Origin of the sequence: Marinobacter vinifirmus (genome assembly GCF_002258215.1) — a bacterium.
Lineage (GTDB): Bacteria > Pseudomonadota > Gammaproteobacteria > Pseudomonadales > Oleiphilaceae > Marinobacter > Marinobacter vinifirmus.
This window is the reverse complement of record NZ_NEFY01000003.1, coordinates 284948-342618: the sequence shown is the minus strand read 5'-3', so window position 1 is coordinate 342618 and position 57671 is coordinate 284948. Positions and strand designations below refer to the sequence as shown.

At 55.7% G+C, this 57671-nt stretch carries 53 protein-coding genes (2 of these 53 running past the window's edge); 20 read left to right on the top strand and 33 right to left on the bottom strand.

Translation table 11 applies throughout. The features are described 5' to 3' along the window. A protein-coding gene (locus B9Q17_RS06065; protein ID WP_094624518.1) for an SDR family NAD(P)-dependent oxidoreductase crosses the window boundary here: on the bottom strand, positions 1 to 525 show its 5' portion. Its footprint begins 270 nt before the window's first position; only the first 525 of its 795 coding nucleotides appear in the window; the start codon lies at positions 523 to 525; its stop codon lies off the left edge, out of view. Positions 526 to 665: 140 nt separating this feature from the next. Here B9Q17_RS06065 and B9Q17_RS06060 point away from each other — a divergent pair, with 140 nt between their 5' ends. Further along, positions 666 to 2258: a class I adenylate-forming enzyme family protein gene (locus B9Q17_RS06060; protein ID WP_094624517.1), complete on the top strand. Its 1593-nt coding sequence runs from the start codon at positions 666 to 668 to the stop codon at positions 2256 to 2258. Here the strand turns inward: B9Q17_RS06060 and B9Q17_RS06055 are convergent. Next, the gene (locus B9Q17_RS06055; RefSeq protein ID WP_094624516.1) at positions 2255 to 2995 is read right to left on the bottom strand and encodes an enoyl-CoA hydratase/isomerase family protein; all 741 of its coding nucleotides are present in this window, start codon (positions 2993 to 2995) and stop codon (positions 2255 to 2257) included. The genes B9Q17_RS06060 and B9Q17_RS06055 overlap by 4 nt on opposite strands. Before the next feature lie 167 nt (positions 2996 to 3162). Between B9Q17_RS06055 and dctP the strand changes: the two genes are divergently transcribed. The 3 genes from dctP to B9Q17_RS06040 all read left to right on the top strand — a co-directional run bounded on the left by dctP (position 3163) and on the right by B9Q17_RS06040 (position 6152). Then, a complete protein-coding gene (dctP, locus tag B9Q17_RS06050) occupies positions 3163 to 4209 on the top strand; it encodes a TRAP transporter substrate-binding protein DctP (protein ID WP_094624515.1) in 1047 nt (348 codons plus the stop codon). 81 nt (positions 4210 to 4290) lie between these two features. Beyond that, the gene (locus B9Q17_RS06045; RefSeq protein ID WP_094624514.1) at positions 4291 to 4842 is read left to right on the top strand and encodes a TRAP transporter small permease subunit; all 552 of its coding nucleotides are present in this window, start codon (positions 4291 to 4293) and stop codon (positions 4840 to 4842) included. Then, positions 4842 to 6152: a TRAP transporter large permease gene (locus B9Q17_RS06040; RefSeq protein WP_058342375.1), complete on the top strand. Its 1311-nt coding sequence runs from the start codon at positions 4842 to 4844 to the stop codon at positions 6150 to 6152. Before B9Q17_RS06045 ends, B9Q17_RS06040 begins: the two co-directional genes overlap by 1 nt. Positions 6153 to 6216: 64 nt before the next feature. Here the strand turns inward: B9Q17_RS06040 and B9Q17_RS06035 are convergent, their stop codons facing one another. From B9Q17_RS06035 to B9Q17_RS05945, 19 genes are all read right to left on the bottom strand, one after another. Next, a complete protein-coding gene (locus tag B9Q17_RS06035) occupies positions 6217 to 6567 on the bottom strand; it encodes a DUF6455 family protein (protein WP_154707614.1) in 351 nt (116 codons plus the stop codon). Between the two features lie 213 nt (positions 6568 to 6780). After that, positions 6781 to 7725 (bottom strand): ketopantoate reductase family protein, encoded by a 945-nt coding sequence (locus tag B9Q17_RS06030; protein ID WP_244177323.1) that lies wholly within the window; start codon positions 7723 to 7725, stop codon positions 6781 to 6783. Positions 7726 to 7764: 39 nt separating this feature from the next. Further along, on the bottom strand, positions 7765 to 9144 hold the full coding sequence (locus tag B9Q17_RS06025; RefSeq protein WP_094624511.1) for an amidase: 1380 nt from the start codon (positions 9142 to 9144) through the stop codon (positions 7765 to 7767). 5 nt (positions 9145 to 9149) lie between these two features. Beyond that, positions 9150 to 9836 (bottom strand): hypothetical protein, encoded by a 687-nt coding sequence (locus B9Q17_RS06020; protein ID WP_154707613.1) that lies wholly within the window; start codon positions 9834 to 9836, stop codon positions 9150 to 9152. Positions 9837 to 9873: 37 nt separating this feature from the next. Beyond that, complete coding sequence (locus B9Q17_RS06015) at positions 9874 to 10065, bottom strand: 4-oxalocrotonate tautomerase (RefSeq protein WP_094624509.1); 192 nt, start codon at positions 10063 to 10065, stop codon at positions 9874 to 9876. A 9-nt stretch (positions 10066 to 10074) separates the two neighbouring features. Next, positions 10075 to 10869 carry a 2-oxo-3-hexenedioate decarboxylase gene (gene dmpH / locus B9Q17_RS06010; protein WP_094624508.1) on the bottom strand — a complete coding sequence of 265 codons (795 nt, stop codon included), beginning with the start codon at positions 10867 to 10869 and terminating at the stop codon, positions 10075 to 10077. Next, positions 10866 to 11903 carry a 4-hydroxy-2-oxovalerate aldolase gene (gene dmpG, locus B9Q17_RS06005; protein WP_094624507.1) on the bottom strand — a complete coding sequence of 346 codons (1038 nt, stop codon included), beginning with the start codon at positions 11901 to 11903 and terminating at the stop codon, positions 10866 to 10868. The genes dmpH and dmpG overlap by 4 nt, the downstream gene beginning before the upstream one ends. Before the next feature lie 12 nt (positions 11904 to 11915). Next, positions 11916 to 12851: an acetaldehyde dehydrogenase (acetylating) gene (locus tag B9Q17_RS06000; RefSeq protein WP_094624506.1), complete on the bottom strand. Its 936-nt coding sequence runs from the start codon at positions 12849 to 12851 to the stop codon at positions 11916 to 11918. Positions 12852 to 12875: 24 nt separating this feature from the next. Then, positions 12876 to 13661: a 2-oxopent-4-enoate hydratase gene (gene dmpE, locus B9Q17_RS05995; protein WP_094624505.1), complete on the bottom strand. Its 786-nt coding sequence runs from the start codon at positions 13659 to 13661 to the stop codon at positions 12876 to 12878. Beyond that, positions 13661 to 14521, bottom strand: a complete 861-nt coding sequence (locus B9Q17_RS05990) for an alpha/beta fold hydrolase (protein ID WP_094624504.1) — start codon at positions 14519 to 14521, stop codon at positions 13661 to 13663. Before B9Q17_RS05990 ends, dmpE begins: the two co-directional genes overlap by 1 nt. A 7-nt stretch (positions 14522 to 14528) precedes the next feature. Beyond that, positions 14529 to 15986, bottom strand: a complete 1458-nt coding sequence (locus tag B9Q17_RS05985; RefSeq protein ID WP_036202313.1) for a 2-hydroxymuconic semialdehyde dehydrogenase — start codon at positions 15984 to 15986, stop codon at positions 14529 to 14531. A 46-nt stretch (positions 15987 to 16032) separates the two neighbouring features. Then, positions 16033 to 16956: a catechol 2,3-dioxygenase gene (locus tag B9Q17_RS05980; RefSeq protein WP_094624503.1), complete on the bottom strand. Its 924-nt coding sequence runs from the start codon at positions 16954 to 16956 to the stop codon at positions 16033 to 16035. A gap of 5 nt (positions 16957 to 16961) precedes the next feature. After that, positions 16962 to 17291 carry a 2Fe-2S iron-sulfur cluster binding domain-containing protein gene (locus B9Q17_RS05975; protein WP_094624502.1) on the bottom strand — a complete coding sequence of 110 codons (330 nt, stop codon included), beginning with the start codon at positions 17289 to 17291 and terminating at the stop codon, positions 16962 to 16964. Positions 17292 to 17303: 12 nt separating this feature from the next. After that, entirely contained in the window at positions 17304 to 18365 is a 1062-nt protein-coding gene (locus tag B9Q17_RS05970; protein ID WP_094624501.1) for an NADH:ubiquinone reductase (Na(+)-transporting) subunit F, read from the bottom strand. Positions 18366 to 18375: 10 nt separating this feature from the next. Next, positions 18376 to 18735, bottom strand: coding sequence for a phenol hydroxylase subunit P4 (locus B9Q17_RS05965; protein WP_036202300.1), 360 nt, complete (start codon positions 18733 to 18735; stop codon positions 18376 to 18378). Positions 18736 to 18807: 72 nt separating this feature from the next. Next, positions 18808 to 20343 carry an aromatic/alkene/methane monooxygenase hydroxylase/oxygenase subunit alpha gene (locus tag B9Q17_RS05960; protein ID WP_094624500.1) on the bottom strand — a complete coding sequence of 512 codons (1536 nt, stop codon included), beginning with the start codon at positions 20341 to 20343 and terminating at the stop codon, positions 18808 to 18810. 14 nt (positions 20344 to 20357) lie between these two features. Continuing rightward, on the bottom strand, positions 20358 to 20627 hold the full coding sequence (locus tag B9Q17_RS05955; protein WP_094624499.1) for an MmoB/DmpM family protein: 270 nt from the start codon (positions 20625 to 20627) through the stop codon (positions 20358 to 20360). Next, positions 20624 to 21625 carry an aromatic/alkene monooxygenase hydroxylase subunit beta gene (locus B9Q17_RS05950; RefSeq protein WP_036202281.1) on the bottom strand — a complete coding sequence of 334 codons (1002 nt, stop codon included), beginning with the start codon at positions 21623 to 21625 and terminating at the stop codon, positions 20624 to 20626. The genes B9Q17_RS05955 and B9Q17_RS05950 overlap by 4 nt, the downstream gene beginning before the upstream one ends. Before the next feature lie 55 nt (positions 21626 to 21680). Then, on the bottom strand, positions 21681 to 21941 hold the full coding sequence (locus B9Q17_RS05945) for a phenol hydroxylase subunit (protein WP_094624498.1): 261 nt from the start codon (positions 21939 to 21941) through the stop codon (positions 21681 to 21683). Between the two features lie 360 nt (positions 21942 to 22301). On the opposite strand from B9Q17_RS05945, the gene B9Q17_RS05940 reads away from it, so the two are divergent. From B9Q17_RS05940 to B9Q17_RS05915, 6 genes are all read left to right on the top strand, one after another. Then, complete coding sequence (locus tag B9Q17_RS05940; RefSeq protein WP_094624497.1) at positions 22302 to 24005, top strand: sigma-54-dependent Fis family transcriptional regulator; 1704 nt, start codon at positions 22302 to 22304, stop codon at positions 24003 to 24005. Positions 24006 to 24254: 249 nt separating this feature from the next. After that, positions 24255 to 25247 carry a WD40/YVTN/BNR-like repeat-containing protein gene (locus B9Q17_RS05935; protein WP_094624496.1) on the top strand — a complete coding sequence of 331 codons (993 nt, stop codon included), beginning with the start codon at positions 24255 to 24257 and terminating at the stop codon, positions 25245 to 25247. An 11-nt stretch (positions 25248 to 25258) separates the two neighbouring features. Further along, positions 25259 to 27724 (top strand): efflux RND transporter permease subunit, encoded by a 2466-nt coding sequence (locus tag B9Q17_RS05930; protein ID WP_094624495.1) that lies wholly within the window; start codon positions 25259 to 25261, stop codon positions 27722 to 27724. 42 nt (positions 27725 to 27766) lie between these two features. Then, positions 27767 to 29710 (top strand): DUF1302 family protein, encoded by a 1944-nt coding sequence (locus B9Q17_RS05925; RefSeq protein WP_094624494.1) that lies wholly within the window; start codon positions 27767 to 27769, stop codon positions 29708 to 29710. A gap of 18 nt (positions 29711 to 29728) precedes the next feature. Beyond that, a complete protein-coding gene (locus tag B9Q17_RS05920) occupies positions 29729 to 31060 on the top strand; it encodes a DUF1329 domain-containing protein (protein WP_094624493.1) in 1332 nt (443 codons plus the stop codon). Positions 31061 to 31188: 128 nt separating this feature from the next. Further along, on the top strand, positions 31189 to 31773 hold the full coding sequence (locus B9Q17_RS05915) for an antibiotic biosynthesis monooxygenase (protein WP_094624492.1): 585 nt from the start codon (positions 31189 to 31191) through the stop codon (positions 31771 to 31773). 41 nt (positions 31774 to 31814) lie between these two features. Here B9Q17_RS05915 and B9Q17_RS05910 read toward each other — a convergent pair whose 3' ends face one another. Then, positions 31815 to 33893, bottom strand: coding sequence for a tetratricopeptide repeat protein (locus B9Q17_RS05910; protein ID WP_167373011.1), 2079 nt, complete (start codon positions 33891 to 33893; stop codon positions 31815 to 31817). Positions 33894 to 34095: 202 nt separating this feature from the next. On the opposite strand from B9Q17_RS05910, the gene B9Q17_RS05905 reads away from it, so the two are divergent. After that, positions 34096 to 35055 carry an AraC family transcriptional regulator gene (locus B9Q17_RS05905; RefSeq protein WP_094624490.1) on the top strand — a complete coding sequence of 320 codons (960 nt, stop codon included), beginning with the start codon at positions 34096 to 34098 and terminating at the stop codon, positions 35053 to 35055. Between the two features lie 49 nt (positions 35056 to 35104). Here the strand turns inward: B9Q17_RS05905 and B9Q17_RS05900 are convergent, their stop codons facing one another. Continuing rightward, positions 35105 to 36103 carry a porin gene (locus tag B9Q17_RS05900; RefSeq protein WP_094624489.1) on the bottom strand — a complete coding sequence of 333 codons (999 nt, stop codon included), beginning with the start codon at positions 36101 to 36103 and terminating at the stop codon, positions 35105 to 35107. A 33-nt stretch (positions 36104 to 36136) separates the two neighbouring features. After that, complete coding sequence (locus B9Q17_RS05895; RefSeq protein ID WP_094624488.1) at positions 36137 to 37825, bottom strand: arylsulfatase; 1689 nt, start codon at positions 37823 to 37825, stop codon at positions 36137 to 36139. A 342-nt stretch (positions 37826 to 38167) separates the two neighbouring features. Between B9Q17_RS05895 and B9Q17_RS05890 the strand changes: the two genes are divergently transcribed. From B9Q17_RS05890 to B9Q17_RS05870, 5 genes are all read left to right on the top strand, one after another. Next, positions 38168 to 39118: an alpha/beta hydrolase gene (locus B9Q17_RS05890; protein WP_094624487.1), complete on the top strand. Its 951-nt coding sequence runs from the start codon at positions 38168 to 38170 to the stop codon at positions 39116 to 39118. Positions 39119 to 39207: 89 nt separating this feature from the next. Continuing rightward, positions 39208 to 40074, top strand: a complete 867-nt coding sequence (locus B9Q17_RS05885; protein ID WP_167373010.1) for a SphA family protein — start codon at positions 39208 to 39210, stop codon at positions 40072 to 40074. A 74-nt stretch (positions 40075 to 40148) separates the two neighbouring features. After that, on the top strand, positions 40149 to 41798 hold the full coding sequence (locus B9Q17_RS05880; RefSeq protein WP_094624485.1) for a flavin-containing monooxygenase: 1650 nt from the start codon (positions 40149 to 40151) through the stop codon (positions 41796 to 41798). Positions 41799 to 42049: 251 nt separating this feature from the next. Continuing rightward, entirely contained in the window at positions 42050 to 43765 is a 1716-nt protein-coding gene (locus tag B9Q17_RS05875) for a sigma-54-dependent Fis family transcriptional regulator (protein ID WP_094624484.1), read from the top strand. A 57-nt stretch (positions 43766 to 43822) separates the two neighbouring features. Beyond that, entirely contained in the window at positions 43823 to 44926 is a 1104-nt protein-coding gene (locus B9Q17_RS05870) for a PilT/PilU family type 4a pilus ATPase (RefSeq protein ID WP_094624483.1), read from the top strand. Positions 44927 to 45018: 92 nt separating this feature from the next. Here the strand turns inward: B9Q17_RS05870 and B9Q17_RS05865 are convergent, their stop codons facing one another. From B9Q17_RS05865 to B9Q17_RS05855, 3 genes are all read right to left on the bottom strand, one after another. Beyond that, positions 45019 to 45645, bottom strand: a complete 627-nt coding sequence (locus tag B9Q17_RS05865) for a peroxiredoxin (protein WP_022989580.1) — start codon at positions 45643 to 45645, stop codon at positions 45019 to 45021. A 138-nt stretch (positions 45646 to 45783) separates the two neighbouring features. Then, positions 45784 to 46386, bottom strand: coding sequence for a cytochrome b/b6 domain-containing protein (locus B9Q17_RS05860; protein ID WP_094624482.1), 603 nt, complete (start codon positions 46384 to 46386; stop codon positions 45784 to 45786). Next, the gene (locus B9Q17_RS05855; RefSeq protein WP_244177322.1) at positions 46383 to 47966 is read right to left on the bottom strand and encodes a tetrathionate reductase family octaheme c-type cytochrome; all 1584 of its coding nucleotides are present in this window, start codon (positions 47964 to 47966) and stop codon (positions 46383 to 46385) included. The genes B9Q17_RS05860 and B9Q17_RS05855 overlap by 4 nt, the downstream gene beginning before the upstream one ends. A gap of 216 nt (positions 47967 to 48182) precedes the next feature. On the opposite strand from B9Q17_RS05855, the gene B9Q17_RS05850 reads away from it, so the two are divergent. Beyond that, positions 48183 to 48647: a DsrE family protein gene (locus tag B9Q17_RS05850; RefSeq protein WP_094624481.1), complete on the top strand. Its 465-nt coding sequence runs from the start codon at positions 48183 to 48185 to the stop codon at positions 48645 to 48647. Between the two features lie 47 nt (positions 48648 to 48694). Here B9Q17_RS05850 and B9Q17_RS05845 read toward each other — a convergent pair whose 3' ends face one another. After that, positions 48695 to 49240: a rhodanese-like domain-containing protein gene (locus tag B9Q17_RS05845; RefSeq protein ID WP_094624480.1), complete on the bottom strand. Its 546-nt coding sequence runs from the start codon at positions 49238 to 49240 to the stop codon at positions 48695 to 48697. Between the two features lie 243 nt (positions 49241 to 49483). On the opposite strand from B9Q17_RS05845, the gene B9Q17_RS05840 reads away from it, so the two are divergent. Then, complete coding sequence (locus B9Q17_RS05840) at positions 49484 to 50533, top strand: cytochrome-c peroxidase (RefSeq protein ID WP_094624479.1); 1050 nt, start codon at positions 49484 to 49486, stop codon at positions 50531 to 50533. Between the two features lie 155 nt (positions 50534 to 50688). Next, positions 50689 to 51426: an oxygen-insensitive NADPH nitroreductase gene (gene nfsA, locus B9Q17_RS05835; protein ID WP_022989587.1), complete on the top strand. Its 738-nt coding sequence runs from the start codon at positions 50689 to 50691 to the stop codon at positions 51424 to 51426. An 8-nt stretch (positions 51427 to 51434) separates the two neighbouring features. Here nfsA and B9Q17_RS05830 read toward each other — a convergent pair whose 3' ends face one another. The 4 genes from B9Q17_RS05830 to B9Q17_RS05815 are packed head-to-tail and all read right to left on the bottom strand — an operon-like array spanning position 51435 to position 56120. Continuing rightward, the gene (locus tag B9Q17_RS05830) at positions 51435 to 52106 is read right to left on the bottom strand and encodes a LutC/YkgG family protein (protein WP_094624478.1); all 672 of its coding nucleotides are present in this window, start codon (positions 52104 to 52106) and stop codon (positions 51435 to 51437) included. Then, a complete protein-coding gene (locus B9Q17_RS05825; protein WP_094624477.1) occupies positions 52103 to 53548 on the bottom strand; it encodes a LutB/LldF family L-lactate oxidation iron-sulfur protein in 1446 nt (481 codons plus the stop codon). The genes B9Q17_RS05830 and B9Q17_RS05825 overlap by 4 nt, the downstream gene beginning before the upstream one ends. After that, positions 53545 to 54372: a (Fe-S)-binding protein gene (locus B9Q17_RS05820; RefSeq protein ID WP_094624476.1), complete on the bottom strand. Its 828-nt coding sequence runs from the start codon at positions 54370 to 54372 to the stop codon at positions 53545 to 53547. Before B9Q17_RS05820 ends, B9Q17_RS05825 begins: the two co-directional genes overlap by 4 nt. 56 nt (positions 54373 to 54428) lie before the next feature. Next, positions 54429 to 56120, bottom strand: coding sequence for an L-lactate permease (locus B9Q17_RS05815; protein ID WP_094624475.1), 1692 nt, complete (start codon positions 56118 to 56120; stop codon positions 54429 to 54431). A 216-nt stretch (positions 56121 to 56336) separates the two neighbouring features. Here B9Q17_RS05815 and B9Q17_RS05810 point away from each other — a divergent pair, with 216 nt between their 5' ends. Further along, on the top strand, positions 56337 to 57116 hold the full coding sequence (locus tag B9Q17_RS05810) for a GntR family transcriptional regulator (protein ID WP_094624474.1): 780 nt from the start codon (positions 56337 to 56339) through the stop codon (positions 57114 to 57116). A gap of 69 nt (positions 57117 to 57185) precedes the next feature. Here B9Q17_RS05810 and B9Q17_RS05805 read toward each other — a convergent pair whose 3' ends face one another. Next, a protein-coding gene (locus B9Q17_RS05805; protein ID WP_022989593.1) for a tripartite tricarboxylate transporter permease crosses the window boundary here: on the bottom strand, positions 57186 to 57671 show its end. It continues 1041 nt past the right edge of the window; only the last 486 of its 1527 coding nucleotides appear in the window; the start codon falls outside the window, past its right edge; it ends in the stop codon at positions 57186 to 57188.

The following is a 57671-nucleotide window of genomic DNA, read 5'->3' as shown; positions in this document are numbered from 1 at the left end:
GTCACAGGCTGCGGTCATGGTCAGGTTGATCACGCCGGCCTTTGATGCGCTGTAGGCATTGCCTCCAGCCCCCGAACGAATACCGGCAACAGATGCAGTATTGACAATGCTGCCCTTCTTGCGGGCCTGCATGTGAGGTGCAACGTGCTTTATCGTCAGCATGGTTCCCAGCAGGTTTACAGCGAGCACTTTCTCCCACTCGTCACGACTGTTCTCGGTGACCGGCGGATGGGCTCCGGAAATACTGGCGATACCGGCGATATTGCACAGCACATCAATCTGGCCAAAGGTCTTCATGGTTTCGGCTACCAGGGCAGTTACCGCAGCCTCATCAGCAACATCTGCCACCCGACGCAGCACAGATACACCATCAGCCATCTGATTCTCGGTTTCGAGCAAGCCGCCCTCGGCGACATCAACAAGCACAACGGATGCCCCTTCGCGACCCAGCCTGAGTGCGGTTGCCCGCCCGATACCACTTCCGGCCCCGGTGACGATTACCACTCGCTGATCAAATCGCCCCATGAAATTCTCCCCGCTAACATGATTTATTTTTGTGTGTTCTATTTTGCTTTCCAGATAATTTGTCACGCGCAACGGTTATGAGTCAATATAATTGGAAGTTAATTTCATCTAGCAAAACTACAACATCAAAGGATGACAAAATGAAAACGCGATTTGACGAAATGCCCGTATACGCTCCCACTGACTCCGGCGAAGCCATGGAGGCCATCGGTTTTCGTATTCAAGCCTTTGCCAGCGGACAAGGCGACAAGACCGCGATCATCGACGAAAAGGGAGCACTCAGCTGGGCCGGCCTGCTGCATGAGGTCAACCGCATTGCCAACAGGCTGCGACAGGCCGGCCTTAAAAAAGGCGACTGCGTTGCGGCCTTGTCGGAAAACAGCAGGGAAATGGTGGCCCTCTATCTGGGAACCCTGGTGGCGGGTGGCTGCATGGTGCCGCTTTCCGGTATGGCCAGCGGCGAATCCCTGGCTCTGATGATTCGTGACTGCGGCTCCAGGTTCCTGTTCGTTTCCCGTAAAAACCTCGATATCTGGGCCGAAGCCAGCCTCAGGGCCGGCCTGAATCACGATGAGGTGATCGGGCTGGACAACGATGCTGCCGGACAGCATTTAAAGGACTGGCTGGGCTCGATTCCCGCCGAGCCAGACCCGGCGCCGGTAACACTGAACGATCCGTTCAACATCATTTACAGTTCAGGCACGACCGGAACTCCCAAGGGCATACTCCACGACTACCGGTTCCGCCAGCGGCAAATGGTCAGGATGAGCCGGTTCGGGCTCAACGGTGAAGCCGTTAACCTTGTATCGACACCAATGTACTCCAACACCACCCTGGTATCGGTGCTACCGACCATTTTCTATGGCGGCACCCTCGTGCTGATGGCCAGGTTTGATGCCCGTCGCTTCCTTGAACTGGCAGAACAGCACAAAGTCACCCACGCCATGCTGGTGCCCGTGCAGTTTGAGCGCATATTGGCGGTTCCGGACTTCGACCAGTTTGACCTTTCAAGCTTCAAGCTCAAGCTCTGTACCAGTGCGCCGCTCCGGGCCCATGTGATCGCCGAAACCATGAAACGCTGGCCAGGCAATATCCGGGAGGTCTATGGCCTCACAGAAGGCGGCATTTCCACCAGCCTCGACTGCGCTGCCTATCCGGACAAATGGGATACCGTCGGACTGCCCACCGAAGGGGCTGAAGTAAGGGTGGTCAGCGAAGATGGCAAGGAGCTGCCTCAGGGTGAGATCGGCGAGATTGTCGGGCGCGCGATTTCCATGATGCGGGGTTACGTAAACCGCCCGGAGCAGACCAGGGAGATGCTGTGGCAAAGCCCCGATGGACTTGCCTTTTATCGCAGCGGCGATATGGGCCGCATTGACGAAGACGGCTTTGTTCATATTCTCGACCGCAGGAAAGACATGATTATTTCCGGCGGTTTCAACATCTACGCCGTAGACCTGGAAAAAGTCGTCCTCAGCCATCCTGCGGTATCCGATGCTGCGGTTATCGGCATACCCAGCAGCCAATGGGGCGAAACTCCCCTCGCTCTGGTGGTAAAGAAATCCGGATGCCAGGAAACAGAAGAGGAAATCCGGGACTGGGCCAACCAGCATCTGGGCAAGACCCAGCGCCTCAGTGCCGTAGAGTTCCGGCAGGAACTGCCTCGCTCTACCATTGGCAAGGTCTTGAAGCGGGAGCTAAGAACGCCTTACTGGGATAACAGCGCCGGTTAACGGCGCTGCATACGATTCAGGGCATCACGGCAGTCATCGGAACGCAAGCGCTCACTGAACACACCGCGCTCCCGGTCCAATGCCTGCTGCACCTGGTCGCGCCATGGCGCCTTCATTAAACGCTTGCTGGCCCGCAATGCGTCTCGGGGCTTTTCTCCCAGCCTGCCCGCCAGGGCCAGGGCCGAATCCACAGCCCGTCCATCATCTACCACCCGGCTTACCAGGCCACACTCACCGGCCTGGGTGCCATCCAGGGTTTCACCAAGCAACAGCAATTCAGCAGCCATCCGGGAGCCAAGGTGCAATGGCATGGTCACAGTTGAAGCAGCCTCCGGCACCAACCCCAAATCGACAAAGGCAGTTTTGAACCTGGCCGAGCGCCCCGCAAATACGCTGTCGCAATGGAGCAACATAGTGGTGCCAATACCAATCGCCAACCCTTCCACCGCCGCTATCACCGGAGTATCACACGCCATCAATTCTTCAATGAATGCAAGGCCGGCAGAGGGTTTCGGGTTTTCGTCCGTAGCCCGCGCCCGGAAATCATCAAGATCGTTGCCGGCGGTAAACACACCTTCAGCACCCGAGATGACGATGGCATGCACATGCTGGTCAGAACTTGCCTCCCGCACATAACCTGCCAGCTGCTCATACATGTTTCGGTTCAGGGCGTTCTTCTTATCCGGACGATCTATGACAAGATGGATCGTTTTTTCTTGGCTATATTTCTTGATCATGTACATCTCCTGGGTGTCGCCCTCCCCCTCTGAAACAGGAGAAAAACGTCCTATTGCAAATGGCAAATCTTGTGATAAAGTCGAACAACAAAAGTTCACGGTGCAGTCTTATATTCTGCACTGCGAAACACGAGCAATGCAACTATAACAAGTACTGGAGCAAACTTATGAGCTTCCTTGCCACATTCAGAAAAAACCTTACTACCTATGCATCCGCGTTAACACTGGGTGTATCTGCTGTTGTCGCCAGCGCACCTGTATACGCTGAAAAAACCTACACCTGGAAGGTTCAGTCCCACTGGCCAGGCTCCAGCAGCTCCTACCAGGACAGCCTTGGTCGACTGAAGGATGTGATCGAAGAACGCTCTGAAGGCCGGATCAAGCTCCAGCTGTTTGAAGCAGGCGCTATGTTCAAGGCCACAGAAACCTTCAATGCCGTGAGTCGTGGCATTCTGGAAATGGGTACGATTTCTCCCGGTTATGCCCAGGACAAGATGACCCTGGCCGGCATTGCTTCTGGCCTGCCCTTCGCATTCCGAAACGTTTGGGAAGCCGCGTACTTCCACCAGAACATGGGCTTCGAACAAATGCTGCGGGATGAAGCCGCCAAGTCTGGCGTTTACTGGGCAACCGACAAGGTTTACCCGACCGAAATGGTTACCAGCAAACCCATCAACAGCTGGGAGGACTTCACGGGGCTGAAAATCCGTTCCTCCGGTGCGCTTCAGAAGTTCCTGACCGAAGCCGGTGCTTCCGCTTCCTATATCCCGGGCAGTGAACTGTACACCGCACTGGATTCCGGCATTGTAGACGGCGCCCACTGGGGCGCTGCCCAGGGTGCTGCGAGCATGGGCCTGTACGATGTTGCCAAGTACCACGTTCAGCCTGCGCTGAACATTGCCGGCACTGATGTCATCATCGTCAGCCAGAAGGCCTTGGACAAACTTCCTGAAGACCTCCAACAGGTAGTGAAGCAGGCTCTGGATGAGCAATTCTGGATTCGTACCAACCAGTATCTGTACAAAGAGCGTATCGCCCTGGCCAAGGCCGTTGCTGATCAAGGTGTTGAAGTAAACGTGATGCCTGATGATGTTCAGCAGAAGCTTGCCCAGACCGCCCAGGGCATGTGGGATGAAGAAGCCAAGCGCAGCGATGAGGCCAAGAAGGCTCTGAGCCTGCTCAAGCAGTTCCTTGGCGAACTTGGCTACCTCTGATCTTAAACGCAACACCACAGGCCCCGATTAACCCCCGGGGCCTGTTTTCTCAGTTCACATCAAAGTCCCCCGGAGAGTGCCATGAGCGTAGTCAGCGCATTCATGAAAGGCGTCACCAGGCTCAACGAGTACGTTGGCCGATGTATAGCCCTGATCGTCTTTCCCATGTTTGTCTTTCTGATACTTGAAGTAGCTCTGCGCTATTTTTTCAATTCACCTTCGGTGTGGACAAATGAACTGACACAGCTGCTGTTCGGTGTATACGCAGTAATGTCTGGCGGATACATCATGGCCCACCGCGGGCACGTGAATGTCGATCTGCTGCACTCGACGCTTAAGCTGAGGGCCCAAGGCTTTGTCGACATTTTCACCTCTATTCTGTTTTTCATTTTCATGCTGGCGCTGGTCTGGTTCAGCTTTGACATGGCCTCTGAGTCGTTCGAAAGCCGGGAAACCTCCTTTTCTGCCTGGAACCCGCCTATCTGGCCAGCCAAGGGAGCCATCTTTGTTGCCTCTGTTTTGATGCTGCTGCAAGGCATTGTGAGGTTGCTGGAGGATATCGCCATCGCATTTAACCTGAGCTATTACGACCCCACCGAGCGGAAAAGCCATTCTGAAGAAGGAGAAGCATAATGAGCATTGAAGTCATGACGCTTCTTTTCTTTGGTTCGCTGCTGTTTTTCCTGTTACTTGGCCTGCCACTGGCATTCGTGCTGGGTGGTGTGTCTGTTGTTTTTCTTTATTTCACCTGGGGCTTTGACTCCTTCTACATGGTGGTTTCCCAGATCTGGGGCACCATGGAAAGCTTTACATTGGTGGCCATACCACTGTTTGTATTCATGGCAATGATACTTGAACGCACAGGTGTTGCGCGAGACTTGTACCGCATGATGTATCTCTGGTTCGGCGGCCTCCGGGGCGGCCTGGCCATCGGTACTCTGGGTATTTGTGCGGTATTTGCAGCCATGGTGGGCATCAGCGGTGCGGCAGTGGTCGCTATGGGTGCGATCGCACTCCCCTCCATGCTCTCCCGGGGTTACGACAAGCAGATGGCACTCGGGGTGATCAATACTGGTGGCGGCTGGGGTGTTCTGATTCCGCCAAGTATCCTGATGATTCTGTATGCCCTGATTACGGGTGTATCCGTAGGCAAGATGTTTGCTGCAGGTGTTATGCCCGGCATTATGCTGATGGTACTCACCACCCTCTATATTGTTGTCCGCTGCGCCCTGCAGCCAGACCTGGCACCAGCGCTTCCTAAAGAAGACCGGGCATCCTGGCCTGAAAAGTTCCGCGCCCTGCGCTCTGTTCTCCTGCCGATCAGCGTGGTGGGAATGGTACTGGGCTCCATCATGGGCGGGCTCACCACACCGACAGAAGCCGCAGCCATGGGTGTCCTCGGTGCGCTGATTTCAGCAGCGGTCTACGGCGAGTTCAAATGGTCAGTACTGAATGAAGCCGCGATCCGCACCCTCAAGCTGACTGGCTTGACCATGTGGATCCTGTTTTCGGCCCACGCATTCAGCTCTGCTTATCAAAGCATGGGAGCCCAGGCCCTGATTGAAAGCATTATGGCCATGATCCCGGGTGGAGCCTGGGGCACTATTATTGCCATGATGGTCATCATCTTCTTCCTGGGGATGGTTCTGGACCCTGTCGGCATTATGATGATCACTCTGCCGGTATTTATTCCGATTATCACGGCATTAGGGTTTGACCCAATCTGGTTCGGCATTCTGTTCGTGATCAATATGGAGATCGGTTACAAGACACCACCCTTCGGTTTCAACCTGTTCTATCTGAAAGGTGTAGTGCCTCCGTCGGTCACAATGAACGATATCTACAAGTCGATCATTCCGTTTGTACTGGTAGAAATCGTTGGGATCATCCTGATCATGATCTTCCCGGAGATCGCAACCTGGTTGCCGGAATTACTCTTCTGAGATAGCAAAAAGGCCTGAGGTTTCTCAGGCCTTTTTGTTGGTCACACAATTACCGGACTATGCTTTAAAGCCGTTCGAAGGTGTCTGCATTCGGACAAAGTTCCCGACACTGCTCAGCAGACTCCCCGCCACGCAGCGCCTGCCAGCAGCGGGCCGCTTCCGAGCAGGAACTACAACGTTTCTTCATAGCCGCCAGCTCTTTGGCTTCCAGGGTGCCCATCTGTTCTTCGGTAACGCCGAAACGTGCCTGCATCTGCGGCATCAGGGTCTTTTCAAAACGCACAAACGGTGCACCACGGGTTCTCAAAAGACGCTCGATTTCAGCGGCAACGGAGGAATCCAGGGCCGGATCCGCCTGCGCAACTATCTGCTCCAGCGCATCCGGGGCTTCCATCTGCAGGGACTTTACAGCCATCTGATACTGGCTGGCGATTAACCGGTCAGCAAGGCGACCGATCAAAGTAGACCTGGGTTGAGTTGAAACTTGAGCATTCATGTTCATGGGACTTCCCTCCTGATATTGATGACAGTAAACGCTGTTACCAGTGGGGAAATCTTGCTTCAGGTCAATGAATCCGGGCGGGTGTCCGGGAAATTGATTGGGTGTGCACTATATGCACCACCAGGACTAGTTCTGGTGTTTCAAAACTGCATTCACGGTGAAAGTGTAAGGTGCTTCCACGCCGAGTTTCTCACACCGCCGCAACACCGCCCCGGCAATGCTATCCAGCTCCAGCGGCCGGCCTTTCTCCTGATCCACCAGCATGGAGGTTTTGATGGCGTTAAAACTGCTGATCAGCTCAAACATTTCATCGAGATCCCGCTGCGTCAGGTTTACACCATCGGCTCTGGAGGCCTCTACAGTCTCAGCCATCATCCCGTAGACCATCTTGCCGAATTCGGGATGGTGGGTGAGGCTTCGGGTATCCAGAAGGGTGAGCGCAGACAACGGATTAACCCCGTTATTAATCACCAGCTTGCGCCAGAGTTCGTAGCGGATGTCTTCCGTCACGGTGGCCGGAATGCCCGCCTCGTTAAAGGCAACCTCCAGCTTCTTCAGCAAGGCCATCCGTGAGTCATCAGGCTGTTGCTGAGGCCAGGCCCCCACCACTATCTGGGCAACACCTTCGGCGAACACTTTGCCCGGCTCGGTAATATGGCCGCCAATACGCACCGCAAGGCCACCCAAGACACGGCCTTCTCCGACCACTTCTGAAATGAGGGGTTCGTTATCTACGCCGTTTTGAAGAGACAGTACCGGAACCGAACCAGCCCTCAGCCATTCAGAAAGCTCCGTCATCACTGTACTGGTGGCTGTCGATTTAAGGGCTATAACGATCAGGTCAAAATCATCCGCCTGATAGTCGCGAACAAGGTCTTGGTGGTGGCAAGCCGGGAGTGAATGGTGGAAAACCTGCCCTTCATAATCAACGGTCAGGCCGTTCGCTTGTAGGGCCGCGAGGTGATCTCCACGGGCAGTCAGTACAACCTGGTGGCCGGCTTCAGCCAACCTTGCGGCGTAATAGCCGCCGATGCCGCCGGCACCAAGCATCAAAACACTTAAAGCAGACAAGGCAACCTCGGTCTCTCAGAAAGTTCGTCGGGCTGTTGTTCAGGAACAAGAACCAAGTATATCAGGCCCGAAGCCCAGACAACGCTCAACGGACTGACCAATCAGCAGCAACCGTTCCTCTTGCCAGGGGCCCTTTAACAATTGCAAACCAACTGGCATCCCTGCGCTGTCTTTCCCTACCGGCAGAGTTAAACCACATAGTCCCAGATAGTTACCCATCGCCGTGTTACGTAAGGCCTGCATATTTGCAGCCGCATAGGCGCCCGGCTCATTAAGGCTATCTACGTCTGGCGGGGTCAGTGTAACGGTGGGCGTAAGCAGGGCATCGACACCCTCCAGTTCCATGGCGGCAATGCTGGAAAGACGCTTGATAAGCTCCAGCCTGTGGATATATTCCCAAGCCGGCAGCTCCTCTGCGGTGCGCAACCGTGCCACCACGTTCGGATCCAGGTCCGGAACAATGTCCGGCAATTCCTTCCGGATAAAGGCAGCCAATTCTGGGGCTGCCACGCCTCCCTTCAGGAACGCCTCAAAGATCTCGTCCAGGCCGGACAAGTCAAAACGCACCAGCCTCGCGCCTGCTTTTTCGAGCGATCTCAAAGCCCTTTCTACCGCTTCGGCAATGCCTGGGCTGCAATTCTCCCAAAAGAAACCGGAGGGTACACCGAAGGTAAGATCCGCCAGATCCGGAATCGCCGCCAACCGTTTGCCGTGCTTGCCAATAACCGGATCCAGCGCACTGAAGGCAAAGGCGAGATCGTCAACACGATGGGCCAGCAGTCCGGGCGTATCCAGAGTGCTCGAGAGGGGGACAATCTGCGAGGTCGGCCATCTACCGGCTGTCAGTTTCAGGCCGGCGACACCGGTCATCGCCGCCGGAACACGCACCGAACCGGCTGTATCCGTGCCGAGCGCTAACGCCGCGGTTCCATCAACAAGAGAAATCCCGGCACCGGAACTGGAGCCACCAGGAACCCGGTGAACGTGGGCATCCCGGGGATTTCTTGGTGTTCCCCAGTGGGGATTAGTGCCCAGCCCACCGAAGGCAAGCTCCACACAGTGGGTTTTACCTACCACTGGAGCCAACTGGGATTGCAGGGCCTGTATCACGGGCCCCGCTACCTGCCAGTGCTCCGGAAGAGGTTGGGCACAACCGGCAAAGGTGGGAAAGCCCGGCACACCAAACATGTCTTTAACCGATACGGGGATGCCCATCAATGGCCCGGTATTGCCCCCTGCAGCTCTTACCTTATCTACAGCACGGGCAAACTCGAGCGCACGCTGCGGCTGCCAACTAAGATAAGCGCTGTTTCCGCCCGATTCGTAAGCCTCTACGGAGGCTGCAACCAATGCTTCTCCGGTCAGGGTTCCGGCCTCTAGCTCTCGTGCCAGTTGCCTAAGCGGTGTTGCTAGGAGCATGGTTGCTATTTCATCCAGCCAAATCCAGAGAGTGTTTGTTCGGCATTATTCATCCCACTGCTGAACATCCTTTGCGGAAACTGAGAACCACCAAGCGTAAATGCAGCGTTGAGAAGACAAACTGTCGGGTCATCCAACCGCGCAATTTGCTGAGAACGTTCCGAGGCTCCTTTGAAGGACATAACAGCCCCCCACTTTTGATCCTGCTCCCAACCGCTAAGCATTTCTCGCAGGCGGCGATCATGCAGCGATACACCAACCTTGTCCTTATGGTTCGCCTTGTCGTCCAGACAAATCACGAGTACATCCTGCTCCCGCAGCACCTCAAGGCAAAGACCTACCTGCCGGTACTCATGCTCACTCATGCCCGTATTGAGGATGAGCTCTGTCACCTCATGCGGTTCTTCAGCCAATAACGCTTCAAGTAGCCTAGCCCGGTCAGATGAGCTCGTTGAACCAATCTCCGGTGTGAACCCCTGCCCTGAAAGCAGAGCCTGTATCTTGCCAGCGGTTGTTCCTTTGCCCTTCAAGATGTGTAGTTCCGGGCCAGCCTGGTCAGATCGAGTGCTCATCACTACAACACTTTTAAACCGCTTGCCCCAGATCATTCTCGCAGGGCCTGAGCAACCCCCGGATTGGGTCTGGATATTTTCAGCATTACAGGACACAAATAACACCGGAAGTTTTGTCACTTCTCTTCTCCATCAATCATCTCGGGGGTTCGGGGGCTCAACGCCCCCGTTGTTTCGCCGATTGCCCAGCAATACCAAAGTGCTGCTTGGGCATTTCGTTGATAATCACCCGCACGCTTTCAACCGGCGCATCCAGTGAACGAACAATCGCGTCTGTCACCTCGTGGATCAGCGCTTCCTTTTGCTCGTCGGCTCGACCTTCCAGAATGTTGATCTGTGCAATCGGCATAAAACCTCCTTATTCGAAGCGGGCGGTTACGGTGCCCAGCCCCTGGTAACGAACACTGATGTTGTCGCCGGCCTCCACTGCGATCGCAGCAGTGATACCGCCAGTCATGATGAAGGTGCCCGCCGGGATGTGCTCACCGCGCTCCGCCAGCAGGTTGGCCAGCATGGCCACGCTGGAAGCCGGGTGGCCCAATACCGCAGCGCCTGCACCTACGTCTACGATTTCTCCGTTCTTCTCAACCACAACACCCAGTGTTTTCAGGTCCAGGTCGGCAATATTCGACATGGTGCCGCCGGTGATAAAGCGGCTGGAGGAGGCGTTGTCAGCCACCACGCTCACCAGGTCGAACTTGAAGTTCTCGTAGCGGGAGTCGATCACTTCCACCGCCGGGATCACGAAGTCGGTGGCGGCCAGGACGTCACCAATATGGCAACCGGGGCCATGCAGGGGCGCCTTGGTCACGAAGGCGATTTCGGCTTCGATTTTCGGATGAATCAGTTCCTTGGTGTTGACCACACCGCCGTCCGGCACGCTGAAGTAATCTGCCAGGAAGCCATAGATCGGGGTTTCCACGCCCATCTGGGCCATCTTGGCCCAGGAGGTCAGGCCCATTTTCATGCCCACAACCTTGTTTCCACGCTCTTCCTTGCGACGGCGGATTTCCCACTGCACGTCGTAGGCGTCTTCAAAGGTCATGTCCGGATAATCATTGGTGACCTTGGTGATATCGCGGGCGTTCAATTCGGCGTTTTCTACGTGCTCGGCCAGGGCCAGCATCTGGTCATTGTTTAGTGTCTTACTCATGCTTTTTGCTCCTCTTGCGCCTTCAGCAGATCCAGCGCCACGTCCACGATCATGTCTTCCTGGCCACCCACCATACGGCGTTTGCCCAATTCAACGAGAATATCCACAGTCTTCAGGCCATACTTCTGCGCCGCCACTTCGGAATGGCGCAGGAAGCTGGAGTACACACCGGCATAGCCCAGCGCCAGGGTTTCGCGGTCTACACGCACCGGGCGGTCCTGCAGCGGGCGCACGATGTCGTCAGCCGCGTCCATCAGGGCGTACACGTCGGTGCCGTGGTCCCAGCCCATCTTGTCGAAAGCGGCAATGCACACTTCCAGCGGTGCGTTACCGGCGCCGGCGCCCATGCCAGAGAGGCTGGCGTCGATGCGGTCACAGCCTTCTTCCACTGCGACGATGGAGTTGGCCACCCCCAGCGCCAGATTGTGGTGGGCGTGGATGCCCGTTTTGGTTTCCGGTTTCAGAACATCCTTCAGGGCCCGGAAGCGGTCCCGGATGTCGTTCATGTTCATGGCACCGCCGGAGTCCACCACGTACAGGCAGGTAGCACCGTAGTCTTCCATCAGTTTGGCTTGCTCGGCCAGGCCCTGCGGAGTTTGCATGTGACTCATCATCAAAAAGCCCACGGTGTCCATCCCCAGCTTGCGGGCGTGTTCGATGTGCTGTCTGGAGACATCCGCCTCAGTGCAGTGAGTCGCGACACGCACGATGCGGGCACCGGCGCTGTAGGCGTTGTCCAAATCGTGGACGGTGCCAATGCCGGGCAGCAGCAAGGTGGCGATCTGTGAGTGTTCCACCACTTCGGCCACCGCTTCGATCCACTCCAGGTCGGTGTGGGCACCAAAGCCGTAGTTGAAGCTGGAGCCTTGCAGGCCGTCGCCGTGGGCAACTTCGATGGAGTCCACCTTGGCCTTGTCCAGAGCGCGGGCGATGTCCTGCACGTTCTTGATGCTGTACTGATGACGAATGGCGTGGCTGCCGTCTCGCAAGGTCACGTCGGAGATATAGAGTTTCTTGCCAGGGTTATGAGTCATGATTCAGTCTCCTCACTTGACCAGCGATTCGGCGATGCGCTCGGCGGTACCGAGGGCGGCGGAGGTCATGATGTCCAGGTTGCCGGCGTAGGCCGGCAGGTAATGGGCAGCGCCTTCCACTTCCAGGAAGATGGAGGTTTTCAGGCCACTGAAGCGGCCCAGTCCCGGCACGTTCATGGGCTGGTCTTCAGGAATGACGTCGAACTGGACTTTCTGCTTGAGGCGGTAGCCCGGTACGTAGGAGGACACGGCTTGCACCATTTCTTCAACGGAGGCTTCCACTTCGGCCTGGTCAGCCGCGTCAGACAACACGTAGACGGTGTCGCGCATCAGCAGGGGCGGCTCGGCCGGGTTCAGGATAATGATGGCCTTGCCCTTCTGGGCGCCACCCACCACTTCAATGGCCTTGGAGGTGGTTTCGGTGAACTCGTCGATGTTGGCGCGGGTGCCCGGGCCGGCAGACTTACTGGAAATCGATGCCACAATTTCGGCGTAGTGCACCTTGGCCACGCGAGACACGGCGGCCACCATCGGGATGGTGGCCTGGCCACCGCAGGTGACCATGTTCACGTTACCTTCGCTCAGGTTCTGCTCCAGGTTCACCACCGGCACGCAGTAGGGGCCAATGGCCGCGGGGGTCAGGTCGACAATCTTGATGTTTTCTTTGTGGCCACGCAGAAACACTTCGTTGTGCATGTGCGCGCCGGCAGAGGTGGCGTCAAATACGATGTCGATGTCGGCAAATTCCGGCATCTTCACCAGGCCGTCCACGCCTTCGTGGGTGGTGGCCACGCCCATGCGCTGGGCACGGGCCAGGCCGTCGGATTCCGGGTCGATACCGACCATGGCGCCCATTTCGATGTGCTTGCCGTTACGCAGGATCTTGATCATCAGGTCGGTGCCGATGTTGCCCGAGCCGATGATCGCTGCTTTGATTTTCTTGCTCATAATCTTGTCCTCGTTTGGTCCGGATCAGACAAAGCGCACAGAGGCGCTGCCAATCCCGCCAATGTCCACACGCATGGTGTCACCGGCTTTCACCGGCTCCAGCGGTACCAGGGAGCCCGATAGGATGACTTCACCTGCCTTCAGGGAAATACCAAACTCGCCCAGGGTGTTGGCCAGCCAAGCCACGCAGTTCACTGGAGAGCTCAACGCGGCTGCGCCGGCGCCGGTGCTGATGATGGAACCGTTCTTCTCCACCACCATGCCGCAAGTCACCAGGTCAACATCCCGAGGGGAGACCGCGTTGTCACCCAGCACAAACAAACCGCAGGAAGCGTTATCAGCGATGGTGTCCTGAATGGCGATCTTCCAGTCCTGAATGCGTGAATCGACGATCTCGAAACACGGTATTACGCATTCGGTGGCCGCCAGCACGTCGGCATTGGTCACGCCGGGGCCGGCCAGATCTTTCTTCAGGATGAAGGCAATCTCTCCCTCAGCCCTTGGCGCAATCAGCCGGTCGCTGATGGGCACGGCTTCTCCACTGTTAAACACCATGTCGTCGGTCAGGTAACCGAAATCGGGCTGGTGTACATTCAGCATGTTCATCACCGCCTTGCTGGTGACGCCGATCTTTTTGCCAATTACCCGGGCACCGGCTTGCTGCCGGCGCTCAAGCATGCGCAGGGAGATGTGGTAGGCATCCTCGATGCTGATGTCTTCGCCACGGCTGGTCAGCGGGGAGACTGCTTCCCGCTTGACCATGGCTTCGTAGAGTTCGTCGCCGAACTGCTGGATTTTTTGCTTATCCATTATTTGTCTCCGGCAGCGGCTTGATCCGCTTCGTTCAGGAAATCGTCAACCAGACGGGCAAACCGGGAGGCGTGTTCAATCTGTGTCCAGTGACCGCAGCGGCCGAACACATGCAACTGGGCACGATCAATCAGCTCAGCCAACTTATATGAGGCTTCCAAGGGAATCACTTCGTCTTCGCGACCGTGGATAATCAGGGTTTCGTGCTGAAGGGCACGGATGTCATCCTCGTTGCTTGCCAAGTTGTCGACCCAGCGCTGGCGCGGGGCCGGAAACATGGCGGCAAAGGATTCCTGAAAGCCGGGGCGAACGCTTGCCTGGTAACGCATTTCTGCCAGTTCGTCGGTCAACAGCCCCTTGTTGAAGGCAAATACATCCATCAACCGGCGCATGGTTTCCAGCGAGGGCTGGTAACCCCAGACTTCATCCAGGCCTTTGGTGATCGGAAAGCTGACCCCGGCAGAGCCCATCAGCACCAGACGGCGAACGCGCTCTGGATGCTCGATGGCCAACGACAATGACAGCCCCCCCCCGAAGGAGTTGCCCACCAGATCGACCTGATCAAGCCCCAGCTCGTCCATAACACCGATGGCGTGTTTTACCCAACGCTCACGGTTATAGATCTTGTCTTCCGGGCGCTCGCTGTAACCAAAGCCGAGCATGTCCGGCGCAACCACACGGCGGTGTTTGGCCAGCTCGGGAATCACCAGGCGCCAGTTGGCCCAGGCGGTTACCCCGGGGCCGGAACCGTGAATCATCATCAATGGGAAGCCACCTTCGCCGTGATCGTGCACATTGGTCCGGTAGCCGGCCGCGGTGATCTCACGCCCGATTTCAGGGCTGTCTACAGGTACGTTCATGGCTACCTCACAGTTTGATACAGATGTTTTTGGTTTCAGTGTAGAACTCCAGACCATGCACGCCGCCCTCACGACCAATCCCTGATTGTTTGGCGCCGCCGAAGGATGTGCGCAGATCACGCAGGAACCAGGAGTTCACCCACGCCAGACCAACTTCCATCTGTTCCGCCACGCGGAGAGCCCGGGCAGAATTTTCTGTCCAGATGGCGCAGGCAAGACCGTAGCTGGTGTCATTGGCCAACTCGATGGCTTCTTCTTCGGTATCGAACGGACGGATGTGACAGCACGGACCAAAAATTTCCTCGCGGATAACACGGGCGTCTTCAGGCAGGCCGGTCCAGATGGTCGGTTCAATCCAGGCGCCATCGTTCAGCTCTGCGCCCATATCGGGAATGCCTCCACCAATCTCGACGGTTGCACCCTCTTCGCGAGCCAAGTCGTAATAGCTTTTAACTTTGTCACGATGCTCCAAGCTGACCAGCGGCCCGAAATTCGCATCGGGATCTTCTGGTCGGCCCAGTTTCAGCTTGGCCACCTCTTCTTTCATACGGGCGAGAAACTGGTCAAATATCGAACGCTCCACATAGACCCGCTCGGTGCCCAAACAAACCTGACCACAGTTGACAAACGCGGAGCGCATCGTGCCCTCCACGGCTTTTTCGAGATCGCAGTCGGCGAACACAAGGCCAGGGTTTTTTCCGCCGCACTCCATGGAAACATTACGAAGGCCCACTGCGGCGGCTTTCATAATGATCTCACCGGTACGGGTTTCACCGGTGAAGGTGATCGCATCCACTAATGGATGAGACGTCAGGAAAGCACCCGCAGAGTCAGGGCCAAAACCGTGCACCACATTAAACACACCTGGTGGCACACCACACTCGTTCATGACCTCACCCAGCAAAGTGGCCGTAGCAGGTGTTTCTTCCGACGGTTTAACAACAACCGTGTTACCACAGGCCAGCGCAGGGCCCACCTTGAAGGTCATCAACAACAGGGGAAGGTTCCATGGAGACACCACGGCAATAACGCCTTTTGGCGTCCGATGGCCTACGTTTACAGCGCCCGTGCCATCCGGGGTATCCATTCGGAAGCCTTCAGTCGGATGATTCATACTGTCAGCAAATTCTTTAAAGTTGGCTGCGCCACGGGGAATGTCGATATGGCTGGCCATTGAGCGCGGTTTGCCCGTGTCCAGGCACTCTGCGGCCAGGAATTCGTCGAAACGCTCATTAATGCGGTCTGCGATCTTGTTCAACATGGCGGCACGCTGGTTTTGGGTCAGCTTGCTCCAGGGGCCCTTAAGCGCGGCTTTAGCGGCACGAACGGCAGCATCGACTTCCGCCTCACCGGCCTCGTGAACCTGACCGATCAGGCTATTGTCCACTGGCGATCGATTTTCAAATGTTTTGCCGCTGGCCGAAGCCACGTACTCGCCGTTAATAAAATGTTTGAACTCTTTCATGGCTGCCTAGTCCTGTTAAATTGAATCACGTTCGGCCTGTTCCTAATCAGGTCAACACGGTCAGGAAGCGTTCGTTCAGCACGCGATCGTGGTAGAAAATCGCCTTACCGAGGTCTTCCGCCTTCCAGGTAATGGGTTTATGGTCCGGATAGTGATAGTCACCGCCACAGAACACTTCGTTACGGTTGCCAGACGGGTCAAAGAAATAGATGGTCTGGCCGTGGGTCAGGCCGTGACGGGTCGGGCCGATGTCGATAGAGGTATCGGTCATGGAGATCAGATCGGCAGACCGCAGCACCGCTTCCCAGGTATCCAGGAAGAAGGAGGCGTGATGAAACTTGCCTTTCTCTTCGTGGTGTATGAAGGCCACATCGTGTTCCTTCATGGAGACGGTCAGGAACTGCGCTACGCGAGTGCCTTCGGGGTCCAGAACCTGCTCCGCCAAGTAAAAGCCCAACACGTTGACGAAGATGTCATACACGGCGGCCAATTCCGGGCCGTAGAACAAGACATGATCAAAACGCACCGCCTTCATGCCCTGCAGGCCGCGAGGCCAGGCTTCCGGGTTAACGCTGGACACACCCCACTTTCCGGTATATTTCTTATCAGCATAAAGTTCAAAGGCATGACCGGAGGGCACAGTGAAGCGAACGCGGCGACCGCAATCTTTCAACTCTTCCGCCGGTACTTGCTCAACCTCAACACCGTAATCGACAAGGTCTTTTTCAAGCTGGTTCAGGGCAGCTTCGTCCACCACCTTGAAGCCCATAAAGTCACAGCCCGGCTCATCGGCTTCGCGCAGAACCACAGAGAATTTGTCCACTTCGCTCCAGGCCTTCAGATAAACACGCCCCTGGTCGTCACGATCGGTTTCGATCAAACCCAACAGGTCTGTGTAGTGTTTGACAGCTTCGCCCATATCGAGAACCCGGATCTGAACGTGGCCGGGACGCATTACACCTTTTTTCATGACAGTTACCTCAACGTTTTTGTTGTTGTTTGCTTCGCAAGTGCCGCCTCCGGCAGAAGCACACACTCGATGGTCAAGTCGGTCAGCGGGTAGATCCGGCAAGCCAGGACCTCCCCTTTTTCAACGGCTTCTGGAGGGGCATGCACCTTGCTCATCTTGCCGCACTTGAAATCGCCCTCCAGAACCCGGATCTTGCAAAAGCCGCAGCCACCACCCCGGCAGCCCACGGGCACGCACTTCATACCCAGCTGTTCCATAGCCTTGAGCACGCTCTGGCCTTCCTGGCAGATGAAGTGGTCACCCGTTGTGCGGTTGAACACCTGGAACTCGGCCATACCGCCTCCCGGTCAGATCTTCTTGAACAGGGCTGAACGCTGGGTGTCTTCCGCACCGTCGGCCGCTGTCAGGAATTTCTCCATGAAGATGTCCCGCTCGAACAACCGGCCTTGCATCAGGGCGGTGATCGCTGCATCGATCATCGGAGGTGGGCCACACAGGTAAGCCTTGTTACCGGAAAACCGGCCGCCAAAGTGTTCCTTGGCGGCGTCGTGCACATAACCCCGGAAGCCCTGCCAGTTGGCATCGTCCTCGGCCTGGCTCAGGGCCGGCACGTAGGTAAAGTTGTCGTGGTCACGATCCAGTGCTTCAAACAGTTCGCGGTTGTAGAGCTCTGCGAGGTTGCGGGCGCCCTGGAACAACACGATCTTGCGTTCGTCGTTCTGCTCCAGCAGGTCGAGAATCATCGATTGCGGACTGGAAAGCCCTGAACCACCCGCGATGAAGATCAGATCACCAGGCTGAGAACTGCGCACAAAGAACTGCCCATAGGGGCCGGACAGGTTCAGTTCATCGCCTGCTTTCAGCTGCTCGTGGATGTAGGTGGTTGCAGCGCCCCCTTCAACCAGGCGAATGTGCAGCTCCACTTCATCGGGCTTGCCTGGCGGGTTAGCGAGTGAGAACGCGCGGGCACCCTCAACTCCGGGCACTTCGATGTTGATGTACTGGCCGGCCTGGAAGGTCATCGGGCGGTCCAGTTTCAGGTGCAGACCCTTGATGGTGGGCGACAGGTCAACAATATCCGTTACTGTCGCTACGTAATCCTCCACCGGGTAGCCCTCGAAGTCCGGGTCGACATCGATATCGGCTTCGATGGTCACGTCGCTTTCCACTGTGGCGCAGCAGGCCAGCACCTTGCCTTCGCCTCGCTCCACGTCCATCAGGGCAAACGGTGAGGCGTCGCCAATCTCGACGTCGCCCTCAAGCACCTGCACCTTGCAGGTAGCACAGGTGCCGTGACCGCATGCAAACGGCAACCAGACGCCCTGGCGGAGCGCCGCCGCGAGGATGGTCTGGCCTTCCTCCACTTCGATCTGCTCGCCAATGGGTTCGATAGTTACGGTATGGCTCATAGCACTACCCTCAGTATCCGACGCCAGCCATGCCTTTGAGGTCAGGTGTTGTGACCGTCAGCATGCTTTTGTGATCAATGCCGTTATCTATCAGGCTGGCATCCGCATCCGGGGTAAACGGCTCATCGTTCAACAGCCATTCGGCATTCAGGAAATCCGCCTTGCTAGAATCCGGGTGCGCTGCAGTTGCCGGCTTGAGAATTTCTTCAATCAGGGCACGGAAGGTCATGTCCGGCTGAACCAACAACGCAAACGGCGCGCAGAACATCAGGTGATCAGGCCAGCAGACATACAACAGCTGCATGCCGTTAAAGTTCTCGACCTTGTCTTTGGGCTCGAATTTGTAGTCGTATAAAGCGTTTACACTCATGATGGTCACCTTATTGTTTTTGTGGGTGGTTCGCCCGGTGCCAGTGGCTACCGGGCGACTCCCGGGTCAGTATCAGGCGGCGTCCTGGTTCTCATCAGCAGGCTTTTCGCCCTTGATGGACATCCAGCGCTTGTGGTCCGGCGAACCGAGGTACTCGAAATTGTCCTCGCCGATGTTGATGTGGTAGTACTTCTGCACCACGGTCTCGACATCTTCGCCTTCGCAGTTACCCTGATAGATCTGATGCACCGGCAGCCAGGCCTGCACGTATTTTTCCGGCTCGTGCTTGAAGATGTCGCAGCAGGCTTCGGAGCAGAAATGGTAACGCTCGCCTTCATGAACCAACTGACGATGGCTCAACTTGGTGGGCGCGCCCATTTCGGTGAACAGGTTCGGTACCTGGCACACCTGGCACAGTTGCGGCAGGGTGTTGTTGTAGAAGCGACGGCCAGCGGCGGCCTCTTTCGCCAGGTACTCGTAGCGCGGACGGTAGTACTTGTCGAAAGTGTCCGGGTACTTTTCAGACATCCAGTCCATTTCTTCCTTCTCTGGAACCCAGGTATGGAAGTTGGTGGCATGGCTATACTGGTAGAAAGTGGTCCACAGCTGGTGGCTCAGGTGATGTTTGGCATCGTTGGCCACGTCCTGATATTTGGGAGGACGAATGCCATAACGCTCAAGATCTTTGAACAGCGCGCCACCGTTCTGCTCGTAGTACACCTCCCAAGCCTCAGACCAGGACATGACTTTGTTCGGCAGCATGTAGTCCATCATCATGCTGACCAGGCTGAGCAGGCGGAATCCGCGCCAGAACCACTTGTCGATCCAGCGCTGAACAATGGGCACGTTGTCTTCGTGCTGCTCCAGGATGAACTTGATCACCTCAAGGCCCAAGGTCATGTGGCGTGCTTCGTCTGACTGGGCAGAGAAGCCGAAGGTAACGGTGGCCATGTCGCCGTTGTATGCGGCGCCCGACATAAACGGAACGAACAAGAGGTTAGTCAGTACATACTCGAACGAGAACGAAATGGCGGTCAGGAATTCGAACGGACCAGCGGTGCGGGCATCGTCAAAGAACGACTTGGGCACCGACAGGAACCACACCCGGTCGTGCATGTGCGCAGCATCATGCAGGCCGTTAAAGTGCTTGTTGTAATGACTCATGGCGTGTTGCTGGGTCTGCGAATGACGCAACTCGTCAATCGACTGCATCTGACAAGCCACCCGCGCACCAGTACCACTGAACTGACGACCTGCCTTGGCATATCCCTGGTAGGCCCCATGTTCCAACGGAGATACGCCACCGAGGAACAGCTTCAGGGCGTTGACGTAGCGAGCGTCTGAAATGTTCTGGTGGCCATTATTCTGGGCAAACGCATCAAAAATGGCGTACAGCTTCTTCTCTTTTTCCGCCTGATACTTCCAGTACGAATCCATGGTCAGACGGAATGGGTCTTCCCACTGAGACCAATCGGTAATCTTGATACCTTCAAAGTCCTCGTGCGGAAAAATGTCTTCTTTTTTCTGGTAGGTAGGCTCCCAACCCATGTCGCGGGTCAGATACTGGTATTTGTCTTTGAGATTCAATTTCTTGTTTTGAACAGCCATGATGATTCTCCCAATTATTTCCACTCAAGAATAAAATGGTCATCGTCCTCATCGACATTGCCGCCGATGCTGATGACATTTACGAGCATCTCCTGAACATCCCAATCGCGCCCCAGCTTTTCTTCCATCGTTTCCCGATTCATCACCAGGCGCTTCTCAGCCTGGATCCGGATCATCGCAGGCTGGTGTTGTATTTCCGCATGAGGGTTATCGTCCATAACCGCTTCGGCGAGATAGCGAGAGTCGTCGTTGTCCTGAAATACAATGAATACCAACTGGCTCATGCTGAGACTCCCCTACTCTGCAGTCCGAATTTCTTCAGGCGGGTAGAAAGCTCCGCCCGGGCTTCATCCAGAGCGTCAATACCCACCGAGGCTTCTGCCAGTGGTTGGAGAGCGCTATAGACCTGCGGCTCCCACTGATCGATCCACGTCTGGAGCAGTTCGCAATTGGCTTCGCTCTCACCGGCGACGGCTTTGATCATGGCGTTGGTCCAGCGAAGGGATTCTTTGTACCAGTCGCGCATGAACTCGGTGAGCATGGAAACGTCTTCCGCACCCTGAGTCGCAAGCCAGGCATCCATTTTGTGGTACACCAGGGTGTACATCAGTCCATCCAACAGAATGTTCTGAACCAGGGTCAGTTCGAACCAGTCATCAACGACCAGGGTGTCCTCCACGAGTTTGCGCATGGGCTGCCACAGCTCGTCATCCATCCAGTAGCCTTTGGACTCGTCCAGTGCCTTACCGGTACTACCGTCAATCAACAGAGCAATGCGAGACAGGTACTGACCAATGCCCAGACGATCCATCGCGGCGTAGATGTGCATCTGGGAAACGGTGGTGGCTACAGCGTCACCCGAGATCTTGCTGTTGTTCATGTTGGCGCCCAGTTCAACATGACGAAGAGGCACCAGCAGGCGCAGCAGCTGCTTCTGAGTCTCTTCCGGCAGGCGCGTCAACAAGTTGCGCTTGTCGCAAAAACCAAAGCTGGTCTCGGCGGACTCCTGCATTTTGGCCCGGTTGCCTACGTAGGCGCCGTAGTAGTACTGGCGGGGATCAGACACCGCGTACCAGTCGTCCATGCGGATGGCGGTACGGCGATCATCATTGAGCTCGTATCGGGAGTCCCATTGGGGGCGATAGTGGAAGTTGGTTTTCGCCTCCAGGTCGTAGCTCGCTTCCTGATAGCGAGTCGCCGGCTTGTCACCAAATCGGCGCGCAATGTGGCTGTAGGTGTGACGAATGGGTTCCATCGAGGTGGTTTTGATTTCGATACTCATATCAACCTTTCCGTTTTGTTTTTGTGGATCAGATTGTGGGTGTTGCTTGTTTGGCTCAATAACGCTGGCCGCGCTCCCCGAACCGCCACTTGACCATGTCTTCGTCAATCTCGCGGATCATGTCGGAGTCCATGTGGACCACATGGTTGTGCTTGCAAAAGATTTCGAACGCTTCGCGGGGGAGCACCAGTTCAACGAACAGCTCCGGGTAACCGATGGCGAAGTCAAATTCCACGAATTTGTCGCCAGGCTCGCTGCGGACCCGGATATAGCGGGTCATTTCGTCAAAGGTTTTTTCGTTGGTTGCGTTAGTCATGGTTAGCCCCGATTGTGTTTTTTGTTGGCTGACAAGTATTGAGCAACGCCTGTGCCACTTTTAGTCTTTGTGCGGAAACACAATCACAGGAGACTGATTCAAAACACCTTTTCTATTCACAGAAAATTTCTACGCTGAGACCTAGGGACATCAGGCCACCCAAACCACCATCGATTTTTCATCAAATGATCAATAAAAGGAGACACCTCCTCAAATGGTCGACTAGCCGCCAATTACCATTTCAGCTGCCAATTTTTACTATTTGGTTGATTTTTGACTTCGATCATGTGCTAGATGATCAATTAATGAGCTCCACCAGAGCCGCTCCCCACCCACAATAATTAACGGGGGTCCCCGACCATGGCTGTCAGTTATAAGCCACAACTGAACTACACGGACTTCAAGGATCTGACGGAGCAGATTCATTTCCACAGCGCGGAAGGCAAAATCTGGCTTGGCGAGCAACGCATGTTGCTGATGAACCTGACATCACTAGCGGCCTTCCGTCGCGAAATTGTCAATGGCATGGGCATAGAAAGAGCCAAGGGCTTTTTCTTGCGACTGGGGTACCTGTCCGGCCTCAAAGATGCAGAGCTTGCCCGCAAGCTGCGCCCTCACTGTAGCGAGCTGGACATTTTTCTTGCAGGACCCCAGCTCCACTCCCTCAAAGGAATGGTGAAAGTTGTTCCCCTGGAGATTGACCTTGACCAGGAAACGGGCGATTTCTATGGCCGGCTGGAGTGGATCGACTCCTGGGAAGTTGAAATCTGCAAAACCGAACTCGGCCAAATGAAGGAGCCCGCCTGCTGGGTCTTGCTGGGGTATGCCTGCGCGTACACTTCCTCATTTATGGGGAGGGAAATCATCTACCGGGAAATCAGCTGCCGCGGCTGCGGTGACGAAACCTGCATGATAGAAGGAAAGCCCGCGGAAGAATGGCCCGACGCGGAAGAGTTCTCCCGTTACTTCAAAGCAGACCCAATGATCGAAGAACTCTACGACCTTCAGGAACAGTTGAACTCCCTACGCAGCACGCTGCAGAGACAACAAGGCCAGTACTACGGTATAGGGCAGTCTGCTTCGTACAACAAAGTCTGCAAAATGATCGACAAGGCAGCGCAGGGAAAGGTTTCAGTGTTACTGCTTGGCGAGACAGGGGTTGGCAAGGAGGTCATCGCAAAAAGCGTTCACCTGCGCAGCGAGCGCTCTGATGGCCCCTTCATCGCGGTGAACTGTGCAGCCATTCCGCCAGACCTGATCGAAGCTGAACTGTTCGGTGTAGAGAAAGGTGCATACACCGGCGCCAATCAGTCCCGGGAGGGCCGCTTTGAAAGAGCGGATGGCGGCACAATCTTTCTGGACGAGGTCATTGAGCTAACCCCCCGGGCACAAGCCACGCTTCTTCGGGTACTTCAGGAAAGCGAACTCGAAAGAGTCGGCGACAATCGCACCCGGAAGGTAAACGTCCGAGTCATCGCAGCCACCAACGAGAGTCTCGAACAGGCGGTTGAAGACGGCAAATTTCGGGCAGACCTGTTTTATCGACTGAACGTGTTTCCCGTACACATTCCACCATTGCGAGATCGCCAGGAAGATTTGCCGCTCCTGGCCAGTCACTTCCTGGAAAAGTTCCACGCCCAATACAACAAACGAACACTGGGACTCTCAGACAAGGCTCTGGAGCTATGCATGCAATACCGGTGGCCAGGCAACATTCGTGAACTGGAAAACGTGATCGAGCGAGGCGTGATACTTACGGACAACAACGAGACGATCAGTCAGGACGCTCTATTCGTGAGCCCCCCTCAAATCAGCCCGGATTCTGTTGAACACATTGATGATGACGGAAACATGCGTTCTGGCAAGCCCGGTGGGTGCGGCGGAAGCTGGTCGGACCAAGTGATCGAACAGGGTATCAGCCTTGACCAGGTCGAAGAAACGTTAATGAAGCAAGCGATGGAACAAGCCAACCAGAACGTATCAAAAGCTGCGAGACTGCTCGGGCTTACTCGCCCGGCACTAGCCTATCGCCTAAAGAAGTCGGGCATTCTCTCTGAGAACTAAGCCTGTTTGAGCGCGACACGGATGTTGCTGCTTTCGTAAACTGATCAAATCAGCAACTGGAATCTGAAATTCATCATTTGATAAAAGTCAACGCTGAAAGTGATCATCCACACAATTCTTAAGATACTACCTGCCCCAGAAAACCCTCTGTTATTCAGTATGTTAAAAAATCAATAATAATCTGGCACAGGCATTGCTGAATCACCGTCAGTCGCTTTACTTCACAAAAACAAAGACGGTGACAGAACAATGCAAGAAGCCCCTATGCGCTCTGTGCGCGCCTCCGGCGTTGCACTGGTGTTTGCTAGCGCCACTACACTATTGCTGACAGGATGCGAAGCCCCGCTCAACCTTGAAGCGGTCAGAAGCATTGAGAATCAGCCCACCAAAAGAACCGATTTCTATCAGGCCATGGCCAGCAACCGGAACACTATTGTTGTTGCTGGCAACGATGGCGTTCTTCTCTCCAGCAGTGATCAAGGGAAGAGATGGAAACGGCATCCTGAAATCACCGGGAACAGCTTCCTGTCGATTACATCGTGTCCTGATCAAAGCTTCATTGCGCTTAGCTTTGACAATAACCTCTGGCATGGCGATGCGTCCGCCCAAAACTGGGTAAAACATGCCCTCCCCAGCCAGGAGCAGATGATGACTGCTGCCTGCTCGCCTGATGGCAAGTGGGTGACTGCAGGGAGCTTCACAACGGTTCAGCACAGTGCAGACCAGGGCGAATCATGGAACGAGGCTTCCCTTTACGAAGATGCCATCATCAATAACCTCCAGTTCATCAACCAAGACCAGGCCATTGCAACTGGTGAATACGGGCTTGTTCTGAAGAGCGAAGATGGTGGTGAGAATTGGGATATTGCGGGGTATGCCCCTGACGAATTCTACGTTCACACCAGTTACTTCAAGGACGCCGATAACGGTTGGATTGGCGGCCTTAACGGCTTCATCTACAAGACCAACGATGGTGGTGAGAACTGGGAACAGATGTCGACAGCAACCAACGCTCCGATCTTCGGTTTCATAGCTGGAGACAGCAGTCTTTATGCGTTGGCAGACAACGCCACTGTACTACAACTGCAGAAAGATACCTGGAACAAGATCTCTGAATCCGAACAGCCGCTCTACCTCAGGGCCGGGCTGGCTCTGCCTGACCAGCGTCTTCTCGTAGCCGGAGGCCGAGGCCTGCTATTTGACATTGAACCCCAAACGGCCCTTGCCGCCAGCACAGACTGAGGTAACCGATCATGTCCAAACTGCATCGTTTCACGCACCTGATGCACCTGCTGGAAGTGTGGATATTCAACAACCCACGCAAGGTGCTTTCACTGATTGCTATTCTGACCCTGGTTTTCGCCCTGCGAATTCCCGGTTTGAAAATATTTACCGACTTTGCCGACCTGCTGCCCCAACAACACCCCTACATTGAACTGCACAACTCCATCAAAGACAGTTTCGGTGGTGCTAATGTTTTGGTGGTAGGGGTTGAGTTTGAAGAAGGCGACATTTTCACGAATGAAAATCTCGCTCGCATCGATCGAATTACTCAGGCCGTCGATAGCCTGCCGGGTGTAAACCACAACCTGGTATCCAGTGTCACCCATCGAAACTCCCGAAAAGTATGGCTCACCGAAGTAGGTAGTATTAACTCCGAGCCCTACTACGACTCCACTCGCGGTCTGTATTCCTCCGATGAACTGGAATCCATGCGCGCTGATGTTGCAGCAAACCCGCGGGTCTATGGGCCTCTCGTGTCACCCGACTTGAAGATGGCGCTGGTCAAAGCACAGCTGATCGAAGGCAAACTAGATTATGAAACAACGTTTGCCCAACTCCAGGAACTGCGAGCTGAAGAGGCATCGGAAGGCGTTACCATCTATGCCACAGGCCAGCCGGTATTAGTGGGTTGGGCCTACACCTATATGGATCAGATCCTGCAAATTTTTGTGTTCACTGTGCTCTCCATGCTAGCGCTGCTCATCTTCCACTTCCGTAAAGCGTACGGTGTGCTCATCCCCCTAGGCGGCGTTCTTGTCTCCACAATATGGGGGCTTGGGATTATCAGCTTCCTGGGTTACAACCTTGACCCTCTCGGCCTGGTAATCCCCTTTTTGATTGCTGCGCGAGCCATGAGCCACGGGGTTCAGCTGGTTGAGCGTTATTATGCCGAAACCCAGGAACTGGGTAACGGCCCGAAAGCTGCCAAGGCAACCTTTGACAGCCTGTTCCGTCCAGGATCGCTAGGGGTGGTGTCTGACGCCATCGGTCTATCCCTTATCGCCATTGGCTCTATCCCTCTCAACACCCACCTTGGCATCTATGCCTCCTTGTGGGCCATCACCGTGGTATTCACCGTTCTGGTAGGTGTACCACTGCTGCTCTCCATCCTGCCAACACCCAAGAACCCGAAAATCCGGGAAACGGTGTTGCGCCATATTGGTAGCACCAGTTCGCGCATGGTCACCAAACCGGGTTCTGCCCGAGTCATCCTGGCCGTAGGCGCCATTGCGATGCTCGGCGGACTCTTGGCCGCATCCAATGTCCAGATTGGCGACTCCGAGCCCGGTTCTCCAATTCTCTATCCAGATCATGACTACAACGACTCGTCCCGGATCGTGAACGAGCGTTTCCCTGGATCAGAAGAACTTTATATCGTTGCTGAAACCGATGAAAAAGGAGGGCTGAAACGCCCGGAGGTACTGACAGCGTTGGCCGACCTTCAGGCCCATATGCTGACTGACCCGGAAGTAGGTGGCACCAAGGGACTGCCAGACCTGGTCAAGCAGGTAAACCGTCTGATGCACAACGACGACCCCCGCTGGTTCCAGATTCCCCATGATGCAGGTTACGTGGGCGGTTTGATGTTTACCTACATGGCGTCCAGCCCGATCCCCGGAGCTCTGGATGAGTTCAACGATACCGACGACCGCGTTGCCAACCTGGTTTTCTACTACAAGGATCGCCAGGGCGAAACCATTCGCCGCGCCATTCACATGGCAAAGGAATGGATTGCAGAGAATGGCGATAGCGTAGAAGGACTGACCATTCGGCTGGCCGGGGGGACCCTGGGCGTAGCGGCCGCAATGAACGAATCAGCATTCGAGACCAATGTAATCGTTCTGCCGCTCGTATTCCTGCTGATTTTTGCCTTTGTCATGCTGTTCTACACCTCATGGCACGCCGGCCTCATGATGTTGATGGCTATGCTGTTTGCCACCACCCTGACCTACGCCTATATGGGCCTGAACAGCCTGAGTATCGACATCAACACGGTGCCGGTAATCGCCGTTGGCATAGGTGTCGGCATCGATTACTCCATCTACATGATGGACCGCATCCGGGAAGAAATGGCCAAGTTTCAGAACCTCCGGGAAGCTGTGCAGCGTTCGATTTCTACAACCGGCATGGCAATAAGCTTTACCGCACTGACGCTGATGGCAGGAATCATCATGTGGGTGATCTTCTCTGACCTGCGTTTCCAGTCCGATGCCGCGTTACTGCTGTGCGTGATGATCATCATCAACGGTCTTGCAGCAATGCTTCTGGTGCCCTCATGGGTGCTGGTCTTCAAGCCACGCTTTATCACCGATGTCTATGCAGACGAAGACGGCATTCTGCATTCCGAACACAGAAAACCGAAATCAACTCCGGCTGCTGCTCCCGCCAGGAAGCAGGAGGACGGATTTGTGCCAGGAGAACCGTACCGGGCGTAAACCCGGTACGAAACTCCAAAAAACCTGTAACGAGGACAAGCCATGCAAATAAAAACAAAAGGCCTGAGGTTCTGGTGCTACACCCTTGCGGGTGGTGCCAGCCTGGCGCTGACTCCAATGACCACAACCGTAGCGGCCGAAGATACCCGCGTTAACGGCTACGTTGAAAACGCCACCTACGGCCGAGAAGGCGTGGGGCTTTCGAAATTCCGCAATACCTTGCAACTAGAGCTGGAGAAAAAAGCCGGTGATGTGGGAATTTTCAGCAATGTGGGCTTCAACGCCACACTCCGGGGAAGTTATGACGGAGTTTATGATCTGAATGATGATGAGTATGGACGAAACGCAGGGGGTCCGGTTCAGTTACAAGATCTACCTCAAGGCACTGTTCCGCATGGAAGTGGTGTTGGCAGTCCTGCAAGTGCTATTCCTTTGCCCCCTGGTAACACTTTTGGCTTTGATGTTAGCCAGAACCCCAATGATGGCATGGTGGTTCTGGGGGAGCATTTGCATTCACAGAACAACGGTGTTGCCTTCGGCGTTCCGGTGCGCCCTTGTGACAAAGACGACCGCGGCTGTATCAACGGGTATCTGGACAAAGACTCCAACGACCTGAGATTCCAGGAGTTCAACGATCGCGCCGACTTCATCCGGGAACTCTATGCCGACTTCGATATTAACTTCGATAACGGCAACATCCTGAGTACACGACTGGGTAAACAGCAGGTTATCTGGGGCAGAACGGACCTGTTCCGGGTACTCGATGTCATCAACCCGGTGGACTACTCCCGGAACAACATCTATGACGAACTGGAAGATATCCGGATTCCCATGTGGATCCTGCGGACTGACTACCGCATGGGCCCCACCGAAGTGTTCGACGGTCTGGCATTTGATGACCTGAACTTTCAGGTGGTGTGGAACTTCGACAAGTTCCGCCCCCATGACATTGGCCAGTGCGGCCAACCAAACGTGATCCTGGATGCCGGCTGTTTCTTCCGGGGCATGAACAACCTCTGGGAAAATGGTGGAACCGTGGCAAACTTCGCGGGGGCTACTCCTGACGGGGGCCTCGCAACAGACTTCGGACCCGGCCAGATCGGTATCCGCAAGGCACACATGCCGAGCTGGAGCCTGTCAAATACTCAGCTGGGCCTGAAGCTTGAAGGGGTTTATGGCGATCTTGGATTCTCTCTCAATGCCCTGACCTATCGCTCCCAATTGCCCTCTCTCAGAGGGGGCATTCCTGCAACCAATGGGTTCACCGGAGAGACTGCTGTCTGGCCGAGCCTGATCGCTTTCGACATCCACTTCCCGCGCGTGAATCTCGTTGGTGGCTCTCTGGACTATTACTCTCAGGGAATTGACACGGTATTCCGCGTAGAAACGGCTTACACCTCGGGTGAGGAATTTGCCAATACCCTTCGCAAAGAGCTCTATTCCGAATCAGATGTACTCCGTTACGTAATCGGCGCGGACAAAAACATCTTCATCCCGGCCCTGAACGAAAGCCAGGCCTTCCTGTTCTCCGGACAGATTTTCGGCCAGCACATTCTGGACCACGAACGTGAGCAGAGAACCTACGGCGAAGCTGGCATTCCAGATTATGAACACAACTGGACCGCCACCTTGTTAATGCAAGGGTTCTACATGAATGGTCGCCTGACCCCGAAAATCATCACAGCACATGACTTCCGAGCGCAAGCTACCGCTATTGCACCTTCAGTTGACTGGCTGGTTAACGACAATTTCAAGCTGACTTTGGGCGGAAACTTCAAAGTGGGCAACGGTGCCCGTGAATTCGACGATTGTCGCTCCTGTAATCCTTGGGATCCGTTCACCCAAACACCGGGCGTTACGGGCCATCAACCAGGAGAGTCTGCCGGTCTCGGAAGTTATGAGCCTCTCGGTCGCTTCAAGTCCGGCCCCATCGGTATGGCCCAGAAAGAAGACGAAATCCAGCTGACTGCCCGTTACAGCTTCTGATAACAAGAGGATAAAAACATGAAACCAACAACAAAACCGACAATACTGTCACGGTGCCTCGCAGCTGGTCTTGCTGCTGGCATGTTTGCCACTCAGGTGCAGGCAAACGAGGATGTTATTCAGAACTCCTTCTTTCCCTATGAGAACGAGGTTCCGAACCATGCGGGCCTCAATGTTGGCATGACCATCGACCAGTCCAACGTGGCCCAGTTCAAGGATGTCATCGACCCTGCCTTCTACACCTTTATCGAAAATGGCTGGACATCGATCACCGTAGGCGATACCACTTCTTTTGGCCTGAATGAAGGCTACGTAAATGCCACTCGTGATTCTCTGGGTAAGGTATCCCTGGGCGACCAGGTAGGTGAGATCAACGGATGGCAGGCTGGCAGACCATTCCCTGAGGAACCGGATGCCAGCGACCCCCGGGCCGGTGAAAAGCTCGCATGGAACTACAAATATGGCTACAACTGGGGTGATAGTGCTGCCATTTATCCGTTCTACTGGAAGTACCGGGATATGGATTCCGGCAAGGTGGAACGTACCATCAAGTTCAATTTCCATTTCCTGAACTTCAAGGGCCGGGTGAACCAGGAACCAGTACCTGAGATTACGCCAAACCCGTCTGACCTATTCCGCGCTATCTACGTGCAGGTTCTGGATCCCGCTGATGTTCGCAACACCCAGCTGTTGATCCACCGCGCTTCCGACGACCTCAAGCGGGACAATTCATGGCTGTATCTGGGCTTCCAGCGTCGTGTACGCCGTCTGGCTACCGGTCAGGTTACCGATGCGTTCCTGGGTTCCGATCTGATGATCGAGGACTTTGAAGGTTATAACGGTCGCATTTCAGACATGAACTGGACCTACAAAGGGACCCGTCACATGCTGATGCCCTTCTATAACCACAATGACATGAAGCTCGATACAGAGACTCACCAGGACGACGATGGCTACCAGGTTGTTGCCTTTGATGGCCAGGGTGGTTGTTTCCCGGAAATCACCTGGCAACTGCGCAAGGTGTACGAGGTGGAAGCCGTTCCGGTGGATGACAGCCATCCGCTGCAGAAGCGCGTTCATTATATGGACGCACAGACCTTCACTATTCCCCGGACCGTGTCTTACGACCGCAAGGGCAGCCTGTGGAAGACCTTCACCATCGGCCAGGCCCACCCTGACTATCACCTGCCCAAGAACAAAGGTACCGGTGTCTCTATCGATGATGCGTTCAGCATGATTGATGTACAGGCCAGCCATTGCACAACCGGACAGTTTAAAGGTCAGGTTGATCCGGAGCTCTCCAAGCCGCAGATGTTCAACGTCCAGCATATGCGCGCAACGGGAAGCTGATCTCTTCGTTGTTGTCGCTCTCTCTGGGCCCGCTCTTGCGGGCCCCTTTTTATGCTGGCGATGATGCCGGTTCTATTCCATGCTTTCCTTGATCGTTACATGGAAAACCCGCACTAAGGAGTAACCACATGATCTCTGAACGTCCTGACGAGCCGTTTTCCCCTCTCACGGTAGTGGTATCAAGGCGAGTCAAAAAAGGTCAAGAAGCCGCATTTGAAAAGCTCAGCAGCCAAATGACGGAGCGTGCATCCCAACGCCCCGGTTACCTTGGCGCCACCATGTTCAGACCATCATCTTCGGAAGATCCTGAGTACCGGATCGTCTTCAAATTCAAGGACCGCGAAACCCTCACCGAATGGGAAGAATCAGAAGAACGGGCTGAGCTGCTTGAACAGATTGAGAGCTTGCTGGTGCAGCCCAGCGAACGGGAAGTGACCTCAGGCATCGTGACCTGGTTTACCCTGCCCGGCCAGAATCCGGTAACGCCGCCCCCTAAATGGAAAATGACTTTCGTCAGCTGGCTGGCCCTTTACCCTGCGGTGACTCTGGTATTCGTTCTGTTCGGAGATATCCTTGCGCAAATCCCGTTGCTGCTTAGAACCATGGCGGTAACTATCGTAGTCATGTTACTGATGAGCTATGTGCTGATGCCGCGAATGACCCGTTGGTTTGCCTTCTGGCTGTTCCCGAAAAAGAACCACGATGTGCGCTAGCCCAGAGGAATAAACCTCCAAGAAGCAAGCCACAGCTATCTTTACAGGTGATTCATCAGCGCCCGTAACCGGGCGTTGTCGGGGAACCGCCGTAACATGGTTTGAGTCACCTCCCGCGCCTTGCCTTTCTGATCCAGTTGGAAAAGCGCCACGGCGTACCGATAACCGAACAGCCACTGGCCGGGAGCCAGTTCGTGGGCCCTTTCCAGATCCGCCAACGCCGCCGCGTAGTCTTGCAGGCCGATACGGATCAGCCCACGCAGGTGAATCAGTTGAGGTTCATCAGGGCTGTGCTCCAGGGTTCGATCAATGGCCTGGACTGCTTCAAGGTTGCGATCGCCGGAACGAAGGATTTCACTCAACAGTATGGTGGCGGGAACGTAGCCAGGGTCTTTGGCCAGGGCACGATCGAGCAGCTGCTCTGCCTTGTAGATATAGTCCCCTGCCATCAGGTAACGGGCTTTCAGAACACTGCCCGCGGGCAGGTCTGACTGCATATCAATGTAGTGCACATATTCCTTCTGAACACTGGCCCAGCGCTCAGGGTCTGGCATCACGCCAGACCACACCATTGACTCAAAAGCGGCGAGCCGTACTGCCAACGAGTCATCAGCCAGTCCTTCCTCAGCAAGATTCCGGATTCGCTCCGCAGCACCGTGCCTGAGTACACGATAGGCACTTTCGCGGATCACGGCATCATTACTCTCAGCCAGGCGCGCCAAGACAGGCATGTGCCTTGCCACAAGTGCTTCCCCGTGCTGCTCCAGCAGCGTAGCCCGGCGAAGGGCAGGCTCAAGCTCGTCCAACAGGTAGGCCTGTACCTCTGTCAGGTTTCCTTGCTGCGCGTGGTACCAGGTATCGGGCTGGTACAGGTCCGGATACCAGCGTTCGACGGTTTTGATAGACCAGGCGTGATCCTGCTCCGTGTGGCACGCCAGGCAAACATCCGGGCTACCGGATTCTTTCGACACATCAGGCCGCGGCACCATGAAACTGTGCTCTCGCCGCTCATCGATCCTCATAAACGTAGCTTCTGGCATGTGGCAGCTTACGCACTGTGCGCCGGCAGTGTTGCGCGGATGATGATGGTGCTTCGAAGAATCGAAATCACCGGCATTGTGGCACTGGGTACAGACGGCATTACCCTGCACTTTCAGTTTACCGGTATGAGGATTATGGCAGTCGGTGCACACCACGCCGGCCTGGTGCATTTTGCTTTGCTGGAATGAGCCAAGCACAAACACCTCTTCCCGCACCCTGCCGTCCGAGTAATACAGGGGCTGCTCCAGCCGGGTCAGGCTGAACTGATCATGGACCGCCCCTCCGCGCTGGTCGGTCAGACTGGTCCGGAGTGAATGACATCGCCCGCAGCTTTCAACCTGGTAGGCACTGGATTCCGGCCCAGTGTGTCTGGGAGGCCGTTTACCCTCACTGACCAGCCAGGCTCCCATGGCGGCAAGCTCGATCCCTGGCGCCAGTCGCTGGCCCCTGTTAGCCGCTTTTGCATACTCTTGAGCGTTTTCATGGCAGGCAGAGCACCCAACCGATACCTCAGTCCATCGGGTATCATAGCTATCGGTTTTCGAGTCATAGTTGCGAACCAGTCCAGAGGAATGGCAGTCCGCACACTGGTTGTTCCAGTTCTGGTAAACGCCAGTCCAGTGCATGGCGTCGCCAGGATGGTTTGCACCTGGCTCATCCAGCCGAAACCAGCGCTGCCCTCCGGCCGACGCTGGCCGGGTATCCCAGGCGATATTGAAAGCCTGCAGGCGGCCATTGCCGGCATCCAGCAGGTACTGTTGAAGGGGATAAACGCCAAAGGTGTATTTTACTGGCCAGGTTCGCGCTTCTCCGGCTTCCTTGGTGCGTATGACATAGCCATCCTTTGTGCGCTCAAAACTCGCTTCAACCTGACCATCCCTGAAAACACCGTTATTAAAGTTACCCATCACCGTTGACGGATTCGCCGGAGCCATCGCAACAGCGTGCTGTGACCGGGACCATTGCTCGGTTTCGACTTCATGACAACCGGAACAATCGGCACCCTCTGCAAATACGACAGGTGAGCAGGCAACCATAATGAAAAAAATATTCACCTTGCGCAAAAAGTAGTTGATCATTTCATTCAGTTCCGTTGCCTGATTCTTGATATTTGACCAGATCGTAAAGCTGGCTCTACCGTTTCCGGGAAACTGTCTTTGTAAGTGACTGTCTTGCAAGACCTGATCCATTTCAACATCCGGTGGCCTGACAATTGCTTGATTACTCCGGGATGACATAACTACTTAGCTGAACACAACTAACAAAAATAACGATGCTGCCATGAATCAACAATACGTTCCGTTTCTTAAAAACGTTGGTGTACAGTCAGCCGATTTTGACGAGGCACGGCAATTTATCAATTCCCGTATTGATGACAGAGAAGTCCTGCCGATGTCCGCTGGCAGTGATACTGAAAACATTCTTACCTGGCAGCCGCTGGATGGTTCAACCCTCTTCGGCGCACGTTGGTCGGAGAAAGTTCACATCCAGTCAGAACCCCAAACTACATTTCACGCCATTCTGGTTCTGTCCGGGTGCATTCATTGTAAAACGACAAAACGAGATATCACCGCTGGCGGGCTTCTGTTGATTGCTCCGGGCCAACAAGCCGACCTTGTCTGGGAGAAGTCCACTCACTCCGTGGTTATCAATCTTTCACGCCAGGCTCTGGTGGATCATCTGGGCGTACCGTGTCTCGAAATGCTGGGAAAAACTTCAACCGCGCTTTCACCGACGGATAAGGACGCCCAGTTGATACGACAGGGCATTGAGTGCATCGCAAAGCAACATGAAATCTGCGACGGAAATCTGGATCCATTCCTCCAAAAACAATGGCAAAGCCTGTTGTTAACGCATTTTTCAGATCAGGTCACAAAGGCAACCCGGATAAACCCAACGGTTCTACCTGCGAAAATACGACTTGCCACTGAGTGGATCCACGCCAACATTCATAATCCGATCTCCGTGTGCGACCTGCTGAAAGTAACCCAGACAAGCCGCAGATCCCTGGAATCCTGTTTTCGTAGCTTTCTAAACACGACTCCCGCAAAGTACATCCTTTGCCATAAACTTAAAGGCGTTAGGGATTTACTCCGCTCGGACAAAGAGATCAGTATTGGTGATGCCGCCTTTGCGTTCGGGTTCCAGCATCAAAGCCATTTTACCCGTCAGTATCAGGAAGCCTTTGGCGAATTACCTTCTGAAACAGTCCGGCAACAGCGGGGAACCCGTTACCTGTAAAAAAAGGCCCGGCAACAGACAAACTGAGCCGGGCAACACGCTTTCACAGTCAGAAGGTTACATTGAAGCCCATTGCATAGTTACTGGCGGCCTCGTCGTACTGGCCCGTTTCAGCCCACACCTTCACACCTGGCGTAAGCCTTTGTTCCAGTTTAAGAGTGTATACAGTCTCATCCGCCGCATCGTAATCATGGTTCTTTTCCTTGAAACCAAGTGCGATCCCCGCTCCACTGTCATCCACATAATAGGCTGATGCACCGTAAGCATCGAAATCGGCCTTACCCTCTGGCGCTAGCGGGAATGGTGCATTGCGGTTATTTTCCCAAACAGCTCCAAGTGTCAGCGCGCCAATCTTATAGCTGGCACCCGCTGCAGAGATCTGATAGTCGTCGGTAGCGAACGGAGGCAGCTGTTCCTGCATCAAAATGGTAGTCCCAACTGCAGCTTGCAGATTGCCATTCTTGTGGACGAGGCGCACTGCACGACCATCGACATTTTGGTCATTGCTGTCGTTCAAGGTTATCGCAGCTGCCACCAACTTGGTTTTAAGGAACCAGGGGGTGTGGTAGGCGAAGGTGCCCGAGGTACGATCAGGTTGGGCAAAAATACCGTCCGCATTCAACGCTTCATGAGGTTCGTTGTATTCATAGTGGTTGATGTGTCCGTATATATCGGCCCACTGGCCACTAGTGCCTCGCGGAGCCACCACGAACATCCCGTATTGAGTCGGCAACCAGAACTTGGCCTCCTTTACGTGCACATCAGCCTCGCCATCTCTTCCCGTAGTAGGATCGTCTGCGCTGTTGGCTGCATTCGCCAAATCAACTTCTACGGCGTAGTGCAAGTTCAATCGTTCATCCAGAACAGCTTTACCCTGCATCCCAAGTTCAATCTCAAAGGCTTCAGCCTCCGCATCCTGACCCTCTACATTCAAGGCGCCAGCACTTAGGTATCCATAGAAACTCGGCTTTTCCAGTTCAACTGCCAGGGCCGGGGAGGCAACCGCTGCGGAAACCGCAGCGGTTAAAAGTAATCTCTTAAAACTCATAGTATTTCTCCTGCTCACATGCTCTAAGTGAAGTCACTCAACACACTTGCCATACAGGCAGGTAGTGAAGCTGTAACCAACCTTCCGCATATCCGCGGGGTCGGCAGGAAAAACACCATTACGAGCTACATACCTATCCCACTCTGCTAACAGTTCTTTCAGTTTCTCAGGCTCTTTACTTGCGAGGTCAGTGGTTTCAGCAGGATCTTCCGCAAGATTGAACAGTTGCCACTCGCCCGGACCGTAAGGTGCTTCCAACAAGCGGATTTTCCAGTCACCCTTGCGTACGGCTGAACGGCCGTAAAGCTCCCACCCCACCACTCGATTTTCAGGGGCCGTACCATTCAGCCCAGGCAGCATGGACACGCCTTGCACCTCAAAGATGTCACGACCTTTATAGGGGCTGGTGGGCAGATCAATCCCCGCAAGCTCCAGGAACGTGGGCATAATGTCCATCACGTGGAAGAATTCGTGGTTAATTTCACCTGCGCTCTCTTCACCCGGCAGATTCAGGATTGCGGGTACCAACAGGCCACCCTGTGACGGATACCCTTTCCACATTGGCCAGGGAGTGGCACTGACCTGGCCCCACCGGGCTCCGTACCAGATATAGGAGTCCGGTCGACCGATGTTGTCAAAGCTGTTGTCGTACTCGGAGGCAATCCACTCCTTATTACGAGGCAGAACTTCCGGACTGTTTCCATCCGCGCCGTTATCAGACATGAACATAACTACGGTGTTGTCGAGTTTGCCGGCTTCTTCCAGATGCGCGATAACGCGGCCGATGTTCTCATCCATGTTGTCCACCATCGCAGCGTAGACTTCCATTTTGCGTGCCTCGATCTTGCGCTGCTCGTCGGTCAGCTCATTCCAGGTCGGCAGTTCGTCAAAGGGAACATTCGCTGCCAGCTTGTGGCCAATGAGACCCATTTCCTTCATTTTTTCCAATCTTTGTTGACGAATAGCTTCGTAGCCTTCGTCATAACGACCTTCATACTTTTTGATATATGAGTCTGGAGCCTGCAGTGGCCAATGAGGCGCCGTAAAGGAAAGGAAAGTAAAGAACGGCTTGTCGCCCGCTGCATCGATATACTCGATCGCCTTGTCGGCATAGAAATCCGAGGAGAAAAATCCCTCGGGAACGTCAACCTGCTTGCCGTCTTCCAGGTATATGGCTTTTGGGTCTACGCCAATGATGGCTCGCCCGTCATCAAAGTGGCTTGCCCCGCCTTGAACCAGAACCCAGGAGTGGTCAAAACCTCGGGCAGCAGGACTTAATTTCTCTGTTCGGCCCAGGTGCCACTTACCCATAATAGAGGTGCTATAGCCGTTATCCCGCAGCACTTCAGGCAGAGTCGCAACCAGGTCATTCAGGTAACCTTCGTAGCCTGGCTTTCCCTTTTGCTCCGGCGTGAGAAGCTCTGCCATATTACCGATACCAGCGCGGTGATTGTCCGTTCCGGAAAACAACATCGAGCGGGTAGGAGAGCACGTCGGCGCGGTATGGAAATTGGTCATGCGGATGCCCTCATCCGCAAGTGCATCGAGGCTCGGTGTTTCAATCTCACCACCAAAAGCGCCGATGTCGGAATAGCCGAGATCATCGGCCACAATCAGGAGAAAGTTGGGTTTCTCAGCTTCCGCGGCATTTGCCAGTGTAGTCGCTGCAGCCAGGCCCAGGGCCATACCCAACCGACGAAGCCGTGCATTGTTTTTATACATACTATGCCCTCAGTCAGTTTTTTGTTGTGCCACCATTGAGTGGTCACCTTTATTCTGCTGAGAGTCTTTAGATAAGGGTTATCCCGTATGCGCAGGGGTTAACGTATTTGCGCAAGAAAGATGACTGGAACCTGGAAAATCGGTTCCGCATTTCCTGAAATCCACTTGCTAATATCCTGAAATTTGATTGCTCCGCGTTAGATAAAAATCGCTGCCCCCTCGGCTATAAATAACGAAAAAATCCATAACTTTTTGTTTTAATTATAAATTAAAAAATACTCATCGGTGCTGGCATATCAGTTGCTCCTACTCTTGTGACAACCATAAACAAGAGGATCAACCATGGCTCTCGATCACGCAAGCCGCCAGTTTCTCCAACAGCTCTCCGATCAGGAGGCGCCCGCCTTCCACTCACTGAGCGCTCCTGACGCCCGTGCGTTCTTCTCCACACTTCGGGAGATTATCGGCGAGGGCCCAAAAGTCCATCATAGCGACGAATTCAGCATTCCATCAGGCGAGGCAACAATTACCCTTCGAGTGCTGACACCATCACCCACACCAGACGGCATCATTGTCTATTTCCACGGCGGAGGGTGGGTTGTCGGCGATCTCGACGACTACGACACGCTGGGCCGCTTCATCGCAACCGAAAGTAACTGCGCTGTCGTATTGGTGGATTACCGGCTGGCGCCCGAGTATCCGTTCCCTGCGGCCATAAATGATGCCTGGGCTGCCACTCAATGGGTAGCTAACAACGCAAGTAGAATCGTCGGCTCCCGCGATCTACCGTTGATCGTCGCAGGCGACAGCGCCGGGGGCAACCTGGCCGCCGTTGTCGCCCGCAAAGCCCGGGATGCCGGGCGTCCAGCCCTGGCCCAACAGGTCCTGATCTATCCGGTCACCCAGCCAGACCTGACTACTGCCGGCTATCAGGACCGGGAAAACCAGGGCCTGCTGAACCAGGCCGACATGGTCTGGTTCTGGAACAGTTATGTACCGGAAATCGGCGAGCGCCAGCACCCGGATGCTTCACCACTGCTTGCTGAAGACCTGTCAGGCCTGCCCCCGGCGGTGGTGGTCACCGCAGAGCACGATGTCCTGAGCGACGAGGGTACTGCCTACGCCAACCGGCTAAAACAAGCCGGCGTGCCCGTTAGCCATAGACAGTTCGACGGCCAGATTCACGGTTTCTTCACCATCCTCAACGCCCTGCCCGAAAGCACTACGGCAAGACAGTTTGTCGTTGGCGAAATCCGTCGAGCAGTGCAGAACGCCTCCACCTCAAGCGTGTAACACATCCAACAAAAGCAACAAAAAGGAAATCCGAGATGATGCCCAAACCAAGAACACTGAGCAGAAACCTCCTCGCTTTTGCGATCAGCATGACTGCAGCAACTTCACTACAGGCCGTCGAGAACGGTGTTACCAACTGGCCCAATGGGGTGAATACAGTTCTGCCGGCGATCATGCCTGAACCGGGCGAAACCCAGTTCTATGGCTACACTGTGTTCTACTCCGCAGACAGCTACAAAGACACAAACGGCGACACCACACCAGGCAAGTTCGAGCTGGACGTGTTCGCCCAGGCCTTCCGCCTTAACCACACCTGGGACCACCAGACCGATTCGGGCATCACCTTTACCAGCGGCGCCATCCTCTCCGGCGGGCGAAACTCTCTGGATGTTGGGGTTGCCGACGATTCAGAAACTGGCCTCAACCAGATTTATGTGACTCCGTTATACGTGAACTGGTCCGCTTCGGAGGCCCTGCACTTCTCAACCGGTTTCAGCGGCTTCATTCCGCTCGGCGACTATGATCGCAACAATCTGATCAACACCACCAGCAACACGGCTTCCTACGTTCAGGAATTCAACATGACCTGGTTCCCGAACCGGGAGTGGGAACTGTCACTGTCACCTACCTTCACCTTCAATTTCAAGAATGATGACACCGACTATGAGTCCGGTGATGTATTCAACGTGGATTATTTCGCGGGCTATCGCCCTGCTTCAGCACCCCAGTGGCAGGTTGGCATTGCCGGCCATTACACGAGGCAATTCTCAGATGACAAACAGAATGGCCAGACGGTGGGGGACGGCAACCGCCTGCAAAAGCTGGGCATTGGGCCCCAGGTTTTCTACGGCCTGGGACCAAGAACAGCCATCGTCTTCAAGTACCTACACGAAACCGAGGTGAGAAACGGCTCAGAAGGCCGTTCCTTCTGGTTCCAGTTCGCTATGCCCCTGTAACCATCCCAGCGTTTGGATGATTTCCGGCCATATGGCCAAGTTGCTCAAGCACACAAAAACAAGAGGTTGAACTCATGACTGAACAAACCAATTCCATCATTCATACCGACGCCGTTGTTGTTGGCGCCGGCTTTGCCGGCCTGTATATGCTCCACACCCTGCGCGACAAACTGGGCATGAAAGCAGAAGTTTATGAAGCCGCAGATGACGTTGGTGGCACCTGGTACTGGAACCGATACCCGGGAGCCCGCTGTGACATTTCCAGCTACCACTACTCGTTTTCCTTCTCCGAGGATATCCAGCAGGAATGGAGCTGGTCCGAGAAGTACGCCGGTCAGGCGGAGATTCTGGATTACCTGAGGTTTGTCGCCGACAAGCTGAACCTGAGAGACGACATCACCTTTGAGACCCGGGTAATATCATCAGATTTTGACGAGCAGACCAACCGCTGGACCATCAAAACCAACCGCGGCCATACGGTAATTTGCAAGTACTATATTTCGGGCGTTGGCACCCTCTCCACCGCCGCCATTCCGAGCTACCCGGGCAAGGATTCCTTCAAGGGCGACGTGTTCGCAACCTCCAGCTGGCCCCACGAAGGTGTCGACTTCACCGGCAAAACCGTAGGCATCATCGGCACCGGCGCATCTGCTATTCAGGCGATTCCTCTGATTGCCGAGCAGGCCCGCCATCTGACAGTTTTCCAACGCACACCAAACTACGCCACACCGCTACAGAACAGCCCGATGGATGATGCCGAAGCTAACGCAATCAAGGCCAACTATGGCCCATTACGTAAGGAAGCCCGTGCCGCCCTGGCCGGTGTACCTTTCCCAAATATGCGTGAATCTATCTTCAACGACACTCCTGAGCAGGTGCAGGAGCATCTGGAAGACTGCTGGAACGACGGCGGCTTCGCACTCTGGCTGGGTAGCTATGGCGATATCCTGTTCGACGAAAAGGCCAACGCCATCGTAGCCGAATTTGTTCGTAACAAAATCCGCGCCCGGGTCAAAGATCCGAAAACTGCAGAACTTCTATGCCCGGACTACCTGTACGGCACCAAACGCCAACCCTGCGAAACGAACTACTTCGAGACCTACAACCGGGACAACGTGTCGCTAGTGGACATCAAATCCAACGGCATTAACCAGATTACCGAACAGGGTCTGGAGCTAGTTAACGGCGACAGCTATGCCTTCGACTGCCTGATCTATTCCACGGGCTTCGATGCCTTCACCGGCCCCCTGTTCAAGCTCAACCTTAAGGGTCGCAATGACGTACGTCTCCAGGACTACTGGCGCGACGGCCCGAGAACCAATCTGGGGCTGATGTCCAACGGTTTCCCGAACTTCTTCATGATCACCGGTCCACAGAGTCCTTCTGTGTTGTTCAACATGCCTCTGGGTATCGAGCAGCATGTTGAGTGGATCGCCGATACTATCCGTTACATGGAAGCCAACGGCATAGAGACCATCGAGCCTGAAAAGGCAAAAGAGGATGAATGGCGCGGTGTGGTCGAAGGCATCGCGAATTCCACGCTGCTCCCGAAAACCAATACCTGGTATACCGGCTCCAACATTCCAGGTAAACCCCGCTCCTTCATGGTGTATTTGGGAGGTGGCGCCGCATACAAACAAGTTTGCGATGACGTCGCACAGAATGGTTATTCCGGTTTCCTCTTGGGTAGAGCCACTGCTGATAGGGAGGCTATTGCGTCATGACCTCTCTCCTCGGGGGCTAATTCCCCATTTACCCGGCGCCGTTGGCGCCGGGCTTTTTCCAACAAAAACTCATCATTTCATCAACAGCTTCATGATTTCCTGAAATTCTGTTCGAACCACGGCCGTCATCCCCTGCTCTGCCACCAGTCCCCGAGGTCAGAAGACTCTTGGGCATGATTCCTGCTGTCAATCTGCTGGGTTACCCTGTACTCAACCCACGATAACAACAATACAACAACAGGATGGATACCATGCCAACAACCACAGACCCGAAGTTTCCCACCAGCCAGGATCTAGTCAGCCAGATTCGTTTTGACACCGGTAAGGGTATGGTCTGGATGCATGAACAGCGTATGCTTCTGATTCACTCCAGTATCTTCCTCACGCTCAGGAATGAACTGATCACCACCATCGGTTCAGAGCGTACACGGGGTCTGTTGATGCGACTTGGCTTTCATTCAGGTTGGCGTGACGCCGAACTGGCTCGCAAAATTCGCCCGGAACTGTCCACTGCCAATGCCTTCGCCGCCGGCCCCCAACTCGCCATGATCAAAGGATTGGTTAACGTGTCTCCAGTGCGTATGGACTTTGATCTGGAAGGGAGCAGCTTCTACGGTGAGTTCCTCTGGGAAAACGCATTTGAAGCCGACTTGCAGCTGGCCAACGGTGGAGCGACCGACCACGCCGTCTGCTGGTTGCTGACCGGATATTCCAGTGGCTTTACGACGTTCTACATGGGCCGCAAGGTTCTGTTTCGGGAAGTTGAGTGCCAAGCGAAAGGTGACGAGCAATGCCGCATTATCGGCCGACCGGCGGATGAGTGGGACGACCCTCACGAACTTGACCGGATACTGCAACCGGATGCCCTAGCGGAAGAGTTAATCTCACTTCAGAGCCAGCTCAGCGAACTGCAAGCTCACCAGCGGGATGCTTACGACAAGGCCGATCTTGCGGTTAACTCCGTGGGGCACGCTCCCAACTTCAAGCAAGCCTGGAATCTGCTCCAAAAGGCCGCAGCTAACAACGTCTCGGTGTTACTTCAAGGCGAAACCGGGGTCGGCAAGGAAGTCTTTGCCCGCAGCCTGCACCTGAATTCAGCCAGGGCCGCGAAGCCTTTCATTGCAGTGAATTGCGCATGCATCCCTCCCGATCTCATAGAGTCGGAACTGTTCGGGGTGGAAAAGGGCGCGTTCACTGGTGCGCACTCCAGCCGGCCCGGCAAGTTTGAGCGAGCGACGGGAGGAACCCTGTTCCTGGACGAAGTAGTGGAGCTATCACCTCGGGCTCAGGCCTCTCTGCTCCGTGCATTACAGGAAGGTGAAGTGGAGCGGGTTGGAGGCACCAACACCCTGAAGGTTGATGTCCGGCTGGTGGTAGCCACAAACGAGAACCTTGAAGAGGCCGTAGCTCAAGGAAAATTCCGGGCAGACCTTTTTTACCGTCTTAGCATTTATCCCGTTTACATACCCGCCTTACGGGAGCGCAAAGAGGACATTCCTCTTCTGGTCACGCATTTCCTGAACAAATTTCAAACCCAATATCAAAAAAAAATACCCGGCATTTCAGATAAAGCTCAACAAGCCCTGATGAGTTATGGCTGGCCGGGCAATATTCGGGAACTAGAAAACATGCTTGAGCGAGGGGTTATACTCACAGACAACAATCAGTTGATTGATCTCGAAGCTCTTTGTCCCGCGCTGGAAAAAAACGAGGGCAGAGACACGGAAGTGTCACATGGTGGCTATCTCCAACAATCCCCCGGATACCTCTACGGCAAGCCAGATCCCGTTTGTAACTCAATGCTCGAAAATGGTTTTAATTTCGAGGATTTTGAACGCAACCTGATTTGTACAGCTATGCACAAGGCTTCTGGCAATGTTTCGCAGGCTGCACGACTCATTGGGTTGACACGTGCACAATTGGCTTACCGACTGGAGAAGCTGGAATCTTCTTCGGAAGGCACTTAAAGTGAGACGATCAGACCGAAGATATGTTCCTAAGCTCGCCTGTTGAAAGGATCCCCGATGGACCTCACCGCCTACCTCAAACTCATGGCCGACAAAGGTGCCTCCGACCTCTACCTCTCCACCGGCGCCCCGGTGATGATGAAAGTCGAAGGCCACACTGCCCCCATCACTCAGAAGCACCTTCCGGCGGGCGCCGTGAAGGAACTGGCGTACTCGATCATGAAAGACAAGCAGCGGGCGGAGTTCGAGAAGTCGCTGGAGCTGGACATGGCCGTGGGGCTGGCCAATATCGGGCGATTTCGGGTGAACGTGCTGTGGCAGCGGGGCGAAGTCAGCATGGTGATTCGTCACCTGAAAACCGAAATTCCGTCCATCGATACCCTTGGCCTGCCAAAGATTCTCGAGCAGCTGATTATGGAACCCCGGGGGCTGATCCTGGTGGTGGGTTCCACTGGCTCCGGTAAGTCCACCACCCTGGCCTCGATGCTGGATTACCGTAACAGCCACACCACCGGCCACATCCTCACCATTGAGGACCCTATAGAATACACTCACACGCACCAGAAAAGCGTGGTGAACCAGCGGGAGGTGGGCGTAGACACTCACTCCTACACCGAAGCCCTGCGCCGGGCCATGCGCGAGGCACCGGATGTGATCATGATCGGTGAAATCCGCGACCGTGAAACCATGAAGCAAGCCCTCACCTATGCGGAAACCGGGCACCTGTGCATCTCCACCCTGCACGCCAGCAACGTAGACCAGACCATGCGGCGGATAGTGAACTTCTTCCCGGAGCATGCCCACAAAGAGCTGTTTATGGACCTGAGCCTGCACCTGAAAGCCGTGGTGGCCCAACGGTTGTTGAAAGGCAAAGATGGCAAGCGCTGCGCAGCGGTCGAAGTGATGCTCGCAAGCCCCTACATCAAGGACATCATCAATAAAGGCGAGGTTGAAGGCATTACCGAAGTCATGGAGAAGAGCCAGCAGCAGGGTATGAAGACCTTCGACCAGGCCATCATGGACCTTTACCACCAGGGCAAGATCACCGAAGACACCGCGCTGGCCAACGCCGATTCACGCCACAACCTGGAAGTGAAAATCCGGCTCGAAAAAGGCAGCCTCGCCGGCAACTCCGACAGCCTGACCTTCGACAGAGACTGACACAAAAAAGCCCCCAAACCAGGCTGCTCGGTGTCGTGAGCAACCAGGCCGGGGGCAGGCTGTGAACCTGATCAATTCAGTGCAGCGTCAAATCAGATCTTGGTCATGCGCAGGTAAGGACGCAGTTCGTTCCAGCCCTGCGGGAAGATATCCTTCGCCTCTTCATTGGAGATGGACGGCGGGATAATCACATCGCCACCCTTGCGCCAGTCCGCCGGCAGGGCAACCTTGCTGGCATCGGCTGTCTGCAGCGCGTCGATAACACGCAGGATTTCGTCAAAGTTACGACCAACCGCCATCGGGTACGTCAGGGTCAGGCGGACTTTCTTGGCCGGATCAATGATGAACACGCTGCGTACGGCGGCGGTTTCGCTCTCACCCGGGTGAATCATGTCGTACAGCTGGGCAATTTTGTGGTCTTCGTCGGCAACGATCGGGAACTGAAGGTCACAGCTCTGGGTATCGTTTACGTCGTCAATCCACTTCATGTGCTCGTCTACAGAGTCGGTAGACAGGCCAAGCGGCTTCACGTTGCGGGCTGCAAACTCCTGGGCCAGCTGGGCAGTACGGCCCATTTCAGTGGTACATACCGGAGTAAAGTCAGCGGGGTGGCTGAAGAAGAACACCCAGGAATCACCAGCCCACTCATGGAAGCTGATCGCGCCTTTGGTGGTGTCTACTTTGAAGTCCGGAGCGGTTTCGCCAAGACGGATGGACATAATCTTTCTCCTGTCGGTTTGCCAGATAGTTGGCTTTGTTTGACTACAAGGCCAGAGTATCCGGCCACACCTCTTATATCAAAAAGAATATATCTATAGTTCTATTAGTTTTAACAAAATGAAAACTGGACACACGCTTTAATGGTGCTCGTCCAGATCCTCATAGCCGGTGATCATAGGCTTGATGTGGCTGGTCAGGGTTTTGCCCATCGTCGTCATGTACACATGGGCAATAATAAACACCAGCATAGCGAAGGCTGCGCCGGTATGGATCAGTGCCACGGTTTCCAGCTCCAGGGCGCCGGCCAGGGTTGCCGGCCAGTCGTTGTAGAACAGGTATAACAGCCCGGACACCCAGATAATCGGCGAGATCACCACCTTGAAAAACAGGTACGCCAGTCGCTGCAGCGGGTTGTGCTTGGCCTTGGTGGTTTTCTTGTAAGGATGGGAGGCACCGGTGAAGGTGCCAATCAGGTAATAGTGCATGACCGCGAGCAAACCATCACGGGTCGGGATGTACTGGCGCCATTCACCGGTGGTGAAATGCCAGAAAATGGCAAACACCCAAAGCACAATCAGCGCCCAGGCCGCCAGGGTATGTACCTGCACCGCCGTGCTGAACCGCATCACCTCATAGGTACCGTGAATGGCGAACCCGGTAAACAGCAGCACGAAGATCAGCAGCGCCTGGCTCCAGTGCCAGAAGCGCTCAAAGCGTTTGAACATCAATACCCGGCTCATTGCCCTTTCCTCCCGCTGAACACGATCCGCGCCATGGCATGCACCAGTACCGCAAACAGCGTGGCCGCCACCAGCAACCACCCTATCCGGTCAAGCCACACGTTGCTGTGATGGCCCGGCATGTAGATGCCACCCAACCCCGCCAGCCGGCTTTCGGCCTTGTGGCAGCTACCGCATTTCACCGCATCGTTAGCCGGCGCCACCATATGGGTGATCGGCCAGTGCATGGTGGTTTCAATAAAGTCGAACTGGCCGCTGTATGGCATGCCAGACATGTCGCTGCCGGCCTGCAGGGCTTTCTCCCAGTTGAAATTGCTCCAGAGAGAGCTATCGTCTGCCCCGAATACGTGAGTGGCCAGCAGGGTTTGCCGCTCGGTATCAAACGGCTGCTTGCCCCGCATCACCTTGAACGGCCAGATGCGGGATTTGCCGTCATCCGGGCTGCCTTCCACCTTGTTGATGGCCACCGGCGGATTATCAATGTCCAGCGGGTCACCAGCCAGGGTGTACTGCACGGTGCCATCAAACCAGGCATATTCCGGCACCACATTCTCGCCATGGCGGAAATCGCCTTTCTCACTCAGATAACTGGGATGGCCGTTTTCATCCAGCTCCTTAACAGGCTTTCCATCTTCATCCAGCCGGCCCGCCGTCGACCAGTCCCACCAGGTTTTGGTCGCCACGCCACCCCGGGCAAAGGCCGGGATGTGGCAGCTCTGGCAGGCAAGTTTGTCTACGTGATCATTCAGCTTGGGCTTATCGTGGGGCGCAAGGCCATGGCACGACTCACAACTGGCCCGGGAGAAATCGGTATGGCCCGGCACATCGATGCCCAGGGTATCCCGGGCATTGGCCTGGTATCGGCTACCGGATACCGCATGGCCCATGGTGGTGTGGCAATCCGAACAGCCAAAGTTCAGGCCGTCCGGAGACATATGCACATCCAGCTCTTTCGGCGGGTTGATCAGTGAGGAGTCGAGGTCCCCATGCTTCACGCCATCTGCACCGCCACCGTGGAAATGACAGCTACCGCAATTGGCCCGGCCACTGGCGCCCACGTTCTGGGCGATGTGCTCAAGGTCCGGCGGCATTACCATCTTGCCACTGCCCTTAGGCCATTCCCGGGGAATTGAAGTCGGGTAACCTGCCAGCGTAGGGAACTTCCAGTAGTCGCCGGTGGTGTCATGACAAACCAGGCAGTCCACGGCATTCTCTGCCTGCGGTGGCGGCTGGTTCATATCCTGCCAGCCATAGCCCACGTGGCAGGAGGTGCAGCGGGGCTCATTGGTTACCGTCATGCCGCAAAAGCTGTTGATCACCTTGCTTTTGCCAAGGGTCTGCCCGGTTTCTTCGTGCTCATAGAGCCAGGTCCAGTGGGTAGTCCCCCGAATCTGCTCGCCGGCTTCGGTATGACATTTCAGGCAGGCAGCAGTCACATCTTCGGCCTTTTCGAAAGGCCCCTGTAACGCTTTGAATTTGCTGTGGTCAGCCGTGGTGGGCGACTTCTCCAAAGCCATAGCCGGTAGCGCCAGAAACAGGCACAGCACGGCGGCCCAACCATGCCATGTGCGCCAAACCATCCTTTGTGCATCCTTGTTCATAGCAATCACCCGCCCATCCCGAAGACCTGCCTGTAAGTTTAGCCCGCTATCTGACGCTTGCAGGCCTACCTGATTGAGACTTGAGCAAGATCAATCTATGCCACCTGTCATCAACGAACAGTGACAATGTCACTGAACCGCAGAATTCGACGCGTCTATATTGATCAGGAAGACAAACTTAAAAGGAGCACACCCATGTCGAATGTACTCAAGGTTTTTACCCTCGCAATGCTCGTAGCCCTGGCCCCCGCCCACGCCATGGCCGAGAAGCAAAAAGACAACCGCGCCAACAAGGGCAACAACGTAGACGAAGTACTGGTAATCCTGTCCAGCGACTCCAACCAGACCCAGGGCATGGCCATGGTACTGGCCAACACCATGGCCGAGCAGGGTGCCAGGGTGAACGTACTGCTGTGCGACGAAGCCGGCGACCTGGCCCTGAAGTCCTATGAAGCCGAGGCCCTGGCGCCTAAAAATGTGACCCCGGGGCAGATGCTCCGCGGCCTGCTGAAAGCCGGTGGTACCGCCAACGTATGCGCCCTGTACCTGCCCAACAGCGAGTACGGCAAGGACGATCTGATCGACGGCGTTGGCGTTGCCATGCCCCCGCAAATGGCCGGCCAGATGCTGGATCGCAAAATCCGCACATTCAGTTTCTGATGGAATAAGACAGATCAGGGTGCCCGCCATGGCGGGCACCCGAACAATCACGGACGGTAGATCTTTTCAGGATTAGCCTTGGATGCCCAGGGCAGGCCGGAATTCTGCCAGCCGTTCACCACGCGCATCCCCTTCTTCTCACCTTCTTTCGCAGTGCTACCCTGGAAGCCGTTGTCCACGTACTTCACATTGGTAAAACCCTGTTCCAGCAGGTAGTCGGCGCTGGGCTTACCACGGGCAGAGCCAGAGCGGCACATGGTCACAATCAGCGAGTCACGATCCAGGCCCTTGGCTTCCAGCGCGGCATCTACCTCAGCCACGAAGTTCTCGTTCAGGTCCATGGCAAAAACCTGCTTCTCGTCGTTGAAGCGGGTGCGGTCTACCAGTTGGAACGGGATGTTCTGGTCCACCGCATTGGTGAAGCCGATGAACATGATCTCCACCGGATCCCGAACGTCGATGAACAGCATTTCATCGCCCTGTTCCTGAACCATTTTATAGGTGTCTTCCGGCGTCAGTGACAACGCCTCCTCTGCCTGGGCTCCGGCCACCATACCGAAAGCCAGTAACGCCGTTAACATGAACTTCTTCATCACACTCTCCTGAGGCTTTCCAAGTTTCACCACGAGATTAACGATATAACCATGACTTGGACAGCCAACAGGCACGCCAAACTCGCGGCGAAATGTCGCACCCGAAGCTGGGTTGTCATGACAAAAAACATAAATTGACGACCGTCAATTTCGCTGCCGACTGTTACCAATAGTTCGTGCAGTTACCGGGTGGTTTGTTAGATTTAGTTCAGAGAGACCAACTTGTCTCATAAGGAGAGAACGATGATCAAACGCCCCCTGGTAAAAGCCCTGGCCATAAGCCTTGGTATGATGGCCGGCTCCGCAATGGCCGACGACCTGATGGATCGTGCCAACAGCATGTTCGAGCCAATCCCGAAGTATCCCCCGGTTATCGACGGCAATGAACTGACCCAGGCCAAGGTTGAGCTGGGCAAGATGCTGTTCTTTGAACCGCGCCTGTCTTCCAGCCATCTGATCAGCTGTAACACCTGCCACAACGTAGGTCTGGGCGGCGATGACGAATTGCCCACCTCTATCGGCCACGGCTGGCAGAAAGGCCCCCGTAACTCTCCGACCGTGTTCAACGCGGTGTTCAACGCAGCACAGTTCTGGGATGGCCGCGCCGCAGACCTGGCCGAACAGGCAAAAGGGCCGGTACAGGCCGGTGTTGAGATGAGCAGCACCCCGGACCGCGTGGTTTCCACCCTCAACAGCATGCCCGAGTATATCGAGCGCTTCGAAGACGCCTTCCCGGGCCAGGACAACCCGGTCACCTTCGATAACATGGTGGTCGCCATCGAAGCCTATGAAGCAACGCTGATCACACCGGAAGCGCCTTTCGACAAATACCTGCGTGGAGACTCTGCTGCCCTGAACGAGAAGGAAAAAGAAGGCCTGGCCCTGTTTATGGATCGCGGCTGTACCGCCTGCCACAGTGGCATGAACGTCGGCGGCCAGAACTACTATCCGTTCGGCCTGGTAGCCAAGCCCGGTGCTGAAATCCTGCCCGCTGGCGACAAGGGCCGTTTCTCCGTAACCGAAACCGCCTCTGACGAGTATGTATTCCGGGCATCACCACTGCGCAACATCGAACTGACCGCGCCGTATTTCCACTCCGGCGCCGTCTGGAGCCTGGAAGAAGCCGTTGCGGTTATGGGCACTGCCCAACTGGGTACCGAACTGAACGACAGCGAAGTGAAATCCATCGTGGCGTTCCTCAAAACCCTGACCGGCAACATTCCGGAGGTCACCTATCCGGTGCTGCCGCCGAGCACTGCTGACACTCCCAAGCCGGTGGACATGATTCCGTAATTACCGGATTCGTTCCCCCTGCCAAGGCGCGCCACCCGGCGCGCCTTTTTTGTGTCTGTGGCCAGCCCGCTGCGGCAACTACCCACCTTCGTCCGGTTGCGCCCGCTCTGTTAAGCAAGCTATCGTCTCTTTTTTCCTGACTCAGACGAGGGGCTATGAATCCGACCATTGAACTCCTGAAATCCCACCGTTCCATCCGCAAGTTCAAGGATCAACAGATTCCCCGGGAGCTGTTTGAAGAACTGATCCGCGCCGGCCAGTGTGCCGCCACCTCCAACCACGTGCAGGCCTACACCATTATTCACGTGGTCAATCCGGAAAAGCGGAAGAAGCTGGCTGAACTGGCCGGCGGCCAGGCCTATATCGAAACCTGTTCGGACTTCCTGGTGTTCTGTGCCGATATGAAGCGCGCTACGGAATCCGCCGAGAAAGCCGGCGCCGAGGTGGTCCGGGGCATGACCGAGCAGCTGCTGGTAGCCAGCGTTGACGCCGCACTGATCGCCCAGAATGTGGTGGTAGCGGCTGAATCCGAAGGGCTGGGCATCTGCTATATCGGCGGTATTCGCAACAACCCGCAGGAAGTCAGCGAACTGCTCAACCTGCCGGAACATGTGTACCCGGTATTTGGCCTGTGCCTCGGCTACCCGGACCAGGATCCGGAAGTGAAACCTCGGCTGCCCCTGGCCGCCATCCTGAAACAAGACGCCTACGACGATTCTGACGACGAAGCCCTGGTGGCCAGCTTTGACGACACCATGCACCAGTACTACCTGGAGCGCACCGGCGGCAACAAGGACACCAACTGGTCCGAGCAGCTGAAGCCGCTGTTTACCAGCAAGCTCCGGCCGCACATGAAGGATTTCCTGAACAAGCGGGGCTTCGGGGTTAAATAACCCCTCCCTCAGGCGTCCTCAAGGATGAGGACCACCAGCTCTTTCGGGCCATGGGCCCCGTAAGCCAGCACCTGTTCGATATCCGCGGTCTTGGAAGGGCCTGACACAAGTAACAGGTTCGTCGGCAAACCCGCAGACCAGTTCTGTTTTTGCATCATGCCATACAGGTTGTCTTCCACTTCACTGGCCTTGAGCAGGGCAATGTGCAGCGGCGGCAGCAGGCTCATCAGGCGCGGATCATGGCGGTCCGGCCAGAGCACCAGTGAGCCAGTAGCTGCAATGCCCCCCACAGTGCCGGTGACGCTGGCATCCACCTGCCAGAACAGTTCCTCCTTCCATTCCTCAATGGGGCGGTCATAGACCAACAGCTCCGGTCTGGGCTCCGCACGCTGCCAGTGCTCCGCCAGCTGCTTGCCGTGCTCGGTACCCGGGGCATAGAGCACATTCTTAAGACCGCGACTTTCCAGCAATTCCTGAACCCTGGCGGGCCATTCCTCGGTGGTCAGCTGGTGAATTTCGGTGTGCACCGCTTCCATCAGCGAACGCAAACGGGCAATCCGGTCTTCCGGCGCGTATTGCCAAGGCCGGGTGACCAGCCCTTCATTGAAATCATCCGGCCGGGGCGTAGTGCCGGCCAGGCCAGCGCGGAGCTTGTTCAGAATGTTACTGCGGGCGCTCATCGCTGATCCCCCTGGTTCAAATGGGCTTTGGCCAGGTCATGCAAAGACCGGCGAGCCGGCACCGGCGCCGAGTGGTTCTCGGTCCAGGGGCCGACGTTTTTCGGTGCCAGTTTGCCAAAACGGGTCGCGCCCCACAGGAACAGGCGGTAAAACACCGGCGACGTATTCAGGCTGGCCCAGAAGCGCCAGATCGCCCGCTCCTTGCGGGAATATTTGGCGCCACCGTCTTTCACTTTCGGCTGTTCAGCGGGGCTTTTCACGTTTTCCTGGCGCAACCGCTGCAGCATTTCCGGGATCGGAATCTTCACCGGGCACACTTCGCCACAGGCGCCACACAGCGAAGACGCGCTGGGATGATCCGGCACCTTGTGCAGGCCCACCATGTGCGGCGTAATAATCTTGCCGATCGGCCCCGGATACACTTCACCATAGGTGTGGCCACCCACCCGGGCATACACCGGGCAGTGGTTCATACAGGCGCCACAGCGAATGCAGTTCAGGGTCTGGCGCAACTGGGCGTCGGCAAAGGCACCACTGCGGCCGTTGTCCAGCAGCACCAGGTGAACTTCCTCCGGACCATCCAGCTCATCCGCCTTGCGCGGGCCGGAAATCATGTTCACGTAGGTGGTGATCGGCTGGCCCAATGCGGAGCGGGTCAGCAACGACAACAGGGGCACCACGTCCCGCAGGTTTTCCACCACCTTTTCGATACCGGTGACCGCAATGTGCACCGGCGGCGCCGTGGTGCTCATGCGGCCATTGCCTTCGTTTTCCACCAGCAGCAAGGTGCCGGTTTCGGCAATGGCGAAGTTGACGCCAGACACCCCGACATCCGCTTCCAGAAATTTCTGGCGCAGGGTGCGCCGGCCAATCTGGATCAGCTCGTTCACATCCTCGGTCTCATCCACGCCCAGTTTGTCGTGGAACAGTTTGGAGACCTGAAAGCGGTTCTTGTGAATCGCAGGCATGATGATGTGGGACGGCTTTTCGCCATCCAGTTGGACGATGTACTCGCCCATGTCGGACTCCAGGCACTCGATATTGCGGTCGGCCAGGTAGTCGTTCATCTCCATTTCTTCGCTGACCATGGACTTGCCCTTCACCACCTGAGAGCCTTGCTTCGCCTCGATGATGGAATGGACAATCCGGTTGGCCTCTTCGGTGGTCTCGGCCCAGTGCACCTTCACACCGTTGGCGGTCAGCCTGGTTTCCAGTTGTTCAAGCAGGTCCGGCAACCGGGACAGCGCCCGGGCCTTGATGTGGTTGCCCAGCTCCCGCAGGCCTTCGCGTTCTTCCTCGTCCGGGAAGGCATCGGCGCGCTTCTGCATCAGAGAATCCATGGCGATGCGGAAGTTGGTGCGCAGCTGATCGTCGGCCAGGGCGCCCACCGCGCGGCCACGGAAGCTGTCGGTGAGTTCTTTTACCGGTATACGCTGGCTCATGATTTCACCTCTCCACTCACCCGCTCCCAAAGAAAGCTGGCCAGATGCCGGCCCCGGAACGTCTGTTTCTGTTTTTCCAGGGAGCCGTTGATGTTGAGCAGGCAGCCGCCATCAGCGGTTACCATTTCCGCTGCACCGGATTCCCGCAACGAACGGGTTTTGTCGAGCACCATGGCCCCGGACACTTCCGGCATGCGCACGGAGAAAGTGCCGCCAAACCCGCAGCACTCGCTTTCGTGGTCATGGTCCAGCCGCTTGACGTTCGCCAGCTTACCCAGCAACTCCCGGGCGTGCAGGTGGGTGTTCATTTCCCGACGGGCGGAACAGGAGGTGTGCAGGGCAATCTGCGTCGGCTGGCCGAGATCCTGCCAGTCCACCTTGCATACGTGCAGCAGAAACTCAGTCAGCTCGAAGGTGCGTTCAGCCAGGTTATCCACACGCTTGAGGGTATCCGGCTCTTCCGCAAACACTTCCCGGTAATGCTGCCGGAACATACCGGCACAGGAGCCGGAGGGCACCACCACCGGCATACCGTTGTCCAGCAGGTTGAGCTGTGCACGCGCCACCTCCCGGGCCTCATTCACGTAGCCGGAAGTCCAGGCCGGCTGGCCGCAGCAGGATTGTTCCTGCGGAAAGTGCACGCGAATGCCTTCCCGCTCCAGCAGGCGGATGGCATCCAGGCCGGCCTCGGGAAAGAAAAGGTCCACCACGCAGGTGCCGAACAGCGTGACCTCGGCCGGCTTGGCCGGATACGTTCGTGGCGCGGGTCGCTCAGGAGCCACGCGGGTGGCATTGGGGGCGGCGTCGTAGAACAGCTCAGTCATCAGTTATTGCCTCCGGGTTCTTCAGGCTGCGTGGCAGCCCTGCCCGTTGTTTCAGATCAGTTCATCAAAGGGTCGGTAACGCCCAAAGCATAGGCTGCCACCAAGGCAACCACACCGGTCATTACAAGATAGTAGATGGTCGGGCGAATGGTTTTCCGAAGCGTCTGCCCTTCACGGCCCAGCAAGCCCACTGTGGCAGAGGCCGCAACAACGTTGTGAATAGCAATCATGTTGCCGGCGGCTGCACCAACAGCCTGCACCGCCACCATCAGTGCCGTAGACAACCCGAGGCCCTGGGCAACACCAAACTGGAACTGGCTGAACATCATGTTCGATACGGTATTGGAGCCGGCAAGGAAAGCACCCAACGCACCGACCATAGGCGCCAGGAAGGGATAGATGCCGCCCACAGAATCCGCCACCCAGGTGGCCATGGCCAGCGGCATGCTTGGCAGGTCGGCCAGGTTGACGCCGGAGTTGATCATGATCCGCACCATCGGAATGGTGAACAGCAGTACAAAACCCGCGCTGAGCAACACCCCGCCCGACTCTTTCAGGGCTTCACCCATGGCCCGGGTGCTCATTCGGTGGATGAAGAAGGTGGCTATCACCACCATCACCAGAATGCCGCCAGGCAGATACAGTGGCTGCACACCGGCGCTGACACCGGCCTCACCCAGAATGTTCGAGAAGGATACGCCAATGCTGACGAAGAAGTCTTTCACCGACTCCACGGTGCGGCTGATCACCAGAATCGCACCCATCAGAACATACGGTAACCAGGCACGAAAGCCACTCATGGGGTGGGCGGCGATGTCTTCCAGTTTCATTTCCAGCTTGCCAACCCACTCGGCCGGCCAGTCTTCACGCCCGGCAAAGTCCCAGGTTTTCTTCGGAATCAGAAAGCCTTTCCTGGCCGCAAACGTGACAATCGCCAGGCCGATCAGGCCGCCCAGCAACGACGGGAACTCCGGCCCCAGCAGCATACCGGTGATAACGTAGGGCACCACGAAGGCGACGCCGGCAAACAGGGCAAACGGCAACACTTCCAGACCTTCCATCCAGCTTTTGTTGCGACCGAAGAAGCGAGTCATCATAACGGCCATCAACACGGGCATGAACACGCCCACAACACCGTGGGTCACTACTACTTCAGAAGTGATCAGCTGCAGGTAGGCGTCCCAATCAGAACCATTGGCCAACAACTGGCCGGAAATGGTCGCCTGGTCAAGGCCGGTGGTAACCCCCACAATGATAGGCGTGCCCACCGCGCCAAACGAAACCGGCGTGCTCTGTACCATCATACCGAGCATAACCGCAGCCATGGCCGGAAAGCCGACAGCTACCAGCAACGGCGCCACAATAGCTGCCGGCGTACCAAACCCTGAGGCCCCTTCGATAAAGCTGCCAAACAACCAGACGATAATGATGGCCTGAATGCGGCGGTCTGGCGTGATATTAGTGAAACCTGAACGGATGGTAGCAATAGCACCGGAGTGCTTCAGGGTGTTCAGCAGCAGGATGGCGCCGAAAATAATCCACAACACGCCGATGGTGATAACAAGCCCTTGCAGGGTAGAGGCGACAATCCGGTTGAAGGTCATGTCCCAGGCTGTATAGCCGAGGACGGCCGTAGCCAGGAAAACAACGGGCATCGCGTTGCGGGCGGGCCAGCGCAATCCAAGTAACAGAACCCCGGCCAGCAGGATGGGGGCAAATGCCAACAGGGCGAGTAATCCGGATGACATGATGTTCTCCAGCGTTTTCTTGTTAGTTGATACTTTTGATCAATTGGTATTACCAATTTACAAAAAGAGGTAGGGCACATTATTTGAGCAACCCTCTGTCTGTCAAAACGACCCGTTAAGACATTAGTCTTAAGGACTTGTAGAACCCCCCGAAAAACAGGTACAAACAAGCATTAAATATTTTTGGTCAGACCAATTTTAAATGCGGGAACCAACATGCCGATTAACCACATTGCACCCAGGCGACTGGCCGACACCATCGTGGAACAACTGGAAACCATGATTCTGGAAGGCGCTCTCAAGCCCGGCCAGCGGCTGCCGCCGGAGCGGGTGTTGGCAGAACAGTTCGGGGTGTCCCGACCTTCCCTGCGTGAAGCCGTGCAAAGGCTGGCCGCCAAAGGTCTGCTGACCAGTCGGCAGGGAGGCGGGAATTTCGTAACAGAAAGTCTGGGCTCCAGCTTCAGTGACCCGCTGGTCCTGCTACTGGAGAATCGCCCTGAAGCCCATCGGGATTTACTGGAGTTTCGCCGCACACTCGAAGCAGACTGCGCCTATTACGCGGCCCAACGTGCCACCGAGGTAGACAAGGAACTGCTCACCCGGGCATGGCAGGAACTGGACAATTGCTACCGGTCACCCAGCGAGGAAAATATCGAGCGGGAAGGTGCCGCAGATGCCGGCTTCCATATGGCTATCGCCGAAGCCAGCCACAACGTAGTGCTGCTGCACACCATGCGCAACCTGTTCAATCTCCTGAAAAAAGACATCGTGACCAACATCGGTGGCATGTACTCAAAAGACGCGGCCACCCGTCAGGGCCTGATTGAGCAACACCAGGCGCTGTTCTCCGCGATTATGGAAGGTCGGGCGGAAGACGCCAGGGCCATTGCGGGGGAACACATCGGCTTTGTGCAGCAAGCGATTTCGGCGCATTCAGAAAGTGAACGCCGGCGGGAGAGGGCCGTGCGCCGGGGCAGCACCCGACAATCCGGGTGAGCAGAAAGAAAAAAGCACCGGGGCAAGCCCGGTGCAAAGACTGACAACATCGGAGGAAAGCGGAACCACTCAGTCGCTGACGGGCGTTTCCTTGATCGCCGCACGCATACGGCGGCGCAGAATCGGGCCCACCAGGTACGGCAGCGCCAGGCCAAGGCCGGCAAAAATCCACAGCCCCATTGCCAGCGGGCTGCCCCACAGAATGCTCCACTCACCGTCTGACAACACCATGGCGTGGGCCAGGTTCTTCTCCATCTCCGGCCCCAGCAACAGGCCCAGGATGATCGGCACCAGCGGTATTTCCAGCTTGCGCAGGAAGTAACCGGCTACACCGAAGGCCACCATGAAGTACAGGTCAAACGCACTGTGGCTGATCGAGTAGATACCGACAAAAGCCACCATGGTCACGATCGGCAACAGGTACATGGGCGGTACCGACAGCAGCTTCACAAAGAAGCCTACCAGCGGAATGTTCAGCACCAGCAACAGCAGGTTGCCAATCAGCAGTGCCGCAATCACGCCCCAGACAATGTCGGCATTCTGGGTGAACATCAG

Bases quoted from the DNA above. Each gene is read 5' to 3' on its own strand.
- B9Q17_RS06060 (WP_094624517.1), top strand. From the start codon at position 666: ATGAAAACGCGATTTGACGAAATGCCCGTATACGCTCCCACTGACTCC.
- B9Q17_RS06055 (WP_094624516.1), bottom strand. From the start codon at position 2,995: ATGATCAAGAAATATAGCCAAGAAAAAACGATCCATCTTGTCATAGAT.
- dctP (WP_094624515.1), top strand. From the start codon at position 3,163: ATGAGCTTCCTTGCCACATTCAGAAAAAACCTTACTACCTATGCATCC.
- B9Q17_RS06045 (WP_094624514.1), top strand. From the start codon at position 4,291: ATGAGCGTAGTCAGCGCATTCATGAAAGGCGTCACCAGGCTCAACGAG.
- B9Q17_RS06040 (WP_058342375.1), top strand. From the start codon at position 4,842: ATGAGCATTGAAGTCATGACGCTTCTTTTCTTTGGTTCGCTGCTGTTT.
- B9Q17_RS06035 (WP_154707614.1), bottom strand. From the start codon at position 6,567: ATGGCTGTAAAGTCCCTGCAGATGGAAGCCCCGGATGCGCTGGAGCAG.
- B9Q17_RS06025 (WP_094624511.1), bottom strand. From the start codon at position 9,144: ATGCTCCTAGCAACACCGCTTAGGCAACTGGCACGAGAGCTAGAGGCC.
- B9Q17_RS06015 (WP_094624509.1), bottom strand. From the start codon at position 10,065: ATGCCGATTGCACAGATCAACATTCTGGAAGGTCGAGCCGACGAGCAA.
- dmpH (WP_094624508.1), bottom strand. From the start codon at position 10,869: ATGAGTAAGACACTAAACAATGACCAGATGCTGGCCCTGGCCGAGCAC.
- dmpG (WP_094624507.1), bottom strand. From the start codon at position 11,903: ATGACTCATAACCCTGGCAAGAAACTCTATATCTCCGACGTGACCTTG.
- B9Q17_RS06000 (WP_094624506.1), bottom strand. From the start codon at position 12,851: ATGAGCAAGAAAATCAAAGCAGCGATCATCGGCTCGGGCAACATCGGC.
- dmpE (WP_094624505.1), bottom strand. From the start codon at position 13,661: ATGGATAAGCAAAAAATCCAGCAGTTCGGCGACGAACTCTACGAAGCC.
- B9Q17_RS05990 (WP_094624504.1), bottom strand. From the start codon at position 14,521: ATGAACGTACCTGTAGACAGCCCTGAAATCGGGCGTGAGATCACCGCG.
- B9Q17_RS05985 (WP_036202313.1), bottom strand. From the start codon at position 15,986: ATGAAAGAGTTCAAACATTTTATTAACGGCGAGTACGTGGCTTCGGCC.
- B9Q17_RS05980 (WP_094624503.1), bottom strand. From the start codon at position 16,956: ATGAAAAAAGGTGTAATGCGTCCCGGCCACGTTCAGATCCGGGTTCTC.
- B9Q17_RS05975 (WP_094624502.1), bottom strand. From the start codon at position 17,291: ATGGCCGAGTTCCAGGTGTTCAACCGCACAACGGGTGACCACTTCATC.
- B9Q17_RS05970 (WP_094624501.1), bottom strand. From the start codon at position 18,365: ATGAGCCATACCGTAACTATCGAACCCATTGGCGAGCAGATCGAAGTG.
- B9Q17_RS05965 (WP_036202300.1), bottom strand. From the start codon at position 18,735: ATGAGTGTAAACGCTTTATACGACTACAAATTCGAGCCCAAAGACAAG.
- B9Q17_RS05960 (WP_094624500.1), bottom strand. From the start codon at position 20,343: ATGGCTGTTCAAAACAAGAAATTGAATCTCAAAGACAAATACCAGTAT.
- B9Q17_RS05955 (WP_094624499.1), bottom strand. From the start codon at position 20,627: ATGAGCCAGTTGGTATTCATTGTATTTCAGGACAACGACGACTCTCGC.
- B9Q17_RS05950 (WP_036202281.1), bottom strand. From the start codon at position 21,625: ATGAGTATCGAAATCAAAACCACCTCGATGGAACCCATTCGTCACACC.
- B9Q17_RS05945 (WP_094624498.1), bottom strand. From the start codon at position 21,941: ATGACTAACGCAACCAACGAAAAAACCTTTGACGAAATGACCCGCTAT.
- B9Q17_RS05940 (WP_094624497.1), top strand. From the start codon at position 22,302: ATGGCTGTCAGTTATAAGCCACAACTGAACTACACGGACTTCAAGGAT.
- B9Q17_RS05935 (WP_094624496.1), top strand. From the start codon at position 24,255: ATGCAAGAAGCCCCTATGCGCTCTGTGCGCGCCTCCGGCGTTGCACTG.
- B9Q17_RS05930 (WP_094624495.1), top strand. From the start codon at position 25,259: ATGTCCAAACTGCATCGTTTCACGCACCTGATGCACCTGCTGGAAGTG.
- B9Q17_RS05925 (WP_094624494.1), top strand. From the start codon at position 27,767: ATGCAAATAAAAACAAAAGGCCTGAGGTTCTGGTGCTACACCCTTGCG.
- B9Q17_RS05920 (WP_094624493.1), top strand. From the start codon at position 29,729: ATGAAACCAACAACAAAACCGACAATACTGTCACGGTGCCTCGCAGCT.
- B9Q17_RS05915 (WP_094624492.1), top strand. From the start codon at position 31,189: ATGATCTCTGAACGTCCTGACGAGCCGTTTTCCCCTCTCACGGTAGTG.
- B9Q17_RS05910 (WP_167373011.1), bottom strand. From the start codon at position 33,893: ATGATCAACTACTTTTTGCGCAAGGTGAATATTTTTTTCATTATGGTT.
- B9Q17_RS05905 (WP_094624490.1), top strand. From the start codon at position 34,096: ATGAATCAACAATACGTTCCGTTTCTTAAAAACGTTGGTGTACAGTCA.
- B9Q17_RS05900 (WP_094624489.1), bottom strand. From the start codon at position 36,103: ATGAGTTTTAAGAGATTACTTTTAACCGCTGCGGTTTCCGCAGCGGTT.
- B9Q17_RS05895 (WP_094624488.1), bottom strand. From the start codon at position 37,825: ATGTATAAAAACAATGCACGGCTTCGTCGGTTGGGTATGGCCCTGGGC.
- B9Q17_RS05890 (WP_094624487.1), top strand. From the start codon at position 38,168: ATGGCTCTCGATCACGCAAGCCGCCAGTTTCTCCAACAGCTCTCCGAT.
- B9Q17_RS05885 (WP_167373010.1), top strand. From the start codon at position 39,208: ATGACTGCAGCAACTTCACTACAGGCCGTCGAGAACGGTGTTACCAAC.
- B9Q17_RS05880 (WP_094624485.1), top strand. From the start codon at position 40,149: ATGACTGAACAAACCAATTCCATCATTCATACCGACGCCGTTGTTGTT.
- B9Q17_RS05875 (WP_094624484.1), top strand. From the start codon at position 42,050: ATGCCAACAACCACAGACCCGAAGTTTCCCACCAGCCAGGATCTAGTC.
- B9Q17_RS05870 (WP_094624483.1), top strand. From the start codon at position 43,823: ATGGACCTCACCGCCTACCTCAAACTCATGGCCGACAAAGGTGCCTCC.
- B9Q17_RS05865 (WP_022989580.1), bottom strand. From the start codon at position 45,645: ATGTCCATCCGTCTTGGCGAAACCGCTCCGGACTTCAAAGTAGACACC.
- B9Q17_RS05860 (WP_094624482.1), bottom strand. From the start codon at position 46,386: ATGAGCCGGGTATTGATGTTCAAACGCTTTGAGCGCTTCTGGCACTGG.
- B9Q17_RS05855 (WP_244177322.1), bottom strand. From the start codon at position 47,966: ATGGTTTGGCGCACATGGCATGGTTGGGCCGCCGTGCTGTGCCTGTTT.
- B9Q17_RS05850 (WP_094624481.1), top strand. From the start codon at position 48,183: ATGTCGAATGTACTCAAGGTTTTTACCCTCGCAATGCTCGTAGCCCTG.
- B9Q17_RS05845 (WP_094624480.1), bottom strand. From the start codon at position 49,240: ATGAAGAAGTTCATGTTAACGGCGTTACTGGCTTTCGGTATGGTGGCC.
- B9Q17_RS05840 (WP_094624479.1), top strand. From the start codon at position 49,484: ATGATCAAACGCCCCCTGGTAAAAGCCCTGGCCATAAGCCTTGGTATG.
- nfsA (WP_022989587.1), top strand. From the start codon at position 50,689: ATGAATCCGACCATTGAACTCCTGAAATCCCACCGTTCCATCCGCAAG.
- B9Q17_RS05830 (WP_094624478.1), bottom strand. From the start codon at position 52,106: ATGAGCGCCCGCAGTAACATTCTGAACAAGCTCCGCGCTGGCCTGGCC.
- B9Q17_RS05825 (WP_094624477.1), bottom strand. From the start codon at position 53,548: ATGAGCCAGCGTATACCGGTAAAAGAACTCACCGACAGCTTCCGTGGC.
- B9Q17_RS05820 (WP_094624476.1), bottom strand. From the start codon at position 54,372: ATGACTGAGCTGTTCTACGACGCCGCCCCCAATGCCACCCGCGTGGCT.
- B9Q17_RS05815 (WP_094624475.1), bottom strand. From the start codon at position 56,120: ATGTCATCCGGATTACTCGCCCTGTTGGCATTTGCCCCCATCCTGCTG.
- B9Q17_RS05810 (WP_094624474.1), top strand. From the start codon at position 56,337: ATGCCGATTAACCACATTGCACCCAGGCGACTGGCCGACACCATCGTG.